At 73.8% G+C, this 50,222-nt stretch carries 38 protein-coding genes; 26 read left to right on the top strand and 12 right to left on the bottom strand.

Annotated features, from left to right (window positions below; translation table 11 throughout):
- Positions 1 to 128: 128 nt before the first annotated feature.
- Positions 129 to 344: a transposase gene (locus tag ACFXGX_RS18705; RefSeq protein WP_384792016.1), complete on the bottom strand. Its 216-nt coding sequence runs from the start codon at positions 342 to 344 to the stop codon at positions 129 to 131.
- 50 nt (positions 345 to 394) lie between these two features.
- On the opposite strand from ACFXGX_RS18705, the gene ACFXGX_RS18710 reads away from it, so the two are divergent.
- Positions 395 to 1,525 (top strand): RNA-guided endonuclease InsQ/TnpB family protein, encoded by a 1,131-nt coding sequence (locus ACFXGX_RS18710; RefSeq protein ID WP_384792158.1) that lies wholly within the window; start codon positions 395 to 397, stop codon positions 1,523 to 1,525.
- Between the two features lie 76 nt (positions 1,526 to 1,601).
- On the opposite strand, the gene ACFXGX_RS18715 is transcribed toward ACFXGX_RS18710, so the two are convergent.
- Positions 1,602 to 1,856 carry a phosphopantetheine-binding protein gene (locus tag ACFXGX_RS18715; RefSeq protein ID WP_384792019.1) on the bottom strand — a complete coding sequence of 85 codons (255 nt, stop codon included), beginning with the start codon at positions 1,854 to 1,856 and terminating at the stop codon, positions 1,602 to 1,604.
- Between the two features lie 369 nt (positions 1,857 to 2,225).
- On the opposite strand from ACFXGX_RS18715, the gene ACFXGX_RS18720 reads away from it, so the two are divergent.
- The 3 genes from ACFXGX_RS18720 to ACFXGX_RS18730 all read left to right on the top strand — a co-directional run bounded on the left by ACFXGX_RS18720 (position 2,226) and on the right by ACFXGX_RS18730 (position 6,879).
- Positions 2,226 to 2,585, top strand: coding sequence for a hypothetical protein (locus tag ACFXGX_RS18720; RefSeq protein ID WP_384792022.1), 360 nt, complete (start codon positions 2,226 to 2,228; stop codon positions 2,583 to 2,585).
- Positions 2,586 to 2,913: 328 nt separating this feature from the next.
- Positions 2,914 to 5,121, top strand: a complete 2,208-nt coding sequence (locus ACFXGX_RS18725) for a condensation domain-containing protein (protein WP_384792025.1) — start codon at positions 2,914 to 2,916, stop codon at positions 5,119 to 5,121.
- Between the two features lie 522 nt (positions 5,122 to 5,643).
- Complete coding sequence (locus ACFXGX_RS18730; protein ID WP_384792028.1) at positions 5,644 to 6,879, top strand: helix-turn-helix domain-containing protein; 1,236 nt, start codon at positions 5,644 to 5,646, stop codon at positions 6,877 to 6,879.
- Between the two features lie 130 nt (positions 6,880 to 7,009).
- Here the strand turns inward: ACFXGX_RS18730 and ACFXGX_RS18735 are convergent, their stop codons facing one another.
- Together ACFXGX_RS18735 and ACFXGX_RS18740 are read right to left on the bottom strand one after the other, a co-directional pair.
- Entirely contained in the window at positions 7,010 to 11,950 is a 4,941-nt protein-coding gene (locus ACFXGX_RS18735) for an AMP-binding protein (protein ID WP_384792031.1), read from the bottom strand.
- Between the two features lie 299 nt (positions 11,951 to 12,249).
- Positions 12,250 to 12,660 carry a hypothetical protein gene (locus ACFXGX_RS18740; RefSeq protein ID WP_384792034.1) on the bottom strand — a complete coding sequence of 137 codons (411 nt, stop codon included), beginning with the start codon at positions 12,658 to 12,660 and terminating at the stop codon, positions 12,250 to 12,252.
- 400 nt (positions 12,661 to 13,060) lie between these two features.
- Here ACFXGX_RS18740 and ACFXGX_RS18745 point away from each other — a divergent pair, with 400 nt between their 5' ends.
- From ACFXGX_RS18745 to ACFXGX_RS18815, 15 genes are all read left to right on the top strand, one after another.
- On the top strand, positions 13,061 to 14,374 hold the full coding sequence (locus ACFXGX_RS18745; protein WP_384792037.1) for an aminotransferase class V-fold PLP-dependent enzyme: 1,314 nt from the start codon (positions 13,061 to 13,063) through the stop codon (positions 14,372 to 14,374).
- A 299-nt stretch (positions 14,375 to 14,673) separates the two neighbouring features.
- The gene (locus tag ACFXGX_RS18750) at positions 14,674 to 14,850 is read left to right on the top strand and encodes a hypothetical protein (RefSeq protein WP_177235582.1); all 177 of its coding nucleotides are present in this window, start codon (positions 14,674 to 14,676) and stop codon (positions 14,848 to 14,850) included.
- 71 nt (positions 14,851 to 14,921) lie between these two features.
- On the top strand, positions 14,922 to 15,788 hold the full coding sequence (locus ACFXGX_RS18755) for a JmjC domain-containing protein (RefSeq protein WP_384792041.1): 867 nt from the start codon (positions 14,922 to 14,924) through the stop codon (positions 15,786 to 15,788).
- Complete coding sequence (locus ACFXGX_RS18760) at positions 15,788 to 16,831, top strand: JmjC domain-containing protein (RefSeq protein WP_384792045.1); 1,044 nt, start codon at positions 15,788 to 15,790, stop codon at positions 16,829 to 16,831. The genes ACFXGX_RS18755 and ACFXGX_RS18760 overlap by 1 nt, the downstream gene beginning before the upstream one ends.
- Positions 16,828 to 18,024 carry a YcaO-like family protein gene (locus ACFXGX_RS18765; RefSeq protein ID WP_384792049.1) on the top strand — a complete coding sequence of 399 codons (1,197 nt, stop codon included), beginning with the start codon at positions 16,828 to 16,830 and terminating at the stop codon, positions 18,022 to 18,024. Before ACFXGX_RS18760 ends, ACFXGX_RS18765 begins: the two co-directional genes overlap by 4 nt.
- On the top strand, positions 18,021 to 19,325 hold the full coding sequence (locus ACFXGX_RS18770) for a TfuA-like protein (protein ID WP_384792052.1): 1,305 nt from the start codon (positions 18,021 to 18,023) through the stop codon (positions 19,323 to 19,325). The genes ACFXGX_RS18765 and ACFXGX_RS18770 overlap by 4 nt, the downstream gene beginning before the upstream one ends.
- On the top strand, positions 19,322 to 21,385 hold the full coding sequence (locus ACFXGX_RS18775; RefSeq protein WP_384792055.1) for a prolyl oligopeptidase family serine peptidase: 2,064 nt from the start codon (positions 19,322 to 19,324) through the stop codon (positions 21,383 to 21,385). The genes ACFXGX_RS18770 and ACFXGX_RS18775 overlap by 4 nt, the downstream gene beginning before the upstream one ends.
- Positions 21,386 to 21,473: 88 nt before the next feature.
- Positions 21,474 to 22,394, top strand: a complete 921-nt coding sequence (locus ACFXGX_RS18780) for an aminoglycoside N(3)-acetyltransferase (RefSeq protein WP_384792058.1) — start codon at positions 21,474 to 21,476, stop codon at positions 22,392 to 22,394.
- Entirely contained in the window at positions 22,391 to 22,933 is a 543-nt protein-coding gene (locus tag ACFXGX_RS18785; protein ID WP_384792061.1) for a GNAT family N-acetyltransferase, read from the top strand. The genes ACFXGX_RS18780 and ACFXGX_RS18785 overlap by 4 nt, the downstream gene beginning before the upstream one ends.
- Positions 22,930 to 24,240 carry a M16 family metallopeptidase gene (locus tag ACFXGX_RS18790; RefSeq protein ID WP_384792064.1) on the top strand — a complete coding sequence of 437 codons (1,311 nt, stop codon included), beginning with the start codon at positions 22,930 to 22,932 and terminating at the stop codon, positions 24,238 to 24,240. The genes ACFXGX_RS18785 and ACFXGX_RS18790 overlap by 4 nt, the downstream gene beginning before the upstream one ends.
- A complete protein-coding gene (locus ACFXGX_RS18795; protein WP_384792067.1) occupies positions 24,237 to 25,616 on the top strand; it encodes a M16 family metallopeptidase in 1,380 nt (459 codons plus the stop codon). The genes ACFXGX_RS18790 and ACFXGX_RS18795 overlap by 4 nt, the downstream gene beginning before the upstream one ends.
- A gap of 56 nt (positions 25,617 to 25,672) precedes the next feature.
- Entirely contained in the window at positions 25,673 to 26,938 is a 1,266-nt protein-coding gene (locus tag ACFXGX_RS18800; RefSeq protein ID WP_384792070.1) for an MFS transporter, read from the top strand.
- Positions 26,939 to 27,159: 221 nt separating this feature from the next.
- Positions 27,160 to 27,636 (top strand): nuclear transport factor 2 family protein, encoded by a 477-nt coding sequence (locus tag ACFXGX_RS18805; protein ID WP_384792073.1) that lies wholly within the window; start codon positions 27,160 to 27,162, stop codon positions 27,634 to 27,636.
- Positions 27,637 to 27,943: 307 nt separating this feature from the next.
- Positions 27,944 to 28,699 (top strand): thioesterase II family protein, encoded by a 756-nt coding sequence (locus ACFXGX_RS18810; protein ID WP_384792075.1) that lies wholly within the window; start codon positions 27,944 to 27,946, stop codon positions 28,697 to 28,699.
- Positions 28,696 to 29,637, top strand: coding sequence for a BTAD domain-containing putative transcriptional regulator (locus ACFXGX_RS18815; protein WP_384792078.1), 942 nt, complete (start codon positions 28,696 to 28,698; stop codon positions 29,635 to 29,637). Before ACFXGX_RS18810 ends, ACFXGX_RS18815 begins: the two co-directional genes overlap by 4 nt.
- A gap of 57 nt (positions 29,638 to 29,694) precedes the next feature.
- Here the strand turns inward: ACFXGX_RS18815 and ACFXGX_RS18820 are convergent, their stop codons facing one another.
- The 3 genes from ACFXGX_RS18820 to ACFXGX_RS18830 all read right to left on the bottom strand — a co-directional run bounded on the left by ACFXGX_RS18820 (position 29,695) and on the right by ACFXGX_RS18830 (position 32,995).
- Positions 29,695 to 30,462: a hypothetical protein gene (locus ACFXGX_RS18820; RefSeq protein WP_384792081.1), complete on the bottom strand. Its 768-nt coding sequence runs from the start codon at positions 30,460 to 30,462 to the stop codon at positions 29,695 to 29,697.
- Complete coding sequence (gene argB, locus ACFXGX_RS18825; RefSeq protein WP_384792084.1) at positions 30,459 to 31,367, bottom strand: acetylglutamate kinase; 909 nt, start codon at positions 31,365 to 31,367, stop codon at positions 30,459 to 30,461. Before argB ends, ACFXGX_RS18820 begins: the two co-directional genes overlap by 4 nt.
- 275 nt (positions 31,368 to 31,642) lie before the next feature.
- Positions 31,643 to 32,995, bottom strand: coding sequence for a lysine N(6)-hydroxylase/L-ornithine N(5)-oxygenase family protein (locus ACFXGX_RS18830; protein ID WP_384792087.1), 1,353 nt, complete (start codon positions 32,993 to 32,995; stop codon positions 31,643 to 31,645).
- A gap of 522 nt (positions 32,996 to 33,517) precedes the next feature.
- Here ACFXGX_RS18830 and ACFXGX_RS18835 point away from each other — a divergent pair.
- Positions 33,518 to 34,210 (top strand): FMN-binding negative transcriptional regulator, encoded by a 693-nt coding sequence (locus tag ACFXGX_RS18835; RefSeq protein ID WP_384792090.1) that lies wholly within the window; start codon positions 33,518 to 33,520, stop codon positions 34,208 to 34,210.
- Between the two features lie 28 nt (positions 34,211 to 34,238).
- On the opposite strand, the gene ACFXGX_RS18840 is transcribed toward ACFXGX_RS18835, so the two are convergent.
- The 5 genes from ACFXGX_RS18840 to ACFXGX_RS18860 all read right to left on the bottom strand — a co-directional run bounded on the left by ACFXGX_RS18840 (position 34,239) and on the right by ACFXGX_RS18860 (position 39,594).
- Positions 34,239 to 35,003 (bottom strand): LmbU family transcriptional regulator, encoded by a 765-nt coding sequence (locus ACFXGX_RS18840; protein WP_384792093.1) that lies wholly within the window; start codon positions 35,001 to 35,003, stop codon positions 34,239 to 34,241.
- Between the two features lie 263 nt (positions 35,004 to 35,266).
- The gene (locus ACFXGX_RS18845; RefSeq protein ID WP_384792095.1) at positions 35,267 to 36,205 is read right to left on the bottom strand and encodes an ATP-binding cassette domain-containing protein; all 939 of its coding nucleotides are present in this window, start codon (positions 36,203 to 36,205) and stop codon (positions 35,267 to 35,269) included.
- A gap of 29 nt (positions 36,206 to 36,234) precedes the next feature.
- Positions 36,235 to 36,921 carry a hypothetical protein gene (locus ACFXGX_RS18850; RefSeq protein ID WP_384792098.1) on the bottom strand — a complete coding sequence of 229 codons (687 nt, stop codon included), beginning with the start codon at positions 36,919 to 36,921 and terminating at the stop codon, positions 36,235 to 36,237.
- A gap of 294 nt (positions 36,922 to 37,215) precedes the next feature.
- Complete coding sequence (locus ACFXGX_RS18855) at positions 37,216 to 38,391, bottom strand: serine hydrolase domain-containing protein (protein ID WP_384792101.1); 1,176 nt, start codon at positions 38,389 to 38,391, stop codon at positions 37,216 to 37,218.
- 444 nt (positions 38,392 to 38,835) lie between these two features.
- Positions 38,836 to 39,594 carry a thioesterase II family protein gene (locus tag ACFXGX_RS18860; RefSeq protein ID WP_384792104.1) on the bottom strand — a complete coding sequence of 253 codons (759 nt, stop codon included), beginning with the start codon at positions 39,592 to 39,594 and terminating at the stop codon, positions 38,836 to 38,838.
- 437 nt (positions 39,595 to 40,031) lie between these two features.
- On the opposite strand from ACFXGX_RS18860, the gene ACFXGX_RS18865 reads away from it, so the two are divergent.
- The 6 genes from ACFXGX_RS18865 to ACFXGX_RS18890 form a co-directional block, all read left to right on the top strand.
- Positions 40,032 to 40,247 (top strand): MbtH family protein, encoded by a 216-nt coding sequence (locus tag ACFXGX_RS18865; protein WP_384792107.1) that lies wholly within the window; start codon positions 40,032 to 40,034, stop codon positions 40,245 to 40,247.
- 140 nt (positions 40,248 to 40,387) lie between these two features.
- Positions 40,388 to 41,212, top strand: coding sequence for an LmbU family transcriptional regulator (locus ACFXGX_RS18870; RefSeq protein WP_384792110.1), 825 nt, complete (start codon positions 40,388 to 40,390; stop codon positions 41,210 to 41,212).
- A gap of 143 nt (positions 41,213 to 41,355) precedes the next feature.
- Positions 41,356 to 42,924: an amino acid adenylation domain-containing protein gene (locus ACFXGX_RS18875; protein WP_384792113.1), complete on the top strand. Its 1,569-nt coding sequence runs from the start codon at positions 41,356 to 41,358 to the stop codon at positions 42,922 to 42,924.
- Positions 42,924 to 43,151: a phosphopantetheine-binding protein gene (locus ACFXGX_RS18880; RefSeq protein ID WP_384792116.1), complete on the top strand. Its 228-nt coding sequence runs from the start codon at positions 42,924 to 42,926 to the stop codon at positions 43,149 to 43,151. Before ACFXGX_RS18875 ends, ACFXGX_RS18880 begins: the two co-directional genes overlap by 1 nt.
- Before the next feature lie 79 nt (positions 43,152 to 43,230).
- Positions 43,231 to 44,418, top strand: coding sequence for an NAD(P)/FAD-dependent oxidoreductase (locus tag ACFXGX_RS18885; RefSeq protein ID WP_384792119.1), 1,188 nt, complete (start codon positions 43,231 to 43,233; stop codon positions 44,416 to 44,418).
- A 41-nt stretch (positions 44,419 to 44,459) separates the two neighbouring features.
- Positions 44,460 to 50,222, top strand: a 5,763-nt coding sequence (locus ACFXGX_RS18890; protein ID WP_384792122.1) for an amino acid adenylation domain-containing protein, incomplete at its 3' end; no start/stop codon positions are given.

The raw sequence follows: 50,222 nt of genomic DNA on the forward strand, positions 1-50,222 counted from the left end.
GTGTGGGCGGGGGAGTCGGCGCGGTGCGCCCGGGGCGCCGGGGGGGTGGTGTCGCCCCGGGCGGCGGGGGGTTGGGCGGCGGGCCGCGCGGCCGCGCCCCCCCCCCCCGGCGTCCGCCGTGCCCGGCTTCAGCGCAGGTGGACGTGATCGCGTTCGCTGTTGAACTCCAGCAGATCCGCGCCGAAGTCGCTACACACGTCGCGCATGACCTCGCAGCGCCGAAGGATCTCGTCGGTGAACGGTCCGCGCCGATACTTGGGGGCGAAGACCAAGCGCGCGTGCCGGGTGTGGACGACGCCAAGGCCCCTACGGATACCGGGGTTTGACTCCCAGCGTGGTGACATGGATCAACGCTACGATCACGCCCGTGAAGCTCGTGACACAGGTCAAACTCATGCCGGACGCCGCGCAGGCATCCGCGCTTGAGCGCACCCTGGGCACGGTCAACGACGCCGCGAACTGGGTGTCAAAGGTGGCGTTCGAGCACGGCGTGCCACGTGAGTACGAGCTGCGCAGGCACACCTACGCCGAACTCAAAACCCGTGGGCTGGGAGCGCAGGCCGCGCAACACGTCATCAAGAAGGTCCGCGACTCGTACACCACGCTCAAGGCCAACATCCGGGCCGGCAACCTCGGCAAGGACGGTTCCAGGCGTCGCCGCAAGGCCGAGTCCAATCCGATCACGTTCCGGCCCCAGGCCGCGCAGCCGTATGACGACCGGTGTTTGAGCTGGCAGTACGACCAGAGGACCGTGTCCATCTGGACCGTGGACGGCCGGGTCAAGAACATCCGCTTCGCCTGCTCCGCCGACGCGCTCGCGATGCTCCAGACGCACCGGCAGGGCGAATCCGACCTGATCGCGCGCGACGGCGTGTTCTATCTCGTCGCCACCTGCGACGTGCCCGAGGCCGAGCAGTACGAGCCGGACGGCTTCATCGGTGTGGACCTCGGCATCGAGAACATCGCCACCGCCTCCACCGGCTACCTCGCCGCCGGGCGGGGACTCAACCGGTACCGCAAGCGACAGCTTGCCCTGCGGGCCAAGCTCCAGAAGAAGCGCACCAAGAGCGCCAAGCGGCGGCTCAAGGCCCGTGCCCGCACAGAGGCGCGGCACGCCGCCAACCAGAACCACATCGTCTCCAAGACGATCGTGACCGAGGCTGAACGCACCGGGCGCGGCCTGTCCCTCGAAGAACTCAAGGGCATCCGCAACCGGGTACGGCTCCGCAAGCCCCAACGGGTCGCACTCCACTCCTGGGCCTTCGCCCAGCTCGCAGACTTCATCGTCTACAAGGCCGAGCGGGCCGGTGTGCCCCTGGTCTTCGTTGATCCCGCGTACACGTCGCAGACGTGCGCCGAGTGCGGCCACGTCGACAAGCGCAACCGTGTCGACCAGGGGCTTTTCATCTGCCGGGGGTGCGGGGTCGTTGCCCACGCCGACCGGAATGCTTCCCACAACATCGCCACCCGTGGCGAGAGCGTGTGGAATGCGGGGCGTGAGTCACGCGTCCCTGCCACCCCATAGGGGTGTCTGGACGGAGGAGTCCACCCCAGCAGCCAGCTGGGCACTACCTCCAAGCCCCGTCCCTTTAGGGCCGGGGTCAAGTTGACGCCAGGGCCTGCAGCCGGGTCAGCGTCGACCACAGGACCCCCGGGGTGGCGAAGGTGTCCAGGGAGAGGACGTCGTCCACGAAGTGCACGTGGTAGGCGCCCTCCAGCGCGCCCAGCAGCTCCACCGCGCCCAGCGAGTCCAGCCCCGCGAGCCGCAGGTCCGTATCGGCCTCCAGCGGTTCGCCCGCGCCGTGGAACGGCAGGTACTCACACAGCAGTTCCTCGAACTTGTTGTCCCAAGCCATCGCTGACCTCACCCTTTGCGTGTCGTCGATTCAGCAGCAGACCGGCGGCGTACGGGCCAGTCTGACCACGCCGCCTACACCAGCGGTCGAGCCCCGGCGGAACGCCCCCCGGGCGCCCCCACGGCCCGAGACCGATTCCGGACCGGAGAAAAATGGGGAAAGAGTAGAAAAAGGAGGAGGGGGGGAGGGGGGAATCGGCTGCTGGATCAAATGCCGTGACCTTCCCGGGGGGTAAGGATATGCGGCCCTTTTCCTGGCGCCGCGCCGGGTTTTACTCGTTCTCCATTTCCGCTCCAGTACGGGCGGCCATGATTTCCGGGCCTCCCGTACGGCCGTACGGGAGGACGGATCACGAGGAAGGGCCTCGTCATGACGCCAGCGCTGACCGAGCCCCTCAGCGGGACGCTGTACGAACTCCTCACCGCGCGCAGCCTGCGCGAACGCAACAGGGAACTCGTCCTCGCGCTGGTCGCGGCGGGCAACCGGGGCGAGGTCAATCACCTCACCCGCCACTGGGCGGGCGCCGGTGAGAGGGGCGGGCGGACCCTGCCCGACGGGCTGGGGCTGAGGGCCGAGAGCGTCATCGCCGACCACGACGTCGTCGCCCTGCGCGCGACCGCCCGGGCCGAAGGGGCCACCTGGTCCCTGGTCGCCGAACTCCGCTTCGATGCCGCGGGCCGTATCGAGCAGTGCCATGACCTGCTCGTGCCCCAGACGGCGGCAGGCTGACACGGCGGCAGGCCGATACGGCGGCAGGCCGATACGGCGGCAGGCTGATACGGCGGCAGGCTGATACGGCGGCGGGCCGGCACGGCGGCGGCCGGGGTCGTCCGCCGCCGGGGCGTTGTCACCCCCTTCCCGGCGCGTCGGGAGGGAATCGAGGACCGTTCGGGGGCCGCTGGAGAAAACGGACGACGGGGACGCGGCGGAGCTAGCGTGAAGAGGCTGGGTTCCGGCTGTGCCGGCGCATGCCGGGCCGCCGAAGGCCCGCACGCCGGCTCCCCGAACCGCAGGGGCAGTTGCTCGTCTGGCCGGGGGTGTCCGGAAGGGGGAGGCGATGAACGGTCAGGGGCCTGGCGGGGTGTGCGCGGTGATCGACCCCGAACAGGGGGATCACGGCACCATGGAACTGCACGGGATCTGGGACACCGCCTTCTTCCACCGCGCCCTGCACCGCGTCGCGGAGAGCGGCCCCGGTGCCCGGCACCCGGGATGCCGGCTGGTGGCGCGCGCAGAGGACCTGCACATCGTCGAACTCCCCGGCGGCCAGGCGGCGCCCGCGCCCGCGGCCGTCGGGCTGCTCGCCGACCTGCTGACCGCCGCCCCCGAGTCCCGCCCCGGCACCGGGCCCGCCGCCATGGCGGCCGGGCAGCCCTGCCGGACCCTGCCGCGCACCGAGCCGGTCACCCCCCTGCAGCGGCAGCGGCTCGCCGACGCCGTGGCCTGGCCCGGCCACCAGGTCGAGCAGATCCTCTGGCGCTGGCACGGCCCCCTGGACCCGGCACGCTTCGAGGCGGCCTGGCACGCCGTCGGCGAGCGCGAGAGCGTGCTGCGCACCGCCTTCGTATGGGACCCGCGCCCGCGTGCCGTCGTCTTCGACCGCGCCCTGAGCGACGTCGTCCGCCACCCGCACCGCACCGTGACACGGCGCGCCCTGCTGCCGGCCCGTGAGCGGGCCCGCGCCTTCGACCTGCGCCGCCCCGCGGCGGTGCGCCTGGCGCTGCTGGACAGCGGCCCAGAGGACGCGGCAGCACCCTTCACCGACATCCTTCTCACCTACCACCGTGCCCTGCTCGACAGCTGGAGCGTGCGGCTGCTGATGCGCGAGTGCTGCCGCGCCTACCTCGCCGGCGGGGCACTGCCCGGCGGCGAGCGCCGCCCCGACCTCGGCGACTGCGCCCGCCGGCTCGCCGCCCAGGACCTCGGCCCGGCCCCCGGCCTCCGGCAGGAGCCCGCCCACCGGCCGGCCCTGCCCCCGCCCGGCCCGCTCCGCCCCGCGGACAGCGGCGGGCACGGCCCCGCCCACCGGCCCACCGAGCCCATGCCCCCGCTCCGGCCCGCAGGCCACACCGCCACCGGCACCGGCACTGCCATCGCCACCGGTGCCGCCGGCGCCGACACCGGCACCGGTACTGCCCCCGGCGCCGGCACCGGTGTGCTGCGTGTCGTCCTGTCCCCGGCCCGCAGTACCCGTCTGACCCACTGGGCGGCCCGCTGGGGGGTGGCGGAGAGCAGCGTGCTCCAAGCGGTGTGGGCCCTGCTCCTCTACCGCGCCCGCACCACCACCCCCGCGCCCGCGACCGTGGGCTTCGGCCTGGACTTCCCCGGCCGCGGCCTGCTCCTGGACGGCATCGAGGGCATCCCCGGCCCCTTCGAGAACACCCTGCCGCTGAACCTCACCGTCGACCCGGCGCTCACCCTGCCCCACCTGCTGCGCACCCTGCGCGATGTGGTGATGGACCTGTCCGCCTACGAATGGACCACCCCCGCCTCACCCGCCACCGCCCACACCCTGGAACCGCGGGCCGGCGGCCTGCTCGCCTTCGACTGCGGCCCGAACCCCGAAACCGCCTACGGCCACGAACTCGCCGCACACGGCATCCGCCTGGAGGAACAGGAAGCCGCCGGAGCACCCGCCGGATACGCCCTGCGCCTGCGCGCCGGCCACGACACCCGCCGCGCCCTCGTCCTGACCTGCGCCTACGACCGCGACCTCATCGACGACACCACCACCCGCACCCTGCTGGCACACACCGTACGGCTGCTGCGCCTGCTGCCCGTGGCGGCGACCGCGGCCACCACCGTCGCGGACGTACTGGCCTGGATGCCCAGGACGCCCACACCCCCGGTCCCCGACGGCCCCGCCGCCCGGGACACCGCCCCCCTCGTCCTGCTGCGCGGCACACCGGCACCCGCCACGGCCACCGTGTGCCTGCTCGACACCCCCGGCGCGCCGCACACCGGGCACCGCGAACTGCTGCGGCACTACCGGGGACCGGAGGCCCTGACCGCGCTGCGCCCCACCGCCGGCCGGCCGGCCGCCCAGGCCGACGTGCTCGCCCGCCTCGCCCGCGCCGGCGGCCGGCTGGTCCTGGGCGGCTACTCCGGCACCGGCGCCCTCGCCTGCGAACTGGCCCACCAGGTCACCCGGGCCGGGGTGCGCCCGCCGCTGGTCGTGGTCGGCGGCCCCGACGACGACCCGCACGCGCCCCGCGGCCTGGCGGCCGCCCTGCAGCGGGCGAGCGCATCGGCCGCCCGCCCCTGACACGACCCGGCCGCCCCCGTGCACGGCACCCGGCACACCTGCCTCCCCGCACCCGCCACGCCCGTACGCCCGTATGCCCGTATGCCCGTATGCCTGTACGGCGGCGGGGAAGACCCTGCTAGGGCCAGTTGATGTCGTCGTCCGACGCGGTGTCACGCACCGGCGCCGGCCGGCCGGCGCCGGTGCCCTTGCGGGCGGCGCGGCGGGCAGGAACCGCGTGTTTCATCAAGACTCCCGTGGACGCGGACGAGGACAGCTCCCGTGAGCGAGGACGGGCCGGTGCGCAGGTACCGGACCCGGGCGCTTGAGACTTTGCCCGCGACCGCTCAAGAACCGCTCGAGGAACGCCAGAGGAATCCGTGAGGTTCGCACGAACTCCGAGGCACGGCACCTGGCAAAACATTGCCCGGCCCTTGCCCGGCCCCCTACGCTCGGTTGCGGCACCCGGGCGGTGGCCGCGGTGGCACGCCTCCTCCGCCCCACGGGGCCGCCCCCCACCCGTCCGTCCCAGGGAATGGTCACATGCTGCGTCAGCCCGCGTTCGGCCGTCGTCTTCGCAAACTGCGACAGGCCCGCGACCTGTCCCAGACCGCCCTGGCCGGGGACGGCATGTCCACCGGATACCTCTCCCGTCTGGAGTCCGGCGCACGCCAGCCCACCGAGCGGGCCGTCGCCTACCTCGCCGAACGCCTGGGCCTTCAGGCGGCCGACTTCGAGGAACCCGCCGGCGGCTCCCTGGCCCACGCCCTGTCGCTGGTCTCCTCCACCGGCTCCGACACGGCGATGGAGACCCTGCGCGAGGCCCTGGCCGCCGAGGGGCACGAGGCACCGGTGCTGCGCTGGCAGGCCCTGTGGCAACTCGCCGGGCAGCGGCGCCTGCAGGGCGACCACGACGGCGAACGGGAGTACCTGCAAGAACTGGTCCAGCTCGGCGAATCGGTCGGACTGGTCGCCCTGCGGGTCCGCGGCCTGACCCGCCTGGCCCGCTGCCTGCGCGCCCTGGGCGAGATCAGCGCCGCCCTCGACGCCGCGATGGCGGCCCACCACCTCGCCCGCGAGGACGGCCTCGACGTGGAGGACCGCGCCACCGTGCTGCTGGGCCTGGTCTCGGTCGAGGCCGAGGCCGGCCGGATGCCGGACGCCCGGGCCCACGCCGACGAACTGGCCGAACTCGTCGCGGGCCGCAGCGACCCCCTGTGGGCCGAAGCCATGTGGACCTGCGCGGCGGTGCGCCTGCGCCAGGGCGACCACACCGCCGCCCAGGGCTACCTGGAAGAGGCACTGGAGAAGTTCAGCAGCCGCGAGGACCTCGTGCTGTGGCTGCGCCTGCGGTTCACCGCCAGCCGCCTGTACCTGCAAAAGCAGCCGCCGGACCCCCAGGCCGCCGAGCGGTGCCTGACCGCCGCCGAACCCGCACTCGCCTTCGTCGGCACCCCCGGCCTGCGCCAGGACCTGCTCGCGCTCAAGGCGGACGTCGCCTTCTTCCTGGCCCGCTACGACGAGGCCCACGCCCTGCTCGGCGAACTCGCCGAGATGGAGCTGAGGATGAGCTACCGCGACCGGGTCCGCCTGGACATCCTGCGCAACCAGCTCCGCATCCGCTCCGGCGATTCCAGCGGCATCCAGGGACTGCGGGACCTGGCCGAACAGGCCCAGGCCGGCGCCAACATCGACCTGGCCGCCGACATCTGGCGCATCCTCGCCGAATCCCTGGCCGGCCCCGCCACCCCACCCGGCCCCACCACACCCGGCACCTGACCACCCCCACCCCCGTCCCCGCCCCCACCCCCGTCCCCGCCTCTGTCCCCGTCCCCGTCCTCGCCCCCGCCTCTGCCCCCGTCCTTGCCCCCGTTCCGTCCTTGTTCCGTCCCGGCAAGGGGGACTGCTCTCAGCGGCCCTCGCGTGTCTCGGACCAGCCGGGCGGCACGCCGGCCCCGGCCGGCCACAGCGCCCGGTGACCGGCCGCGTCCGCCAGCACCACGAACGCGGCGGACGCGTCGTCGAAGGGGTCGTCGTGCGCCGGGGCGTCCAGCACCCGCAGATTGCCGTACTCATCGAGGCGGGCGGCCCGCCCGGTGCGCCACATACGGGCCGTGCCGCCGGCCGGCCCGCCGAACGGATCGGGCAGAAACCGCTCGCAGCCGGCCGCCGCGCGGGCACCGGTGTAACCGGAGGCCACACCGACACCCGCGATGTACAGGGAGCCGGTCCGGCCCGGGCCCACCGGCCGCAGCCGCGCATCGAGGAGATAGGCGCGGTGACCGGGAGCGGGACGGGCCGCCGCGCCCGGCGTGTGCTCCACGACGAGCCGGGCCTCCGCCCAGCCGCCGCTCACGGTCAGCTCGACGCCCTCGCCGCGGGCGAGCGAGACCAGCGCGCTCAGCACGTCGTCGGCACCGCCCAGCACCACCCGCGCCCCCTGCCGGCGCAGCCACCCCAGCACCTCGTGCGGCACCTCCCGGGTGAGCGAGCGGTCCGGGACGTGCACCCGCGCCCCGCCGGCCAGAGCGCTCAGCAGCCCGATCGCCGCGTCCCCGTCCGGGTAGCCGCGTACCAGCCAGGCCGCGTCGGCCGGCCTCGCCGCGGTGACCGTCTCCCCGCCCACCGCGACGGTGCCGCCCTCACCGGGCAGCAGCAGCAGCGGATCGCCCGCGCGCAGCGGACGGATCCGGTCGGCCCGCCCCACCGGCCAGGACCCGGCGGGCGGCCACCGCTCGGCCCCCTCCTCACGCACCAGCCGCGCCGCACCCGGCACGGCCGGCAGCAGCAGGTCCGCGGTCTCGTCCAGCAGCAGCACCACCGGACGCAGCGACTCGGCCACATCCAGCGACGGGTCCACCGGCACCAGCGCGGCCCCCGTCTTCGCCACCGCCAGCGCGGCCACCGCGAACCCGGCCGCTGAGGACAGCGCGGTCAGCACACAGCTCCCCGGACCGGCCCGGTGCTCGATCAGGGCATGCGCCAACAGGTCCGAGCGGGCATCGAGCCCGGCGTAGTCCAGGCCCTCCAGCGCGAGCGCCCCCGGGGTGCGCGCCACCTGCGCCGCGAACAGCGACGCCACGTCCTGCCGGGCCGGCGCCGCCTCCTCACCCGCCCACACCCCGCCCCCGTCCTCGCCTTCGGCCGCGGTCCCCGGTCCCAGCCGCAGCCGGCTCAGCGGCGTGGCGGGCGCCTCGAGGGCCGAGCGCAGGACGGCGGTGAGCTGACCGGCCAGACGGGCCGCGGCCCGCTCACCGACCGTCTCGTGACGGAAGGTCACGGTGACCGCGATGCCGGCCGCCTCACCCGCCGGGCTCTGCCGCTCGGTCAGCGTCAGCCCCAGGTCCGCGGCCGGCACCGCGGGCGTGCAGTGCTCGGCCCGCACCGACAGCCCACCCGCCTCGAACCGGCCCACACACTCCTGCACCACCGCCAGCGCCACCCCGCCGGGCAGCGCCGCCAGCGCCGCCTCACCGTCCCGGTAGGCGGCCAGGTCCCGCTCACGGACCCGGCGCAGCAGCTCGGTGAAGGACGGATCGCCCGAGGCGTCCACCGTCAGCGCCAGCACCCGGCCGTAGGGACCCACCGCCTCGCGCAGCGCGGCACTGTCCCGCGCCGGGACGGGCGCGGCCACGGTGACCGGATCCTGCGCACCCAGCCGGCCCAGCAGTGCCACGAGCGCGGCGTGCACCACCATGAACACGGTGGCGCCCTGCCCGGCCGCCCACCGCGTCAGGTCCGCGTGCAGGTCCGCCTCCAGGGCGTTCTCCAGGGTGCCCCAGGAGGCGTGGGCGGACCGCGGCCCGCTGCCCGGCAGCACCGCGGGCACCCGGTCGCCGAAGACCGCGCGGGGCGCCGCGTCCAACCCGGCCGGCGAGCGGTGCGGGGTGCCCCCGCAGGCCCGCGCCCCATAGGCCCGGGCCAGGTCGGCGGCCAGCGGCACATGCGACCACAGGTCCACCGCGTCGGCCGGCAGGGCCACCTCCAGCAGATGGTCGTCCGCCGCCAGCGCCCGCAGCCGCGTCCCCGCCGCGCCCAGCCGGACGTTGCGCAGCGCCACATGGCGCCGCCCCAGATCCTCCAGCGCCACCTCCAGCGCCCGCCTGTCCAGCACCCCGCGCAGCCGCAGCGAGAACGCGCGGCTGTCACCGGCCGTGTCGTCCGGCCCGATCACCGCGGCGGGCACGTCACCGACCAGCGCGGCGAACGCGGCCGGAGTCGGCGCCTCGTACAGGGCCCGGCTGCCCGGATCGACGCCCAGCGTCTCCCGGACCCGGGACAGCAGCCGGGCCGCCGCCAGCGAGTGGCCGCCGATACGGAAGAAGTCCGACTCCGCCCGCACCCGGTGCCGGGGCAGACCCACCACCTCGGCGAACAGGTCACGGACGATCTCCTGGATCGGCGTGCCGGGCTGGGTGAGCGGACGGTCGGCGGTGCGGGCGGGCACCGGCAGCGCCGCGCGGTCCACCCCGCCGGCGCCGTCCAGCGGCAGCGCCTCCACCGTCATCAGCACCGACGGCACCATGTGCTCCGCCAGGTGCTCCCGCAGATGGGCACGCAGCACGGCCTCCAGATCGACACGGTGCTCGAAAGCGGCCGGAGTGCCGGCCCACCCCTCCACCCCCGCACCACCGGAGCCCGCCCCGTCCCCGGACCCCGCCCCACTGACGCCGCCGCTCCCGGGCTCTGCTCCGCTCCCGGGCTCTGCCCCGGTGCCGGACTTCGCTCCGGTGTGGGACCTCGCTCCGGTGTCGGACTTCGTTCCGGTGTGGGACCTCGCCCCGGTGCCGGGCTCTGTTCCGGTGCCGGGCTCCGCTCCGGTGGCCGCCGCCGCGTACACGCCCGTCACCGCACCCGCGGGCACCCGCGCGGGATCGAGCAGGACGATGTCGAGGAGCTCGGGGCTCTCACCCCAGGTCGGCAGCGCCCGGTAGCCCAGATGCTCGGCCCTGCCGCACAGCGCCTCCACATCGGGCGCCACCGCGTCCTGCGGCGGCAGATCGATGCTCTCGCGGGGATCGAAGAGGGACCGCATCGCCGCGTACTCGTCGTGCACCCGCCGGTTGGGCACCCCGGCCAGACGCAGCACGGCCGGACGCGCCGCCACCACCCGGTCCACCACCTCCAGCCCTCCCGCCACGTCCGCACCCCAGCGCACGACGGCCACACCGGAGAGGTCGGCGACCGGCTCGGCGGTGGAGAGCACCACGTCATAGCGGTAGCGGGACAGCTCGTTGTGGTGCACCCCCCGCTTGAGCCGCACGTCGACCGCACGCACCCGGGGCAGCTCCCGGGCCAGCGCACCGAACAGGGCGGGGGAGAGCAGCAGTTCGGTCTCCGTGGACACCCGGTGCCCGATACCGCGGCGCAGCGCCTCCCGGTCACCCCCCACGCCGCCCGGCCGGGCCAGCGCGATCCCGGTCTGCAGACAGCAGGCAAGATCCAGGCTGCGCACATCGCCGAGGAAGAGCGAGCCGCCCGGGGCGAGCAGCGGCAGCACCCGCTCCAGGACCGTGCGCAGACGGGCCAGGCCCGGCAGGTACTGCACCACCGAGTTGACGACGACCGCGTCGAAATGACCCGCGGGCAGTCCGCCGGTGTCCTCGGCGCCACGGCAGTCCAGCCGCACCTTGTCCTTCAACAGCGCATCCGCCTCCACCCGCGCACCCAGCGCGGCGACGGCGGCGGGGGAGAAGTCGGTGGCCCAGTACTCCTGGACCTCCTCCTCACGCGCGAGGTGGGCCAGCAGCAGCCCGCTGCCCACCCCGATCTCCAGCACCCGGCGGCGCGGCAGCTCCCTGATCCGGTCCAGGGTGGCGTACTGCCACTCCCGCAGCTCCTCGAGCGGGATCGGCAGGGCGTCGTAACTGCTGTTCCAGCCGGTGAAGTCGTCCCCCAGCCCACGGGCCGCAGCGCCGGCGTGGAGCGCCTCGTGGATCTCCTTCCACTGCGCGGTCTGCGCGTCCTGATCGGCGGCCGCCGCAGCCGGCCCGGCCGGCACCACATGCGCCACCAGGTGCCTGCCGCCGTCCGCGCTCTCGTGCACGGACACCGCGGCGGCGGACACCGCCGGGTGCGCGCCCAGCACCGACTCGACCTCACCGAGCCGAAAACGCCGCCCGCACAACTCGGCCCACTCCTCGGCCCGCTCCTCGACCCGTCCGGCCGCCTCCGGCCCGTCGTCCCCGCCCGGGTGGCCGGCGGGCCGGCCACCCGACGCCAGAGCGCCCCACACCGCGAACACGACCGCGTCGAAGGCCTGCCCGCCGCCGGTCCGGCCCGCCACACCGGCGGGCTCCGGCCGCGCTGGGGAGGCGGAGCGCACGAGGTCCAGCACCGCGCGATGCGGCACGACGACCCCCTCCACGCCGCCGGAGGCGTACCAGACACACAAGGCGTCGTCCGGGCCGGCGGTCTGCTCGGGCAGGGCGTCGCAGCGCCGGGCGATCTCGGGCGCCTCGGCGTCCAGCGCGAGGACCACCGTGTCCAGGCCCGCGTAGTCCGCGACGCCCGCACTCCCGGTCAGCACCGCCGCGGCCGCACTGTCACGCACGATCAGCCGCCGCCGCTCCACGCGGTCCGCGGGATCCAGGGGGACATAGGCCGCTCCGGCCCGCACGATCCCCAGGAACGCCGTCACCGTCTCCGGGCCCGGCCGCAGCGAGGTCACCACCCGGTCGCCCCGGCCGATGCCGCGCGCCCGCAGATGGGCGGCGAGACGGTTGGCCGCGCGGCCCAGCTCCCGGTAGGTGAGCCGGCCGCCACGGCCGCCCGGCTGCTCGGGATGGTGCACCGCGACCGCGTCGGGACGCTCCTGGACCTGCTGCTCGATGAGGCCGGAGATGGACATCGCTACCCGCTCCTTATGACAGCCTTCCGGCTTGGCAGAATGTTGCCTGAATAATGGCAAGAGTGGCCTGAGGTGGCGTCCTGAGACGGTCGAGCGGCACTGGAGTCGCTGGTGGCGAGGGGGCGTTGCCGCCGGGGCGAAGGGCACGGGGTTGCCAAGGCGCCCGGGGCGGGGGAGTGGCCGGCGATCACCCGGGACGACGTCCCGCACGCGGTGCGCCCCGAAAACACCGAAGCCCCCGCTGGGCATCGCTGCCTGCGGGGGCGTCACGGGGCGGGCACGGATGCCCGGGACACGGATCAGACGCTGGCGACGGCCGGGGCGGTGGGCCAGTTGATGTCGCCGACCTGGATGGCGGTGGGGGCGGTGGGCCAGTGGGTGTCGGCCTGGATGGCGGTGGGGGCGGTGGGCCAGTTGATGTCGCCGACCTGGATGGCGGTGGGGGCGGTCGGCCAGTGGGTGTCGGCCTGGATGGCGGTGGGGGCGGTCGGCCAGTGGGTGTCGGCCTGGATGGCGGTGGGGGCGGTCGGCCAGTGGGTGTCGGCCTGGACGGCGGTCGGGGCGGTCGGCCAGTTGATGTCGCCGGCCTGGAACGTGGAGACCGTCTTCGCCGTCGCCGGCCAGTCGATCGCGTCGGCGGCGGTGACGCCCGCGGCGGAGAAGGCGGTGAGGGCGGCGGCGGCGACGGCGATGCGGGCGATGCGGTTCATGGCGGGCTCCTCGGTGTCAATTTCGTTTTCGTTGCTTGGCAACCTTCTGCCAAGAAGATTGGCAACCAAAGCTCGCAAATTGGTCGGGAATGGGTCGATTCGGACTCAAGGTGCACGCCAGGAACGCCTCAGGAGGTGGTCCGCCGTCGCCGAGTTGCCTAGAAAAAGCGGCTCTGAGCTGCGAAAACAGAGATTCTTGGCAAAGCCGGAAACGCTCTGGCAACGCTTGGCAATTCCTGGGGAACCGGGCTGGACATGGTCGAGACCCGCCGCCGGCCCGGCAACTAGAGCCGTGCCTGAGCCGGTGCTGCCCGAGGTTGCCAAACCTCTGGCATTGAAGGCAAGGTGTTGCCAAGAACTAGGCAATCATTTGCCTCACCTGTGGGGGGAGGCCCCTGAAGTGAACGAGAAATCCCACGGTGACCGCAGGATCCACCTCAACCCGGCCGGCACGGGCCGCATGCCCGCGGCCGTACGGGAGGTCCTCACCGAGTGGACGCGTTTCGAGGACCGCTACGGCCCGTACGAGCTGGACGAACGCCTCGAGGACGTCCTGCACCGGGAGATCCACGAGCGGCTGGCCGCCCTGCTGGGCACCCCGCCCGGGGACACCTTCCCGTGCACGGGCGCCGCCGACGCGTTCGCCGCCGTGCTGTCCCGGCTGCGGCTCGGCCCGCGCGACCGCGTCTGGACCACGCCCTACGAGTCGGCCGCCAACCTCAGCACCGTCCTCGCGCTGCGCGCGCGCACCGGCTGCCGGCTGGAGGTCGTACCGCTGCGCCCCGACGGCGACCTCGACCTGGAGTGGATGGCACGGCACATCGGCGGCGACGTCGCCCTCGTCTGTGTCCCGTACGTGCCCTCCGGCTGCGGCATCGTCCATCCCGTCGAGGACATCGGCCGCCTCCTCGCCCCCCACCGGTGCCTGTACGCCGTCGACGCCTCGTACGCGGTGGGCCAACTGCCCGTGGACGCCGCCCGCATCGGCTGCCACCTGGTGACCGGGGACGGCTGGAGGTTCCTGCGGGGCCCCTACGCGGCCGGATTCGCCGGAGTCGCACCGCGGCTGCGCACGATGCTGGCCCCGCACGGCGGCCTGCCCCTGGTGCCGCCGCACGGCGCCGCGACCGCCGCGCTGAACCGGGCCCTGGCCCTGCACGCGGCCTCGCCCCCGGGCAGGGACCTCGCTCCCGGCCTGCGCGCCGCCGTCGAGGACACCGCCGGCACCGAACTGATCGCCCCCGGACGCCTCCAGAGCGGCATCGTCACCTTCCGGCACCAGCACGTGCCGGCCGCACTGGTGCGCCGCCGGCTCGCGGACCGCGGCGTCGTGGTGTGGAAGACGGTCGCCGAGGAGGTCCCGCTGTACCTGCCCGAGCGCGGCGTCGTCACGGCCGTACGCGCATCCGTCCACCACGACAACTCGGCCGAGGACATCGAGGTGTTCGCCCACGCCCTCAAGGACGCCGTGACCCAGACGCGCCCCCTTCCCACGCCCGCCCAGCACCCGCGGCCACCCGCACCCGAACCCGTACCGGCCCCCGCACCGGCACCGGCCCCCGCACCGGCACCGGCCCCCGTACCGGCGGCGCACGCCGTGCCGTCCCGGCCGGCAGGGCCCGGCACCCCGCGCGTACGGCCCGCCGGCCGGCGCCACCTGAGCCTGGTCCCGGACCGCCCCCCGGACCCCGGCCCGCGCCGGTCCGGCGCCTGAACCGCCCCGAACCACCGGCCCCCGGCCGCGGGCACCAAGCCCCCGGGCCGCCGGACCCCGGGCCGCCGGACCCCGGGCCGCCGGACCCCGGTCCGCGGGGCGTGAACGGCGCCCGGCGGCCCGGTGGCCCGGCGGCGGCATCAGGCCCGGGGGAGGACTCCCGGGCCTCATGCGTATGCCGGGCGGTTGTGGCCGGGTGGTCGAGCCGGACACGAGGAGTCTCCAGGCACATCCCGAGTCCGGTCCTGTTCCCTCCAGGTGCGGCCACTGAACGGCAGTGGCCCCAAAGGAGGTTTCGCATGGCTCTGCGTGACGTTTTCCAGTCCCTGAACGAGACCGACGCCGTCGCCTCGCCGGCCGAGTCACGTCTGGCGGGCGAGGGCCTCCTCGACCCGGAGAAGGCCGCCGTCCTCAACAACAACGAGGAGGCCGCGGACGCCCCCATGACCGTCCTCAGCCAGATCAACGAGGCCTGAGCAGCCTGACAGGCGGCCGCCTGGGAGCGACGTGCTCCCAGGCGCCCCGGACCGGAAAGGCCGGCATCAGCATGCCCGCAGCCACTCCTCTGCCTGCCGCCCTGACCGGCAGGCTCCTCGGCGACACCTCCTGGGGCCTCGCGCACCGCGTCGAGAAGCAGGCCGTCGACCCCTCGGCCCTGCTCACCTCGGACACCGTCCGGCGCCTGCTCGACGCCAGCCTCCTGAAGTGGCCCTACTTCACCCTGCTCCGGCACGGTGAGGTGCCCACGGTGTCCTCGTACACGACGAAGCGGGACGTGATCGGGCACAAGGTCGCCGGATTCGCCGACCCCGGGGCCGTCGCCCGCCACATGGCAGGCGGCGCCTCCCTCAAGCTCAACCAGGTCGGGGACTGGCACCGCCCCACCCGCGCCATCGCGCGGCACCTGGAGGAGATCCTCCCCGTGGCGGTCAACTCCTACGTCTTCCACACGCCCGAGGAATCGCGCGGCATGCTTCCCCACCGGGACGCCGCCCACGTGCTCGTCATCCAGCTCGAAGGCCGCAAGGAATGGCACCTGTACGCCGAACCCGGCCAGGTCGGCGCCTCGGCGGGCCTGGACGTGGACGCCGCCCGGCCCAGCCACGTCTTCACCCTCGAACCCGGTGACGTGCTCTACCTGCCGCACGGCTGGCCGCACGACGCCGTCGCCCGCGGCGGCGACTCCCTCCACCTGACGTTCACGCTCACCGAGCCGACCCCGCAGGACCTGCTCGACGCGCTCCTGCGGCGCTTCCTCGACGACGAGCACAACCTCGTCCACCACTTCCACACCCGCCCGCTCCCGGCCCGTACCGCCGAGGTCCGCGCGGCCCTGACCGAACGGGCCCGGACGCTGGACGGCGACCACTGGGCGCGCACCGCGCTCGAGACGATGCGGGAGGCGATCGGCTGATGCCCACCACGACCACCGAGATCCCCGGGGCCGCACCGGCACAGCCCGCCGGCCACGACGTGGCACAGCCCGCCGGACGCGACGCCGGATGCGATGCCGGACACGGCTCCGGACGCGACGTCGGATGCGATGCCGGGCGCGATGCCGACCACGACGCCGGGCACGACGTGGTGCCCGCAGGCCTGGAGCACCTGGTCGGCGACATCGACGCCTTCTTCCGCGACCACTGGGCCGGCCAGCCCGTCCTGCTGCGCGCGCACAGCGACCTGAGCCGGCTCGTCACCGAGCAGGAGATGTGGGACGAGGTCGACTGCGGCCTGCTGTCCCGGCCGTACTTCACCGTCTTCAACGAGGGCGTGCGCACCGCGATCAGCGACATGACCCGCAAACGCACCGTCGTGGGCCACGAACTGCCCGGCTTCATCGAACCGGAGCGGATCCGCGAGGACTTCGCGAACGGCGCCACGTTCAAGTTCAACCAGGCCGAGCACTGGCACCCGCGCATCCGCACCCTGGTCAAGGCCCTGGAACCGTACTTCAGCGGCGGACTGGAGTCGTTCGTCTTCCTCAGCCCGCCCGGCAAGACCGCGATGCAGGCCCACATGGACGGCGCGCACGTCTTCATCCTGCAGGTCGCCGGCGTCAAGGACTGGGTGGTGGGCCGCGTCGACGACACCTCCACCAGCGACTCCGTCCTGCACGAGGGCGCCATCCCCGACGAGCGCCGCATCGAGCTGACCCTGCGCCCCGGCGACGTGATGTACATGCCGCACGGCACCCCGCACTACGCGACCGCCCGCGAGGGCAACTCCATCCACATCGCCATCACCGTGGAGGAGCCCACCGCGCAGAACCTCGCCGAGGTGTTCCTCGCCGGCTTCCTCGGCGACCCCGTCTTCAAGGCCCTGCACGACAGCCACCACCGGCACTCCCTGGCCGAGCGCACCGAACTGCTGCGCCAGGCGCTGCTCGCCCACCTCGCGCGCGCCGACGAGAGCGCCGCGGCCCGGGCCGCCGTCACCCTGCGCAGGGAGCACCGATGACGGGGCCGCGGGTGCCCGGCCGCGCACCCTGGATGAGCGGCGGGGGACCCGCAGCCGTCAGCGAGGGCACCCTGCGCACCACCGGCCTCGAGGCCACCTGGGCCCGCCTCGAGCCGCAGCTCACCGCCCGCGGCATCACCCGCGTCGCCGATCTGACCGGCCTCGACATCCTCGACGTGCCGGTGTGGACGGCGATCCGGCCCGCCGCCGCCACCCTGGTCGCCAGCGCCGGCAAGGGCATGTCGCACACCGCCGCCCGCATCTCCGCGGTGATGGAGTCCCTGGAGGTCGCCGTCGCCGAGCAGGCCCGGCCCGCCGGCGTCGCCCACGGCGCCGCCCGCACCCTGGCCCCCGGCTACGGGGTCGACGAACTGACCCTGCACCCCGTCTCCCTGGTCGACGACCGCACCGTCCTGGAATGGACCAAGGGCTGGGACCTGGCCTCCGCCGCACCGGGCCTGATCCCCTCGGCCGCCGTCGGACTGCGCGGCTGGGCCGCCGCCCGCTGGCAGCCCCCCACCTTCGTCACCACCACCAACGGCCTGGCCTCCGGCAACGACCACGTCGAGGCCACCTTGCACGCACTGCTGGAGACCGTCGAACGCGACGCCCTGGCCCGGCTGCGCCCGGCCGACGCCGTCGCCACCGACCTGGACACCGTGGGCGAGCGGCTCGGCGCCGTCGTCGACCGCATCCGCGCCGCCGGCGCCGACGTCGCCCTGGAACGCATCCCCTCCGTGCCGGGCACCTGGGCCTACACCTGCTGGCTCACCCAGCCCGAGATGTGGCAGATCTTCGCCGGGTCCGGCTGCCACACCGACCCCGCGATCGCCGCCGAACGGGCCCTGCTGGAAGCCGTCCAGAGCCGCGGCTCCACCATCAGCGGCGGCCGCGACGACATCCCCGAATGGACCTTCCGCCGCCTGGGCGCCCCACCCGACCGGCCGCGCCCCACCCCCCGGCACACCGAACCGATGCCCACGCCGGCCCCGGCCGCCTCCCGCACCCTCGAACAGGTCCTCGACGGCCTCGTCGCCGCCGTGCACCGCACCACCGGGCGGCCCGTCATCGCCGTCGACCTCACCCCCGGCCGGCAGCCCTGGCCCGCCGTCGTCCAGGTCTTCGCACCGGGACTCGGGCTCACCCTGCACCACCCCCGCCCGCAGTCCCTCGCCAGCAGGAGCTTCGCGTGACCCCCCGCCGCATCGCCTTCGTCGGCCCCACCCTGCCCGCACACCAGCGGCCCGAAGGCCCCTTCGCCTACCGGCCGCCCATCCGGCACGGCGACCTGTTCGACCTGTGCCTGCGCCCCGGCGACCAGGTGCTCATCATCGACGGCGTCTACCAGCACTTCGCGCCCATCCGGCACAAGGAGATCCTCGCCCAGCTCGCCCGCGGCGTGCACGTCGCCGGCACCGCCAGCCTCGGCGCGCTGCGCGCCGCCGAACTCGCCGGCTTCGGCATGCAGGGCCTGGGCCAGGTGTACGGACAGGCCCGCTCGGGACGTCTGAGCGCGGACGCCGATGTCGCCGTCCTCCACGCCGACGACAGCGCCGGTGCCCGCCGGCTGACCGAGGCGATGGTCTGCATCCGCCACGCACTGACCGAACTGCACGGCGCCGGAGCCCTGGACGCCGGCCAGGCGGCCCGCCTCGAACAGGCCGCCGCCCGCCTGCACTTCACCGAACGTTCCCCCACGGGCCTGCGCCACGAAGCCGGCCCCGACCGCGAGGCCATGCACCTGCTCCTGGACCACCTTCGGCGCCACGGCGACATCAAGACCCGCGACGCCCGGCACGCCCTGGACACCCTGGCCGCCCGCCCCGTCCCCGAGCCGGCCCCCGCAGCCGGCGCCGCCGAGGTGTGGACCAGCTCCTACGGCAGGGAATGGGACTTCGAACACCGGCCGCTCACCCCCGGCTCCGCCGTCGGCGCCCGGCTCGCCCTGGCCTGCCTGCAGCTGTTCGCCGTCGACTTCCCCGAACGCCACCGCGCCTACGCGCTGCGCCTGGCCGCCACCACCACTGGTGCCGCCACCACCACTGGTGCGGCCGGCGCCACCGGTGCGGCCGGGGCGCTGCTGAGCGCCGCCGGATTCGCCCCGGCCACCCGCCCCTACGCCCGCCTGGCCCGCGCCACCGGGGCCACCGCCCACTGGACCGCCCACGAACGCCTCCTGGCCCGCACCTTCCGCCTCCCGCCGGGCCGGCTCGTCTACCAGGACCTGCCCCCCGAAGCCGTCGCCGGCAGCACCCTGGACGAACTGGAACAGCGCTGCCGAAAGCTGCTGCTGCCGCCCGCCGCACCCGCCGCCCCCACCACCCGACGCCACGCCCTGCTCCGGCAGCTGTGGCAGGCCGACTGCGACCACGACTACCGGCTGTGCGCACTGGAACGCGGCTTCCGCGACACCGCCGAGGCCGCCCGGCTCGCCGGCGCCTTCGACCTGGCCCTGATCGCACGGCTGCTGCGGGAGCCGGCGGCCACCCGATGACCCCCACCGCACCACCCACCACCCGCACCACCACCCGCCCCGACCAGAGCCCGGCCCTGGCCCTGGCCGAGGCACACTGCACCGAGCCACGCCCCACCCAGGTCGCCGCCCACGGCGACGACGGCCTGCTCCTGCGCGTCGACGTCCCCACCCGCCACGGCGCCGAACACCCCCACCTGGTCCACTACCGGCGCCGCCCCGACGGCACCTGGGAAGCCGGCTGGACCCTGCCCTGGGGCACCCAGGCCCTGCCCGTGCCCGGCGGCTACGTCTGCGTCCGCCGCGCCGACGGCCGCACCCTGGTGGAACTGCGCCCCGCCGACGGAGGCCCCGGACACCTCCTGCTGACCACCCCCGGACACGTCGGCGCGCTCGCCCTCCACCCCGGCGGCGGCCACATCGCGGTGACCACCAGCACCTTCGGCGGCCCCGGCGAACACCCCGAAGGCCTGCTGAGCGGCTCCGACGCCGTGTGGGCCGAAGGCTCCGACATGACCCTCAGCTACGCCAAACAACCCCAAGGAGAGTGGCAGGTCCACCTCGTACGGCTGGACGGCACCCAGGCGCGCCGGCTCACCCCCCGCATCCCCGCCGGCCTCGCCCTCTCCGGCGAGGCCGCCTGGGCCACACCGGCCACCCTGTTCCTGGGCGCCCTGCGCCACCACCGCCACGGCGTACGCAACTTCGGCCTGCTCTCCCTCACCGTCGACATCGACCACACCGTCGACATCGACCACAAAGACGCAGACGCAGACCAAGACGCAGACGCAGACGCAGACGCAGGCCAAGACGCAGACGCGGACGAAGGCGCCACCCGCGAACTCTTCAGCGACACCGTCGACCTCTGCTACCCCGTACCCGGCCCCGGCGGACAGGTCGCCTACCTGGGCACCACACCACGCCACGACAACGCGCCCATCACCCAGTACGCCTGCCTCGTCGGCGAACACCTCGACCAGGTCGTCCTGCTGAGCGCCGAGAGGGGCCTGTGGCAGCGCCCCATCGGCTGGGACGGACCGCGCCGCCTGGTGTGCACCGCCGAATCCGGGCCGCGGCGCGGCCTGTACGTCCACGACCTCGACGACGCCACCTGGCAGCCGGTGCCCACCCGCGCCTCGGTGATGAACGCCCGCGTCCACGACGGCCGCGCCGCCGTCCTGACCTCCGCCCCCGACACCCCGCCCGCCCTGGACGTGACCGGCCTGCACCCCGGCCCCGGCCAATTCCCCGGTGAACACGTCGTGTCCGCCGAGGCACCCCCAAGGCCCGGCCGGCTCCACTACCGGCCCCAGCGCATCCCCGGCACCGACGGCGACGTCGCGAGCTGGGTCTGCCTGCCCGAGCACGGCCGGCCCCACGCCACCGTCGTCCTCTACCACGGCGGCCCGTTCCAGAGCTGGGACGAATGGTCCTGGCGGTGGAACCCGTGGCCCTTCGTCGCCTGCGGTCTGGCCGTCGTCCTCGTCGAACCCCCGCTCAGCCTCGGCTACCCCGACGCCGTGCGCACCGGCTGGCGCCAGTGGCGCGGCGGCATCGCCGCCAGCGCCGCCGCCCAGGTCGAAGCCGTCCGCGCCGCCGAAGGCCTGCTGGACTCCCCCCTCGCCCTCATGGGCGGCAGCTTCGGCGGCTACCTCGCCCTGAGCACCGCCGACCTGCTCAACCCCGACCTGGTCGTCGCGCACGCCGCCCCCCTGGACCTCACCCAGGTCGCCGAGGGCAGCGACGTGGGCTGGCAGTGGATCCGCGAGTTCGGCGACCCCACCGAATGGCGCCCGCTCTACCAGATCAACAGCCTCGCCCCCCGCCCCGTACGGCCCGGCACCCGCGTGCTGCTCTCGCACGGACTGCAGGACGGACTCGTCCCGCCCACCGAGACCCTGCGCACCCACCGCGCCCTCGCCCGCCAGGGGGTACGCAGCGAGGTCGCCTTCTTCCGCTCCGAGGCACACCCCCTCAGCCGCCCCGGCAACATCCGCGCCTGGTACCGCTGGGTGCTCTCCGCCGTCGTCGACGAACTCGCCCCCCGCACCGCCGACACCCGGCCGGAGGAGCCACGATGACAGACCGTCACATCGTTGTCGTCATCCGCGCCCGGATCGCCGGCGAACTCACCTGCCGTACGGCCGGCACCCGGGCGGAGGCGTCACGATGACGGGCCGTCACATCGTCACCCGCGCCCAGGTCGCCGACGGCCTCACCGCCCTCGGTGTGCGGCCCGGTGCCACCGTCATCGCGCACACCGCCCTCAGCTCCTTCGGCTACGTCGTCGGCGGCGCCCACAGTGTCCTGCTCGCCCTGCGTGATGCCCTCGGCCCCCACGGCACCCTCGTCATGCCCGCCTTCACCCCCCAGCTCTGCCATCCCTCGACCTGGCGCGCCCCCGACCTCGCCGACGCCGCCACCGACCCGCACATCGCCGCCGGGATGCCGCCCTTCGACCCGCACCGCACCCCGGCCGCCCGCACCATGGGCGTGCTGCCCGAACTGCTGCGCACCCAGCCCGGCACCCTGCGCTCCCACCACCCGCACGTCTCCTTCGCCGCCCAGGGCCCCCACGCCGCCACCGTCGTGCGGACCCACCCCGCCGCCTGGCGGCTCGCCGCCCACGGACCCCTGGGCCGGCTGTGGGACCTCGACGCCCTCGTCCTGCTGCTCGGCGCCCCCTGGAACAAGACCACCGCCCTGCACCTCGCCGAGTACGCCACCGCCTACCGAGGCCGCAGAGCCGGCCTGTGGGCGGTGCCCGAACCCGACGGACACGGCGGCAGCCACTGGCACCGGGTCCCCGAACTCCTCGTATGGGAAGGCGACTTCGACGCCCTCGGCGCCGCCTACGAAGCCGCCGGCGCCCCGCTCGCCGGCCTGCACATCGGCGGCGCGCACTGCCGGGCCCTGCCGCTGCGCGACCTGGTCCGCTTCGCCTGCCGCTGGCTGGCGAAGCACCGCGACCTGAGCCGCGCCCTGGCCCCGCCCGGCTGGCACGACGTGATGGATGCTGAAGCCCCGGTGCCCGCCGGAGAACTCGGCGCGGCACACACCGACTCGGCGCCAAGGAGCCCATCCAGATGAGCAGTGACGTGTCCCTGCGCCCCGTCGTCCCCGGCGATCTCGACCTCTTCGAGCGCGAGTTCACCACCCAGGACGGCGCCGGCCCCTTCCAGTGGTTCGGATTCACCTCCACCCACCGGCTGCGCGAGCGCTACGCCGAGGACCGCCTCCTGGGCCGCGAGGGCGGCATGCTCACCATCACCGCCGCCGGCGAGGCGGTGGGCCGCGTCGAATGGTTCGCCTCCACCTGGGGACGCCCCGACACCTCCGCCTGCTGGACCATCGCCATCGCCCTGTTCCCCGCCGCCCGCGGCCGCGGCACCGGAACCGCCGCCCAGCGCCAGGTCGTCGACTACCTCTTCGCCCACACCCGGGCCGAACGCGTCCAGGCCTTCACCGACCACGCCAACCTCGCCGAGCAACGCGCCCTGGAAAAGGCCGGCTTCACCCGCGAGGGCACCCTGCGCTCCGCCCAGTGGCGCTCGGGCCGCTGGCACGACCAGGTCCTCTACTCGGCCCTGCGCACCGACACACCCCTGTGGGACGAGGAGCGAGAATGACCTCACAGCCGACCGGCCTCGTTCTCGGCAACGGGCTGAGCGTCCTGCTGCAGCCGCTGCCCGGCTGCCAGGTCGTCGCCACCTGCCTGCACGTCGGCACCGGTTTCCGCAACGAACCGGTCGCCGGCGCCGCGCACCTGCTGGAGCACGTCCTGGCCCAGGGCGCCTCCAGCAGCAGGCCGCTCACCGACGCGGTCGCCGCCGTCGGCGGCACCACCAACGCGCGCACCGCGGCCGACTACACCCAGTACACCGCCATCCTCCCGGCCGGCGCGCTCGAAGTGGCCCTGCGCATCGAACACGACCGGCTCACCGACCCCGACCTCGGCCCGGCGCACGTCACGGCGCAGATCGCCGTCGTCCAGGCCGAGATCCGCCGCAACATGCTGCAACGCCCGCACGGCGGAATGGTGTTGTTCGACCTGCCCGCCCTGCTGCACGACACCTGGGCCAACCGGCACAACGGATACGGCGACATCGAGGCCCTTGAGGATCTCGGCCCCACCGAACTGGGCCGCTTCTTCCAGGAGTCCTACGCACCCGGCAACACCCACCTCGCCCTCGTCGGCGACTTCGACCCCCACCACGCCCGCGACCTGGTCGAGCAGTACCTGGCGCCGGTGCCGCCGCGCCCCGCACCGCCGCGCCCCCACGCGGTGGAGGCCCCGCTCACCGCGCCGCGCCGGGCGCTGCGCGGCGAACGCATCGCCGCCACCGCACGCACCGCGATCGGCTTCCGCACCCCGGACCCGGCCACCGCACCCGACGCCCACCTCGCCACCGTGCTGCTGGGCGAACTGCTGGAGACCCTGGGCACCGACTGCGCCTGCCACCCGGGCACCCGGCGGACCTGGGGCGCGTTCAAGGCCCGCGCCCACCGCACCGGCAACCCCTTCGACGTCGCCCGCGACGCACTGTTCGCCGTGGACTTCCCGCACCCCGTGGACACCGAGCCCGACGAGGCCGAACACTGCCTGCGCTCCGTCCTGGCCGGCGTCGCCGACGGCAGTGTGTCCCAGGCCGGGCCCCTGGCCCGTATCCGCCGCCAGCTCGCCCTCGCCCTGCACGCCGAACTGGACTCCGTGGCCAGCCAGGCGTCCTGGCTGTGCGTGGGCGCCGCCGTCCACCACGATCCGCTCCACCTGGCCGGCCTGCCCGGCGCCCTGCTGCGGCTGCCCGACACCGAGGTCGCCGCCGCGGCCGCCCGCTGCGCAGCCGCCCCCGCCGCCCGCCTCACCAGCCGCCCCGCCCCGGCAGCCCCCGACCCCACCGCGGTCACCGCCGCCCCCACAGGAGCCGCACGATGACCGCCCCCACCACACCCCAGGCCGCCCCCACCGCACCTCACGCCGCGCCCGCCGGGCCTCACGCCGCGCCCACCGCACCCCAAGTCGTCTCCGCGGTGCCCGAGTTGGTTCCCGCCGCCGTTTCCCGTTTCCGTGCTCCCGTGCACAGCGAACAGGTCACGGGCCGCGGCACCGCCGTCGCCGTCCAGCGGGCCGGGACCGGCCAACTGGCCGAAGCCAGACTGCTGTTCCCGCTGACAGCGGCGCCCGGTGCGCACCAGAGCCGGGTCGAGGTGATGGCCGAGGCGCTGCGCGAGGCCCTCACCGAGGCCGCGGCCGACCTCGCGACCGTCAGAGTGGAGACACGCGGCGACCGGGCCGTCATCGCGGTGCGCACCTTCGCCGACGACGTCGCCGCCACCCGCGCCCGCATCCGCGACTGCCTCGACGCGGGCCGCCCCCACCAGGTCCGCCGGGTGCGCGAGGCGGCCGGCCGGGTCGCCCGGCGGCTGGCCGCCGCCGAAACCATGCCCGCCCACCTCGCCCGCAGCCACTTCCTCGCCGCCGTCTTCGGCCCCCACCCCTACGGCCGCGCGGCGACAGCGGCCGAGGCCGCCGGCGTCGACGGCGCCCAGACCGCGGCCCTGCTGCACGGCGCGCCCGCCGCCCGCCGCCGCAGCGTCGCCGTCGGCCCCGACCCCGCCCAGGAACTCCTGGCCCAGGCCGCCGCCCTGCTGCCCCGCACGACCACCGCCCCGCACGACGCGCCGGGCACCGCCCCCCGGCCGCCGGCCCCCGCCCCGGGCCCGCGCCGCACCGTGCTCCACCGGGCCACCCCGCAGACCCTGCTGCGCCTGGGCGGCCTGGTCCCCGGCCGGGGCCACGACGACTACCCGGCCCTGCAACTGGCCGCGCTCATGCTCGGCGGCTACTACGCCAGCCGCCTCACCCTCGTCCTGCGCGAACGCGAGGGCCTGGCCTACGCGCCCCGCGCCGTCCTGGACCCCCTGGGAGCCGACGCCGTACTGACCGTGGAGGCCGACGTACGCCACGACGGCGCCGCCCGCGCCCTGACCCTCATCGCCGAGGAGACCCGGCGCCTGGCGGACGGCGCCTTCAGCGCACAGGAACTGCGCAACGCCCAGAACTACGCCGTCGGCTCCATGGCGATGGCCTGCTCCTCCCGCTCCGGACTGGCCTCGACGTACGCCGCGGTGCTGGCGAGCGGACTGCCCGCGAGCTGGCCGGCCGGCTACGAGGACCGGCTGCGCGCCCTGAGCGCCGCCGACGTGGCCCGCGCCGCGGCCGCCCACCTGGCCGCGCCCGCCCTGACCGCGGTCGTCGTCGCCCCCGCCCCGCTCGCCGGCCTGCCGCCCACCGCACCCGAGGGCACCTGAGCACGCCCGGACCGCCCCACCGACCCGGACCACATCAAGGATGGGACCCAACCGTCGTGAAAACGCTCCTGAAGCGCACGTTCTCCTCACTGCGCGGCCCGGCCCGGACGCTCGGCGCGCTGCACTTCGTCGACAGCCTCGGCAACGGCCTGTTCATGGCCGGCTCCGCGGTCTACTTCGTCACCGTGGCCGGCCTGCCCGCCACCACGGTCGGCCTGGGCCTGTCCCTGGCCGGCCTCAGCGGCTTCGTGGCCAGCCTCGTCTTCGGCCGGATGACCGACACCGCGGGCGCCCGCCGCCTGCTCGCCGTCCTGCTGTTCCTCCTGGCCGGCGCCTACGCCCTCTACCCGCTGGTGCACTCACCCGCCCTCTACTTCCCGGTGGTTGTCCTGACCGGCGCCCTGGAATACGGCTGCGGACCGGCGTTCGGCGCGCTGATCGCCGAACTCGTCCCGGACGGCGAACGCGTCAGGGCGCGGGCGGCCCTGCGCTCCCTGTTCAACGCCGGCTTCTCGGCCGGCGCGCTGACCGCGGCCGCGCTGATCTCCCTGGGCAAGGACACCCTCGCCCTGCTGCCGCTCGGCAACGGCCTGACCTTCCTGGCGGCCGCCGCCCTGGTCCTGAGACTGCCCGCGAACGGTGCCCGGGCCGCCGCCGGCTCCCAGCCCTTGCGCGTCCTGCGCGACCTGCCCTTCCTCGGCGTCATCGGCTCCTCCAGCCTGCTCGCCCTGCACAGCGCCGTCCTGCTCGCCGGCATACCGCTGTGGATCGTCCGCAACACCGATCTGCCGCGCGCCCTGGTCCCGTTGATCCTCGCCGTCAACACCGTCCTGGTGGTCCTCTTCCAGGTGGCGGCGGCCCGCGGCGCGGAGAGCCTGGACGGCTCCGTCCGCGCCGCCCGCAGGTCCGGAGCGGTGAGCGTGCTGGCCTGCGCCGCCCTGGCGGCGGGAACCCTCACCGGATCCGCGGCCACCGCCGCGATCACCCTCGGTGCGGTCCTGCTGTTCACCCTCGCCGAACTGTGGCAGGCCGCCAGCGGCTTCGGACTCGGCTTCGGACTCGCCCCCGAGCACGCACGCGGCGAATACCTCGGCGCCTTCCACCTGCACATGGTCATCCAGGCCACCCTCGGCCCCGCCCTCGTCACCTTCCTCGTCGTCGGCCACGACGCCCTGGGCTGGCTCGCCCTGGCCGCCCTCTTCCTGGCCGGCACGGCAGCCATCGGCCCCGCCGTCACCCGCGCCCGCCGCACCCTGCCGGCACAGACCCCGCAGCCCACAGCCGCCCCCGACCCCGCGCCCGCACCGCAGAGCGCGGCCTGAACGGCACACCGGCAACCGGCAGGAGAACGGAGCGAACGGCACGCCGGCAACCGGCAGGAGAACGGAGTGAACCGGCGTCAGGGACCGCTTGAGGCGGTTTTGAAAGATGCTCGATCCAAGCCTCGAAGACTGTCCGTACCGAACGTGGATCCCCGGGAGCGCCCCGGGACCCCCGGCGTCCCCCCACCCCTGAGGACGCGGACAAAAGCGGAGGCTGAGACATGACCGTCGAGCTTGCGGGCACCGCCGAACGCACCCTGCCCGAACGCGCCCTGCCCGGGCGGGAGTTCGCCGCCCTGTACGCACAGGCGCAGCACTTCTACGCCCACCAGATGCGGCTGCTGGACACGCACGACACCAGGCGCTGGGCCGAGACCTTCACCGAGGACGCCGTCCTGCACCTGCCGTCCCTGCCCGCGCCGGTACGGGCACACACCGCCCTGGCCGGCTACGTGCGGGCCGGCGCGGCACACCGGCGGCGGGCCGGAAGCCGCCTGGAGCACTGGGTCGGCATCCTCGACGTGCAACCGCAGACCGACGGCTCGCTGCACACCCGCTGCTCGGCCCTGGTCCACATCACCCCCGGCCAGGGCGGCCCCAAGGCGCTGCACGTGTACGTCATGCAGGACGTCCTGGTCCGCTCGGGCGGCGCCTGGCGCATCGTCCGCCGCCGGGTCACCCGCGACGACCTCGCCTGAACCCGGCCCCCGAACACCACTACAGCCGAACTCGACGTTCCGTACAGCACACGGGACATGAGGACCGCGCCCGCCTAGCGTCGTACGTGCACATCCTCCTCCCCGTCCGCGCCCGCCTGCCGTCCTCGACGAGGGCGGGCGCGTCGACGCGGGAGGACGCACGTCCACGCCCACTCGAGAGCGGTTCGAGGCCCGCTCAGGACAGCGGCCCTCACGGCCCGGACGCCGCTGTCGTCCCCATTCCACCCCGGCCCGGGCCCGTTCGCGGCGGGCCGGACGCCGAAGTGCCCTCTCGATGGAGTCCTTCATGCACAAGGCGGAAGAGCCGAAGCTGCGCCTGTTCGTGTTCCACCACTCCGGCGGTTCGCATCTGGCGTACCGCGACTGGCCCTCCAGCTTCCCCGCCCACTGGGACGTGCAGATCCCCGACGCACCGGGCCGCGGCCCCCGCGACAGGCGCCCCGCACTGGGCGACGCCGGCGCCCTGCTCGACCACTTCCTGCACGAGCTGGACACCCGACTCGTGGGCCCCTACGCGTTCTTCGGACACAGCATGGGCGGACTCGTCGCCTACGAACTGACCCGCCGCCTCCTCGACCAGGGCCGCACACCCCCCCTCTGGCTCGGCGTGTCCGCCCGCGGCACCCTGCACCCCGACGGGGACCCGGTGCGCCGGCACCTGCTCGGCGACGCCGCACTGCGCCACGAGCTGACCACGATGGGCGGCACCCCTGCCGAGGTCATGGACCACGACGAACTGTGGGAGCTGTTCGAGCCCACCATCCGCGCCGACCTGCGCATGAGCGAGACCTGGCGCACCCGGCCGCTGACCGCGCCGCTGCCCGTCCCCCTGTCCGTGTTCGGCGGCACCCTCGACCAGGTGGCCCCGCCCCACCGCCTGGACGGCTGGGCCGATGCCACCGAGCACTTCCTGGGCCGGCATCTCTTCGACGGCGGCCACTTCTACTTCCAGGACCACCTCCCCGCGGTCGCCGCACGGATCCAGGACGACGTGCGCCGCGCCCTGCTGACCACCCGCACGCCGTCCCCGGCCGCGCGATGAGTGTTCCGGTCCTCGCCGCACCCGCCCCCACGCGCACCGAGGTCACCGAGACGATCGAGGCGACCGAGTTCCGGCTGCTCGGCCCGGTGGCCGTCCACAACCGGCGGACCGGGACCGGCATCGCACCCTCCGGACCCAAACAGCGGGCCCTGCTCGCCACCCTCGTCGTCCACGCGGGCCAACAGCTCTCCGTGGACCGCCTGGTGGAGGAGCTGTGGGGCGACCGGCCCCCCGCCAACGCGCCCAGCGCCCTGCACACCCACGTCGCCCGGCTGCGCCGGCTGCTGCCCGCCCCCGGCCACGAATGGATCAGCACCCTGCCCACCGGATACCTCCTCAGCCTCGGCAGCGCCTCGACCGACGCGGCCCGCTTCACCCGGCTGTCCGGCCGGGGCCGGGCCACCGCCCCCAGCGACCCCCACGACGCGACCCGGCTTCTGGGCCAGGCGCTCGCACTGTGGCAGGGGAGCGCCCTGCAGGACTCCTGCCACGGCCCGCTGTGCACGGCCGAGGCGGACCGCCTGGAGGAACAGCGCCTGACCACCCTGGAAGCCCTGTACGAGGCGAGCCTGAACTGCGGCCGCTACGCCGAGATCGTCGGCGACCTGGAACGGCTCACCGCCGCCCACCCGCTGCGCGAACGCCTCTACGACCTGCTGATGGTCGCCCTGTACCGGTGCGGCCGGCAGTCGGAGGCCCTCGGCGTCTACGAACGCGCGCGCCGCCGTCTTCTCGCCGCGCTCGGCGTGGAACCGGGCCCGGCGCTGCGGTGCCGCCTGGAGGCGGTCCTCAACCACTGCCCCACCCTGACCCCCTCGCGTCCGCGCCGCCCGGACCTGGCGGCCGAGGTGGCGCGCCTTCAGACCCGGATCGACCAACTGGTCAAGGACCAGACCCGCTTGCTGCGCAGCATCGAGGAACAGGGCGCGGGCGGCTGACCCCGCGGCCACCGCCGCCCGGCGCGCCGGGCCGGCGGCGATTTCGCCTCCCGCAGGTCAGAGCAGGCCGGTGAACGCGGCGAAGACGTCGTCGAGTTCGTTCGAGTGCACGGTGAGCGACTCGGGTGCGAGCGCCGCCGCGTCGAGGACCGCGAGCACGGCCCGCACCGCCTCGACGCCGGCGTCCGCGGGGATCTGGAGGGTGCCGGTGGCGGGGTCGCCGCAGGCGCCGTCGAAGCAGGCGCCGGCCCGCTCCAGCTCGATCGCGTCGGCGAACCGCAGCCGGATGACGGCGGCGGGCGGCCCGGTACGGGGCTCGGGCCACACCCCGCCACCCCCGTCACCGTCACTGTCACCGGGGCCGGGGCCGGCGGTGTCGGGTCCGGTCCGCGGGTCCGGCCCGGGTGCCCGGTAGGCGGGCAGCAGGCTCAGGTGGGAGCGGGCCGCGGGCAGCGGGTATTCGGGTTCGCCGAAGGCGAGCCCGCCACCGCCACCGCCATCGCCACCGCCACCGCCATCGCCCCCGCCCCCGCCATCGCCCCCGTACCCGTCGTACCCGTCGTATCCGTGCGGGCCGTCGGCGTCGTGCCGGGGATCCGCCTCGGCCAGGGCGTCCAGCAGCACGGACCGGGCCCGGGGCGGCAGCGAGGCGGCGAGACGGCGCGCGCACTCCTTCGCCTCCGCCCCGCCCGTCGCGGCCACGGTGACCAGCTCGTGCACGAGGACGGCCGGCTGCGGGGCGTGCCCGGTGCCCGGGGGCGGGCCAAGGGGGCCCGCCGGCCCGGCGGGCCCCGGCTGCTGACGCTGGTGCCACTGCTCGTTCACGCCCTGACCTCCTGATCGTCCGGGTCCGGCACGATCACCGTCCCGGTTCCGTCGTCGGTGAACATCTCCAGCAGGACCGAGTGCGGGATCCGCCCGTCGATCACCCGGGCCGCGCCCACCCCGCCCCGTACGGCCGCCAGGCAGCCGGCCATCTTGGGCACCATGCCCTCGCTCAGCTCCGGCAGGAGCTTTTCCAGTTCGTCGGCCGTCAGCCGCGGGATGACCTCGGCCCGGTGCGGCCAGCCCGCGCACAGCCCCGCCACGTCGGTGAGCATGACGAGCGACTGGGCCCCCAGCGCGGTCGCCAGCGCCGCCGCCACGGTGTCGGCGTTGACGTTGTAGACCAGGCCGTCCTCGGCGCTGCGGGCGAGCGGCGAGACCACCGGGATCCGGCCGGCGGCCAGCAGGCCGTCCAGGGTGGTGGTGTCCACGCCGGTGATGTCGCCGACCCTGCCGACGTCGACGGGTTCCCCGTCGATCCACGGCACGTGCCGTACCGCGGTCAGGGTGTCGGCGTCCTCGCCGGTCATGCCGACGGCGAGCGGGCCGTGACGGTTGATCAGCCCGACCAGCTCGCGCTGCACCTGACCGGCCAGGACCATGCGTACGACGTCCATCGCCGCCGGCGAGGTGACGCGCAGGCCCGCGGCGAACTCGCGTTTCATGCCGCGCCGTTCGAGCTCGGCGTCGATCTGGGGGCCTCCTCCGTGCACCACCACGGGCCGCAGCCCGGCGTAGCGCAGGAAGACGACGTCGCGGGCGAAGGCCGCCGTGAGGTCCGCGTCGACCATGGCGTGGCCGCCCAGCTTGACGACGACCGTCCGGCCCTGGTGGCGGGCCAGCCACGGCAGGGCGTCGCCGAGGGACTGGGCCTTGACCTGGGCCTGGTGCACGCTGACGGTCATGAGACCCTCGCCCGCCGAACGAGGCCGCCGACCGGGGAATTGGCGCTCATGTTGGTCACGACTCCTTCTGTGGGGGCCCCGGTCGTGGGCTGGACCCCACGACCGGTGGACATGCGCTGGAAAGCCGCACGAAAGGACTTGGCTGTGATGCGGGTTCCTGGGACGGTGAACTCCGCCCGGCCCGAGGGGGCGCGCCGCGCTCTCGCGCGCGGGTCCTCGAGTGTCCTGCCGCGAGGTCACGTCCTGTCAACAAGACAGCGGCCGGGCCCGGTGCCTCAGGCGGCCGAGCGGGTGGCCCGCGCGGCGGTGGTACGGCTCAGTTCCTGTTCGGTGCGCCGCAGCGCGATCGAGTCGGCGATCTCGCCGCTGCGGACCGCGATGTTCGACAGCAGGGCCGAGGACAGCCCGTGGGTGTGCTCGGTGCCGCCCTGGAGGTAGACCCCGCTCTTCAGCCCGGACGCGCTCAGCAGGCGGTAGTCGCGTTCCACCTGGTGCCGGCCCGCCGCGTCGCGCAGGAAGTGGTGGTCGAAGTCGCCGAGCAGGCGGGCCGGGTCCAGGTTGCCGTAGCCGGTGGCGAACACCAGGGCGTCGACGGCGAGTTCCTCGGTGCGGTCGTCGAGCAGCGAGCGCAGGCTCACCCGCGTCTCGCTCCCGGCGCGCTTGACGTCGGTGACCCGGGTGAGGTTGCGGAAGTGCAGCCGCTCGGTGCCGCGCACCCGCTCGTCGTAGGAACGCCGGTACAGGTCCCGGATGACGTCGGAGTCGACCACCGAGTAGTTGGTGTTGCGGTGGTAGCGCCAGAAGGAGTCCCGTGCCTGCTCGGTGCCGAAGTAGTGGTCGTCGACCGCGTCGGGGTCGAACACCTGGTTGGCGAAGGGCGTGTCGTCGGCGATGGCGTAGCCGTAGGACGGGACGACGGCGCTGACCTGGGCGTGCGGCAGCGCGTCGTGGAAGAACCGGACGATCTCGGCCGCGCTCTGGCCGGCGCCGACCACCGCCACGCTCTTGAGGTCGTCGGGGTCCTGTGCGTTGAAGCGGCTGAGGAACTCCGAGCTGTGCCACACCCGTTCGTCGGAGCTCACACCGTCCGGCAGCCGCGGCACCAGGCCGGTCGAGATGACCACGTTGCGTGCGGCGACCACGCGGGTGCTGCCGTCGCCGGCGCGCACCTCGATCTCCAGGAGGTCGCGGGACGGTGCCGCGGCCTCGGTCACGGGCCGGATCGAGGTGACCTCGGCGCCGTAGGTGACCCGGTCGCCCAGATCGGCGGCCGCCCACTCCAGGTACTGGTGGAACTCCTGGCGGGTGGGGAAGAAGTCCTGGTTGTTCACGAACTGCACCAGCCGGTTCGAGGCGTGCAGATACGAGACGAAGCTGTACCGGGACAGCGGATTCCGGTACGTCGCCAGGTCTTTGAGGAACGAGATCTGCATGGTCGTCGACGGCAGCAGCATGTTCCGGTGCCAGCCGAAGGCGGGCTGCCGCTCGAAGAAGTGGGCGGTGACCGGATGCTGCGGAGTGCTCGCCCCGTGCTCTTCCAGAGCGATGGCGAGCGACAGGTTGGACGGGCCGAACCCGATACCGACCACGTCGTAGACCTCTTCGCTCCGCCTGCCCGTTGTCTCCATGTGAATGCTCCCGATGCGTTTGGAAATCGACCGGTGGCCCACAACGCCTTCCGGCTTGGCAAAACCTTGCCATGATGTTGGCAACTCGATCCTGAGATCTGGTCTCGTGACGCTGGAGTGGTGGCGGAGTCGCTGGTGAGAGAGGTGACTTCGGCCCGCTGCGGCGGGGAAACCCTTGCCCGGCGCCTCCGCGTGCCGCCTGCCGCGCTGCCCGTCGTGCTCCCGCTCGTGGGCGGTGCGTCCCGGTGCGGTGCCCGTGTCCGTGCCCCTGCCCGGCGTTCGTGCCGGTGCCGGTGCCGGTGCCGACGCCGGCAGGCCCCGGCACCGGTCGCGCGAAAAGGCGGGAGCGGGGTGCGGCGGGGTGTTTTCCGGAGCGATTCTCGAAGAATAATCGAAGACCGCTCGAGGACTTCTTCAGACCTTCTCCAGGTCCTCGGAATGTGGAAGCATTGTCCTGTCGGCAGGACGGCCGTACGGTCGGGGACCATCGAAACAGGCCGATTTCCGAAAAGGAGAATGCGAATGTTCGTGCCCCGCTTTTATCGCGAGCCGAATAATTCCTGGACGGCGGATCTGATCCGCGACAACCCCCTGGCTCTCGCGGTGACGAACGGCAGCCCCGAGAACGGTCCCTTCGCCACGCACCTGCCGGTCATCTTCGACCCCGACGCCCCCGACGCCCCCGCTCCGGACGCCTCCGCTTCGGACGCCTCCGGTGATGCCGGTGATGCCGGCGACGGGCTGAGGGGGGTCACGCTGCTCGGGCACATGAACCGGGCCAACCCGCACTGGGCGGCGCTGCAATCGGGCGGCGTGCTGCTGCTGACGTTCACCGGCCCGCACGCGTACGTGTCACCCACGGTGTACGAGAAGACCCCGGCCGCCCCCACGTGGAACTTCACCGCGGTGCATGTCCGGGGCGTGGTGGAGAAGATCGACTCGACCGAGGAGACGCTGGAGGTGGTGCAGTCCACCGTGCGCGCCTTCGAGAAGGCGTTCGGCGACGGCTGGGACATGACCGACTCGCTCGGCTACTTCCGCCAGATCGTGCCCGCCGTCGGGGCGTTCCGGTTCACGGTCACGGGCGCCGAGGGCATGTTCAAGCTCAGCCAGGAGCAGCCGGGCGAGGTTCGCGAGCGGGTCCAGTCCTCGTTCGGGCAGAGCGGGTGCACGTACAAGCGCGAGGTCGCCGGGCTGATGAACCGGCTGCCGTGAGACGGCCCCGGCCTCGGCGCCGGCAGCCTCAGGCGCTGATGGCCACCGGGTGGGTCCGCTGTTCGGCGATCCCCTTCATGTCCTGCACGCTCTTGAGTCCGGCCGCCTCGGGGCGCTCCGCCGCAGTGCCGAGCGCCTCCAGGGCGGTCGCGGCCGCGCTGTCCAGCGTGGCCATCACCCACTGTTCGAAGTCGACGCCCAGCCGCTGCGCGGCCTGGTGCCACCATTCGAGACGGCTGCCGGGAACCTCCAGGCGGCGGCCCGGCAGGGCGGGAGCGGCCGGCTGCTGATCGCCCTGGCGCGCGGTGCGCAGGGCGCCGCGCAACTGCTTGGTGGTCCACTGCCGCTGTTCGGCGCGGTCGAGCCAGATCTCCTGGTCCGCGACCGGCATGGAGGCCAGCTCGGCGTGGTGCTGGAAGCTCAGGGCGGCGCGGCGCCGGGTGAGGTCGAAACGCCGTGAGACCCACGCGTAGTTGCGCAGGGTCTGGTACGACAGTCCGGCGGCGCGTATCCCGCGCTGGTAGCGGTCGGTGTAGTGGTCCTTGCCGTACACCATCCAGTCGCCCAGCCACCAGGAGGACGAGTCGAGGACGTCGGCGAGCTGCCGGCCGGCCCGCTCCCACTCGTCGTAGGCCATCTTGGCGGGCATCTGCAGGCCCACCTTGGTCGTCAGCACCGGGACCCGGCGCGGCGCGGACGCCGTGGCGCGCGCCTGCCGCGGCGTCGCCTGCGGGACGGTGGTCGCCGTGCCGCCGTGCGACCCCGCGGTCTGACCGGCCTGATGCGCCATCATGCCTCCAAAGAACGGTGCATATAACCGTCGATAAGCGTCGCAGCCCAGCCTGGGGTGGCACCGGAGCGGCACTCGAACGGTTGCACGTCGAACTTCTCTGCAGAATGACATCCGCCGGTCAGTGACATCCGCCGGTCAATGACGCCGGCCGGTTATTGGCGCCGCTTTCGGTGAATGGCGTCCGCATTTCTCGCCGGGAAATGCGGAGGCCGCGAAGCGGAGGTCGCGAAGCGGGTGCGGGAAGCCGCCCGCCGCGCATGGCGTCAGCGTGCGTCGCCGCTGTCGGTGAGGGCGAAGAAGACGTCGTCGAGGTCGGGGGTGTGCACGGTCAGTTCGTCGGCCTCGATGTCCGTGGCGGCCAGCCAGTCGAGGATGGAGTGGAGTTCCTGCTGGGTGCCGTCGCTGACGATCTGCAGCGCCAGCGCCTGGTCGTCCCGGGTGGCCCCGCGCAGTGTGGTGGCGGCGGAGCGGTAGGCGGCGGGGTCGGTGAAGCGGAGGCGGATGTGCCCGCCCGGGATCAGCCGCTTCAGTTCCTCGGCGGTGCCTTCGGCGGCGATCCTGCCGTTGTTCAGCACGGCGATGCGGTCGGCGAGCTGGTCGGCTTCTTCCAGGTACTGGGTGGTGAGGAAGACGGTGGTGCCGCCGGTGACGAGCTCGCGGATGATGCCCCACATGGTGTGGCGTGAGCGGGGGTCCAGGCCGGTGGTCGGCTCGTCGAGGAAGATGATCCTGGGGCTGCCGACCAGGGTCATGGCGATGTCCAGGCGGCGCTTCATGCCGCCGGAGTAGGTGGAGGCGGGCTTCTGGGCGGCCTCGGTGAGGTCGAAGCGCTCCAGGAGTTCGGCACTGACGCGTCGGCCCTCGGCCTTGGAGAGGTGGTGCAGGTCGGCCATCAGGAGCATGTTCTCCTGGCCCGTGATCAGGCCGTCGACGGCGGAGAACTGGCCGGTGACGCCGATCGCGGCACGTACGGCCTGTGCGTCTTTGGCCAGGTCGTGACCGCCGACGCGGATCGTGCCGGATCCGGGGTCCGGGGAGATCAGGGTGGAGAGGATCTTGACGGCGGTGGTCTTGCCGGCGCCGTTCGGGCCGAGCAGGGAGAAGACCGTGCCTTCCGGGACGGCGAGGTCGATGCCGTCGAGCACGGTCTTGTCGCCGTAGGACTTGCGCAGCCCGTTCGCCGCGATGGCCACAGTGCTCATCCGGGGTGCTCCTTCGGGGCTGTGGGCGGTCACAGGCTGCGGGCGGTGATGTCGCCGTAGGCGGTGGTGGCGTGGAGGTCCAGGTCGCATGTGCCGTTGTTGCGAAGGGAGTTGTCGATGCGGCCGTAGCCGGTCCGGGCGTCCAGGGAGGCGGAGACGCCGCGGGCGGCGCCCACCGTGATGTCGCCGTGCTGAACGCTGAGGGTGAGCGTGCCGCGCACGGCCTCGCCGATGCGGATGCCGCCCTTTTGGACACTGATCTCGGCGGGGCCGTCGAGGCGGCCGAGGGAGACCTCGCCGTCGTGGGCGCCGATGCGGGCGCTCGCGGCCTCGTCGATCTTGACCGAGCGGTGGCCGCCCGTGAAGGCGACGTCGCCCAGGCGTCCGACGCCGCGGAACTCGGCGGCGGCCGCCTTCGCCCCGACCCCGGAGCCGGCGGGCAGCATGACCGTGACCTCGACGGACCCCGAGTGCCCGAGGAGCTTGCGGGCCGCCTGCGCGGCCCCGATCCGCAGGACGCCGTCGCCGAAGGCGGTGGTGATCTCCTCGGCCGCCTTCACGTCGCGGCTCCTGGACGGGTCGGCGGGGCGGACCTCGACGACGGTGTCGGCCCGGTCGGCGGCGATGAACCGGATGCGTCCGGCGGGGATGTCCACCTCGGCGCGGATGGGGGAGGGGGTGTCGAACCGCTGCGTCGCGTACTCGGTCTTCTGCATCGGGGACTCCTTGGACTCGTGCTTTCCGATGCGGAAAACGCTACGTTGCGTTCATGGATATGGCAACAAGCTTGTTGCGCATCACTTCCATAACTCCAGCTCAATCCAGCTTAATTGTTGCAACGGGCCTGAATGTAACGCAACGTCAATGCTCTGCCTTGTTGCAATGGACTGGGGTTAACGCTCCGCGTCGGCAGCCGGTGCCCGCGCCGCCCCGGACCACGGCGCCCCGCCGGCCGCGGAAGGCCCCCGAAGCGGGAACCCCCACGGCGCGAGCGGGGTGCCGACGGGGCGTCAGCCGGACGTCGGACCGCAGAACTCGGCGTTCAGGATGGGGATGATCCCCGACGCGTCCCAGTCGCCGTTGTAGTTGAAGGTCAGCTGATGGCGGCCGTCCTCGGTGAAGGCGGCCAGCGTCAGCGACCCCACCACACCCCCGTCGTGGTACCAGATGTCCCCGCAGCCCAGCGTGAGCTTCTCGACACCCAGCCCGTACGACGTGATCGGCAGGTCGGGATTGACGACCGTCGTCTTCAGCTCCTTGAGCTGCTGCGCCGGCAGCAGCCTGCCGCCCAGCAGGGCCCGGTAGAACAGGTTCAGGTCGTGGGCGCTGGAGATGATGTCGCCGTCGCCCCAGTTCTGGGAGCCGTTCAGCTCGGTGACGTCGTCGATCCGGTCCGGCTGGGTGTCGTAGAACAACTTGGAGTAGCCGCGGCTGCTCGGCCGGGGCAGCTCACTGCTCGTGCCGGGGTTGGACGTCGACCTCAGCTCCAGGGGATTGATGATGCGCCGGCGCACCTCGTCCTCGTACGGCCTGCCCGCCACCTTCTGGACGATCAGCGCCGCCAGCAGGTCGTTGGTGTGGGAGAACGCGTGCCGGGCGCCGGGCTGGAACAACGGCGCGTGGGAGAAGGCCACCCGCAGGCGCTGCTGGGCCGTCAGGGTGTCGTAGCGGTGCGCCAGGAAGCTGTCGCCCATGGTGTACGTCTGGTAGTACGGCACGTCGGCGAGGTAGTCGAACAGGCCGCTGGTGTGGTTCAGCAACTGGCGGACGGTGATCGCGCCGCCGTCGTTGCCGTTGCCGCCGACCACGCCGGGCAGATAGCGCTCCACCGGGTCGTCGAGGCTGAGCTTCCTCTCCGCCTCCATCTGGAGCAGGACCGTCGCCACGAACGTGTCGGTGATGCTGCCGGTGCGGAACCGGTCGCTCTTGCCGCGCGGCGCGCCCGTCGCCCGGTTGCCGACGCCCACCGCGCTCTTCCAGACGCCGGCGGCGTCCCGCGCCTCGGCGCTCACGCCGGGGACACCGGCCGCGACGGCCGCCTCGATCGCCGCCTGCGTGTTCTGGTGTCCGGCCGCCCCCGCGGCCGTGTCACCCGATGCCTGGGCGGGACCCGTGAAGACGGTGGCCGTCAGCGCCACCGCCGCCAGACCGACCACGCCGGCTCTTGGCCTGTTCCGCATCGTCATCGTCTCTTCCCCGTCTCTTCGTCGTGTCCGCACGTTGGCTGGATCCGTACAGGTGCGGTTCGTGGCGGCACCGTAGGTCACCTGGCTCGCGGGCAACTCGTGCGGCGACGCCGCGGCCGAAAAGGCGCAGGTACGGCGCCCCCCGGCCGTTCGCCGCCCCGCCCGCGAGAGGCCGGAATTGGTCGTTCTACCGGCGGGGGAGGGGAGCCGGGATGTGTGCCGGGCGTGGCCCGTCATCGCTGCGGCGGTCACCGGTCACCGGTCACCGGTCACCGGTCACCGGCGCCCTGTCCGGTCGCGGCCGTACGCCGTCCGCACGGTTGCGGCCGTACGCCGTCCGCGCGGACGGGGGCAACGCGGGCGTGCGGACGGGGCAGTGCGGGCGTGCGGACGGGAACAGTGCGTGTGCGGGCCGGGGTCAGCGCGGGCGTGTGCGGCAGGAGGTCAGCGCGGGGGAGGGGCGAAGGACCGTGCCCGGGCCGCGTCCAGCGCCGCGGCCGCGTCCCGTGCCATCTGCCGCAGCAGGGGAGCGGGATCATCCTGGAAGTAGAAGTGACCGCCCTCGAAGACCCGCAGGCCCAGGAAGTGCTCGGCGTGCTCCGCCCAGCCGGCCATCCGCCGCGGTGAGGCGGAGCGGTCCTCGGCGCCCGCGTAGGCGGACAGCGCCACGGGCAGGGGAGGGGCGCCGGGAGCGGGACGCCAGTTGTCCACCAGACGCAGGTCGGCCCGGATGACCGGGTCGAACAGGGCCCACAGGCCGGGGTCGTCGAAGACGGCGCCGGGGGTGCCGCCGAGCAGCTTCAGCCGCGTGCGCAGCGCGGCGTCGTCCAGTTCGTGCAACCCGGCACGCTGCCCCGCCGGTTGAGGCGCGGGGCGTGCGGAGACACCGACCCACACCGGCGGGGGCAGGCCCCGCTCCACGGCCCGCCGGGTGATCTCGTACGCCACGAGGGCGCCCATGCTGTGCCCGAACAGGGCGTAGGGGACCTCCGGTTTTGGCGCGATGCCGCGCAGCAGGAAGTCGGCCAGACGGCCGGCGTCGTCGATCTGCGGCACATCGAGGAGGAGTCCGTGGCCCGGGGCGTCGAGCGGCCGCACGTCCCAGGTGTCCGGCAGCCCGGCCGCCCAGTGGCGGTAGAGCACATGGGAGCCGCCCGCGTGGTGCAGGACGAACAGGCGCAGGGCGCATCGGGTGCTGTCCATCGCTCCCCCTCGGATCGGGCCGCACGACTTCGCACCATAAGACGCGGCCGGGCCGGAAGGACGCGGCACCGCAGGGACTCCGCCGCTGGTCAGGCGGTCCTCGAGCGGGCCTCAGGTGTGCCCGGCGGCCCGCGGGCGCGGCATCGTGGCACAGGAAACCGGCCCGGTACAGAGGATCACCGCGGGGCGCAGGTGCGGGCGCCCGCCAGGGGGCCGGCGGGGCCGGCTCCCTTGTAGCGCCGACGGCGCGCTCCCTACGGTTTCGAGGCATCGCCGGGGCCGCCACCGGCGCCGGCTGTCCTGTCGACCGGACAGCGCGGGTGTCCCGTCGACCGGACGGGGGCACCGGCCGGCGGACCCGCGCCCGGTGCCCCGCGCACCCGGCCGGGCGAATGCGCGAATCCCGAGTCCCCCTGACCGACAAGGACGGTGCCCAGTTGAGCACGAACCCCTTCGATGACGCGGACGGCCGCTTCTACGTGGTCGTCAACGACGAGGAGCAGCACTCCCTGTGGCCGGTGTTCGCCGAGGTGCCCGCGGGCTGGCGGGTGGTCTTCGGTGAGGCGGCCAAGGCCGAGTGCCTGGAGTACGTCGAGCAGAACTGGACCGACCTGCGGCCCAAGAGCCTGCAGGAGGCCATGGCGGCCAACTGAACGCCGCCCCTCCCGCGGCCCCGGCCGGGACGACATCGTCGTCCGCCCGGCCGGTCCGCGCCCAGGAAGACACTTCGAGTGGGGAGTTGAAGGCTGTGACGGGGGCTGTGAGAACCACGGGCAGGCCCGGACCGGGGCCCGTGGACGCCGGCCGTGCGCCGGCGCAGGGCGACGTGGTCCTGTCCTTCGTGGGATCGCAGGCCACGGTGCAGAAATCGGGGATGGTCCTGCCTCCCAACCTGCCGGAGCGGTCCTGGGAGCGGATCGGCGCCAACCTGCGCGAGCTGGTGAACTCCTCCGCGTGGTGGCTCGCCGACTGGCTGCTCTACGGTGAGGCCACCTACGGGTGGCGGCGCTACAAGGAGGCGATCGAGCGCACCGGGCTCGACTACCAGACCCTGCGCAACTACGCGTGGGTGGCCCGCCGTTTCGAGCACCACCGCAGGCGCGACAGCCTCAGCTTCGCCCACCACGCCGAGGTCACCCGCCTCTCGCCGCCGGAGCAGGACTACTGGCTGCGCCGGGCCGAACAGCAGAAGTGGTCGCGCAACGAACTGCGCAGGGCGGTCCGCGCCGGCCTGGCCGCGCAGAGCGACGAGGCCGGCACCCGCCCGGACACCGGCACCGGGAAGCGGGAAGTGCCCCGGCCCGCCGAGCCCGCCGCCACCGAACAGCGGCCCGCCGCCACCGAACAGCGGCAGGCCGCCACCGAACAGCGGCAGGCCGCCACCGAACGGCGGCAGGCCACCACGCTCACCATCGAGCTGTCCGCCGACCAGTTGGAGCACTACTCCCGGGCGGCCGCCGCGCACGGCCTGCCCGTCGGCCAGTGGGTCACCCGGATGCTCGACACCACCGACCGGCAGACCACCGACCGGCACACCCCCGACCGGCACACCCCCGATACGCACACCGCCGACCGCCTCACCCCGGGCCGGCCCGCCACCGGCCGGTGCACCGCCTGAACCGGCAGCGCCCACCGGCACACCGCACCACCCACCGGCGCACCACCCGCAGGCGCACCACCCACCGGCGCACCGCCCGGACGCGTACCGCGTGGTGGGCGGCGGCCCGTCCCACCGGACACCCCTCATATCGGAGTCAGTTGATGATCCTTCAGGGAAAGCGGGTCGCCCTGCCCTCGGCGCCCGTCGTCCACCAGCAGTTCGAGGCGCACGCGCAGGCCACCCCCGACGCCGTCGCCGTCGTCTGGGCCGGCCGGCAGGTCACGTACGCCGAACTGGACGCGAGGGCCAACCGGTTCGCGCACCTCCTCGCCGCGCGCGGACACGGCCGGGGCGCGAAGGTGGGCCTCTGCCTCGACTACTCCATCGACCTGCTCGTCGCCATCCTCGGCACCCTGAAGGCGGGCGCGGCCTATGTGCCCTTCGACCCGGCCTACCCGGCCGCCAGGCTCCAGCTCCTGCTGGGCCAGGTCCCCGATCTCGCCCTGATCGTGGCCTCCCCGGCCACGGCCGCCATGGTCGGGACGGCGGCCGTCGACATCGTCGACCTCGACGAACTCGGCGAGCACCTGGCGAGCCTGCCGGCCACCTCGCCCGGCATCACCGTCACCGGCGACGACCTCTGCTACGCCGTCTTCACCTCCGGCTCGACCGGCACACCGAAACTGACCGCGGTGCGCCACGAGGGCTGGTTCAACCTGATGAACTGGCTCAGGCTCGAGTACGGCCTGCACAGCGGCTCGAACAACCTCGTCGTCAGCGCGTTCGGCTTCGACCTGTCCCAACGCGCCCTGATGACACCGCTGTTCTGCGGCGCCACCCAGCACCTGCTGGCCAGCCGCAACTTCGACGCCATGCTGGCCTACCGCATCCTGCGCGAGCACGACATCCGCGTCGTGCACTGCGCCTCCAGCACCCTGTACGTGCTGATCGACTGGGAGAGGGCCCGCGGCGGCGACGCGCTCACCCGCCTGGACTACGTGCTCTTCGGCGGGGAGGCACTCAAGCCCGAGCGGCTCACCGACTGGATGCGCCGCGAGGGCAACACCTGCACCCTGCTGCACCAGTACGGCGTGGCCGAGTGCACCGACGTGGCCACGTCGTTCGACCTCGCCGGATACCGGGCCGGCGAGCACGACATCGCCCCGGTGGGCCGGCCGGCGTACAACACCGACATCCACCTCCTCGACGAGCAGCTGCGCGCTGTCGGGGCGGGACAGGACGGCGAGATCTGCATCGCCGGGGCCGGTGTCGGCGCCGGCTACCTGGGCGCCTCCGGCCCCGAGAACACCAAGTTCACGACCATCGAGGTCGACGGCCGACCGGTGCGCCTGTACCGCACGGGCGACCGGGGCCGGGTGACCGGGGCCGGTGACCTCGTCGTCGCCGGGCGGATGGACGCCCAGGTGAAGGTGCGCGGCATGCGCATCGACCCCACCGACATCGAGCGCGCGCTCGGCAGGCTGGCCGAGGTGCGGGAGGCCGCCGTGGCGGTCACCCACACCGACGCCGGCGAGGCCGAGCTGACCGCGTTCGTGGTACCGGAGGCGGGCGCTCTCGCCGAGGACGCCGTGCGCGCCCGCCTCCTTCGAACACTGCCGCGCAACATGGTCCCGGCCCGCTTCGTCGGCGTACCGGCCATCCCTTTGAGCCCGCACGGGAAGGTCGACCGCGCGGCGCTGGTCGACACCCTCAAGAACCGAGGACTGTGATGACTGCCGACAGCGTGCGCGCCATCTGGTGCCGTGAACTCAAGCGCGAGGACATCGCGGCCGACGACGACTTCTTCGCCCTCGGCGGCCAGTCCGTGATCATGGTCCGGATCCAGGGCGCCTTCCTGGAGGAACTGGGCGCCGAGGTCCCCATGGACCAGATGTTCCTCCACCCGACGGTGACGTCGATCTCCGCGTACATCGAATCCCTGACGCCGCACCGATAGCGCGCCGGACCCCACCGGGACCTCCCGGCCCGCGGGCCGCGACGCGTGCAAAAAAACTACCTGGTTAGAGAGGCGCGCCATGTACGACGTGATTGTCATCGGTGCCCGTTGCGCGGGTTCGCCGACGGCCATGCTCTTCGCCCGGCAGGGCTACCGTGTCCTGCTCCTGGAGAAGGCGCGGTTCCCGCAGGACACGCTGTCCTCGCACTACATCCACATGCAGGGCATGGGGCTGCTGAACCGGTGGGGGCTGCTCGACAAGCTCCGCGACGCGGGCTGCCGGCCCATCACCCGCCAGAGCTACCAGGGCCCCGGGGTGCGCATCGAGGGCTTCTCCCTGCCGGTCGACGGCCTGCGCCACACCTACGCGCCCCGGCGCTACGTCCTTGACCCGCTGCTCGCCGAGGGGGCCGTCGAGGCCGGCGTGGACTTTAGGGAGGGCTGCGCGGTCAAGGACCTGGTGTGGCAGGACGACCGGGTCGCCGGCGTGCGCTACACGACACCCGAGGGCACCGAGACCACCGAGCGGGCACGCCTGGTCGTCGGCGCGGACGGCATGCGCTCGCTGGTGGCCCGCAAGACCGGCGCGCGAAACGTCATCGAGCACCCGCGGGTGAGCTGCACCTACTACAGCTACTGGGCGGGTGTCCCCTCACACTTCGAACTGTACGAGCGGCCCGGCCGCTGGATCGGCGTCATCCCCACCAACGACGACCTGACCCTGCTGATGACCTACTTCCCGCAGGACCTCTACAACGAGGTCCGCAAGGGAGTGGAGCCCTTCTACCTCGACTCCTTCCGCACCACCGCACCCGAGCTGTACGAGCGGATGCGGGCCGGCGAGCGCGTCGAGCAGATCTACGGCACGGGCCACCAGGAGAACTACTTCCGCAAGGCCTACGGACCCGGCTGGGTGCTGGTCGGCGACGCGGTCAACCACAAGGACTCCATCACCGCCCGCGGCATCACCGAGGCCTTCGCCCAGGCCCAGTCCCTCACCGACCACGTCGGCGGCCAGCTCCACGACGACGCCGCGCTGCGCACCGCGCTCAAGCGCTACGAGAACGACCTGAGCGGCGAGGCCCTCAGCCACTACCAGGGCGCCCTGAACGTGGCCGAGCTCAAGCCCGAGGGCCGCGTGGAGATGCTGCGGCAACTGGTCGGCCACCAGGAGCACATCGACCGCTACTTCTCGACCCTGTCGGGGGCGTGCTCCATCGACGACTTCTACAACGACGAACTGCTGGACCTGCTCGACCTGAGCTGAGGTACGGCTCCCTCCCGGTTCCGCCGATATGGAGAAACACAATGATCCCGTTGTCGTTCGCGCAGCGCCGGCTGTGGTTCGTGGACCAGTTCGAAGGCCCTTCGCCGACCTACAACGGCGCTTTCGCCCTGCGGCTGACCGGTGACCTGGACGTCGGCGCGCTCCAGGCCGCCCTCGCGGACGTCGTCGAGCGGCACGAGGTCCTGCGCACCGTGATAGTCGAGGGCGACGACGGCGTCCCGCACCAGCGGGTGCTGGCCTCGGGGGACAAGCCCGTCGACCTGGCCGTCGTCGACATCACGGAGCAGGAACGGGCGGCGGCCGTCGCCGAGGTGGCCACCGCCACCTTCGACCTGGCCGCCGACGTGCCGATCCGGGCCCGGCTGCTGCGCTGCGCACCCGGCGAGCACACCCTCGTCGTCGTCGCGCACCACATCGCCGTGGACGGGGAGTCCTTCGGGCCGCTGTTCCGCGATCTCACCACGGCCTACGCCGCCCGCGCGAAGGGCCGCGCCCCCGCGTGGGAGCCGCTCGCGGTGCAGTACGCGGACTACACGCTGTGGCAGCGCGAGCTGCTCGGCGACGAGTCCGACCCGGACAGCGTCTCGGCCCGCCAACTCGCCTACTGGGGCGGGGCGCTGGCCGACCTGCCGCAGCCGCTGGCGCTGCCGGCGGACCGCCCGCGCCCGCGGGTGATGAGCCCCGCCGGCGACCGGATCCCCTTCTACGTCGACCCCGACCTGCTGGGCGCGGTGGAGAAGCTGGCCACCGCGGCGGACACCACGGTCTCGATGGTCATGCACGCGGCGCTGGCGGTGCTCCTGCACCACCTCGGCTGTGGCGACGACCTGTCCATCGGCGCACCGATCACGGACCGCACCGACGAGGAACTGCGCGACCTCGTCGGCTTCTTCGTCAACACCTGGGTGCTGCGCGTCGACCTCTCCAGCAACCCGACCTTCGGCGAACTGCTGGACCAGGTCCGCGACCGCTCGCTGGCCGCCTACGACAACCAGGACATGCCCTTCGAGCGGCTGGTGGAACTCCTCAACCCCGACCGCTCCACCGCCTACAACCCCTTCTTCCAGGTCATGCTCTCCTGGCAGCCGCCCGTGCCGCCGCTCGAGCTTCCCGGCCTGGGCGTGCAGGTCGAGCGGCTGGAGACCGACACGGCCAAGTTCGACCTGTTCTTCGACCTGCTCCCGGACGGCTCGGGCGGCGCCCAGTGCCGGCTGGAGTACGCCACCAGCCTCTTCGACCAGGACACCGCCGAGGCCATCGCGCAGCGCTTCGTCCGCGTACTGGGCCGGCTCGTGGCCGAGCCCGCCCGCGCGATCGGCACCGTCGACGTCCTCGACGCCGCCGAACGCGAACTGCTGCTCGGCCGGCCGGCCGCCGCGGCCGCCGCGGCGCCGGGGGAGACGATCCCGCACCTGTTCGAGAGCCAGGCGGCCCGCACCCCCGACGCCCCCGCGCTCGCCTGCCAGGGACGGACGCTGACCTACCGGGAGCTGGACGAGCGGGCGAACGCCGTCGCCCACGAGCTCATCCGCCGCGGCGCGGGCCCCGAGGACCTGGTGGTCCTCGCGCTGCCGCGCACCGAGGACCTGGTGATCGGCCTGCTGGGGATCCTCAAGTCCGGTGCGGGCTATGTGCCGTTGGACCCGCAGTACGCCCAGGGGCGGGCCCACAGCGTGCTCACCCAGGCGGCCCCGCGCTTCGCGGTCACCGACACCGCGACCTGGCGGGAAATCCCCGCCAACGACATCACGGCCGTCGTCCGCCTCGACGAGCGCGCCGACTGGGAGCCGGCCGCCGGCACCCCCGACGACGCGGTGCGCCGCGCGCCGCTCACCCCGGACAACCTCGCGTACGTGATGTACACCTCCGGCTCCACCGGCAAGCCCAAGGGCGCCGCCCTCACCCACCGGGGCGTCGTCGACGGCGTACGCGAACTCATCGACGTCCTGGACGCGCCGCCCGGATGGCGGATGCTGGCCGGCACCTCGATCAACTTCGACGTCTCCGTCTTCGAGCTGCTGACCACCCTGAGCACCGGCGGCACCGCCGAGATCGTCGCGAACACGCTGGCGCTCGCGGAACGGGAGAACTGGGACGGGCACATCGTCAGCGGCGTCCCCTCGGTGCTGGGCGAACTCGCCGGCCACCTCGGCAAGGCGCCCGACGTGCACACCGTCGTCCTCGCCGGCGACGTGCTCCCGGGCCGCCTGGTGCGCCAGGTGCGCGAGGCCCTGCCCGCCGCCCAGATCGTCAACTCCTACGGCCAGAGCGAGAGTTTCTACGCCACCGCCTTCGCCCTCGACCCCGACCAGGAGTGGCCGGACGGCGACGTCGCCCCCATCGGCACCCCGCTGGGCAACATGCGCGCCTACGTCCTCGGTCCCGGCCTCGCCCCGGTGCCCCGGGGCGTCATCGGCGAGCTGTACGTCGCCGGGACCTGCCTGGGCCGCGGCTACCACGGCCGGGCGGCCCTGACCGCCGAACGCTACATCGCCGACCCCTACGGGCCGGCCGGCGAGCGGATGTACCGCACCGGCGACCTGGCCCGCCACAACGCCCGCGGGCAGCTCGAATGCGTGGGCCGCGGCGACGGCCAGGTCAAGGTGCGCGGTTTCCGCATCGAGACCGCCGAGGTCGAGGCGGCGATCACCCAGCACCCCGGGATCAGCGAGGCGGTGGTGATCAGCCGGGAGGTGCCCGCGGGCGGCAAACGGCTCGTCGCCTACGTCGTGCACACCGGCGAAGGCGCCGTCGGCGACGACGGCGCCGGCGGCATCGGCGACGTGGACGTCCTCGCCGGAGCCTCCTCCGCCGAACTGCGCAAGTTCACCGCCGCGCGGCTGCCCGACTACATGGTGCCCGCCGCCTTCGTGGCCCTGGGCCGCCTCCCGCTCGGCGCGACCGGCAAACTGGACCGCTCGGCCCTGCCCGAACCGGAGTTCCTCGGCGAGGCCTACCGCGAACCGCGCACCGAGGCCGAGACGGTCATCACCGCCGCCTACGCGGACGTCCTGGGCGTGGAACGCGTCGGCGCCGACGACGACTTCTTCGCCATCGGCGGCGACAGCCTGCGCTCCATCCAGGTGGTCGCCCGCACCCGCGCCCGCGGCCTGGAGCTGTCCACGCGCGAGATCTTCGAATGCCGCACCGCCGCCCGCCTCGCCGAGGTGGCCTCCGCCCGCCCGGCCCGCACCCCCGTGCTCCAGGAGGACGAGAGCGGCGGGGTGGGCCCGATGCCGCTGCAACCGGTGGCCCGGCAGGTGTTCGAACACGGCGGCGGCACCGGGCGGTTCGCCATGTCGATGGTCCTCGAACTGCCCCACGGCATCACCGCGGACCACCTCACCGCCACCCTGGACGCCGTCCTGGACCGGCACGACCTGCTGCGCGCCCACCTGGTCCCCGGCGACGAGCCGGCCCTCGTGGCGCGTCCGGCGGGCAGCGTGCGGGCCGCGGACGTGATCCGCCGCGTCGACTGCGAGGGCCACTGGCAGGAGCCGTCCGCGCTGGCGGCGGCCGAGGCGGAACTGAACGACGCCCTGGGCCGCCTCGACCTCGAGGCCGGGACCATGACGGACTTCGTCTGGTTCGCCGCCCCCTCGGGCGAGGGCAGGCTGCTGGTGGTACTGCACCACCTGGTGGTCGACGGCGTCTCCTGGCGCATCCTCATGGCCGACCTCGCCGAGGCCTGGCAGCAGGTCCGCACCGGCACCGCACCCGAACTGCCCCCGGTCACCACCTCCGCCCGCCGCTGGGCGGCCGCCCTGGCCGACGAGGCACTCAGCGAGCGGCGCGAAGCCGAACTCCCGTACTGGCGCGACCTCCTCGAATCACCCAACCCCCCGCTGGGCGCGCGGGCGTTCGACCCCGCCCTCGACGTGTGGTCCACCATCGACACGGTGCGGGTACAGCTTCCCGCCGACGTCACCGACGCCGTGCTGACCACGCTCCCCGCCGCGTTCAAGGGCACCGGCACCGACGTGCTGCTCGCCGCCCTCGCCCTGGCCGTCGACCACTGGCGCCCCGCGGACGCCCCCACCCTGGTCCGCCTGGAGGGGCACGGCCGCGAGGAGGACGCCGTCCCCGGCGCCGACCTCTCCCGTACCGTCGGCTGGTTCACCACCATGTACCCCGCCCGCGTCGACGTCAGGACGGTGGACCTGGACGGCGTGCTGGCCGGCGGCCCCGCCGCCGCGCAGGCCATCAAGCTGGTCAAGGAGCAACTGCGCGAGGTCCCCGACAAGGGCCTGGGCTACGGGCTGCTGCGCCACCTCAACCCCGAGACCGCCGAACAGCTCGCCGGCCTCGCGGTGCCGCAGATCGGGTTCAACTACCTCGGCCGGATCTCCGGGACGGACGTGCCCGAGCACCTGCGCGACCACGGATGGGGGCCCGCGTCCTGGTCCGCCGAGCTGATCGCCGAGCCCGACCCGGACCTGCCCGCGCTGTCCGCCCTCGAGGTCAACTCCGTCGCCACGGACACCGCAGAGGGCACCCGCCTGCAGGCCGCGTTCATGTTCCCCACCGGGGTCCTCTCCCGCGAGCGGGCCACCGAGCTGGCCGAACTGTGGGTGAAGGTGCTGCACGCCATGGCCGCCTACGCCGCGAGCGGCCATGGCGGCGGGCTCACCCCCTCCGACGCCCCGCTGGTCACGGTCGGCCAGGGCGACATCGAGACGTGGGAGCAGCGTTACGGCCCGCTGACACAGGTGTGGCCGCAGGCCCCGGGACAGTCCGGCATCCAGTTCCAGGCGGCGCTCGCCGACGGCGCCTTCGACGTCTACCACATGCAGTTCGTGCTGCACCTGTCCGGGCACGTCGACCCCGACCGCATGCGGGCCGCCGGACAGGCACTGCTCGAGCGCCACCCCAACCTGCGCTCCGCGTTCCTGGCCACCGCCGACGGCGAGCCGGTGCAGGTCGTCGCCGAGCACGTCCCCCTGCCCTGGCGGCACCTGGACCTGACCGGCCGGAGCGAGGCCGAGCAGAACGCGGCGCTGGACGCGGCCCTGGCCGCCGACCGCGCCGACCAGCTCGACCCCACCCGGCCGCCACTGCTGCGCCTGGCCCAGCTCACCTGCGGGCCCGAGCAGGCCAAGGTCGTCCTCACCGCGCACCACACCCTGTTCGACGGCTGGTCCTCACCCATGGTGATCACCGACCTGGTCCGGCTCTACGCCGGCACCAGCCCGCTGGCCCCGGCCCGCTCCTACGGCGACTACCTGGCCTGGCTGACCCGGCAGGACAAGGAGGCCTCCGCCGCCCGCTGGAAGGCCGAGCTCGACGGATTCGACGAGCCGACCCTGGTGGCCGCGGGCCTCACCTCCCGGGGAGAGGCCTCCTCCCTGGGACGGGTCGAGGTGCCGCTGTCCATCGACAAGGGCCGCGAACTGGCCCGGCGCGCCGCACAGCTCGGCGTCACCCTGAACACGCTGCTGCAAGGCGCGTGGGCGGTGCTGATCTCGAAGCTGACCGGGCAACACGACGTGGTGTTCGGCGCCGCCGTCAACGGCCGCCCCGCCGATGTGAGCGGCAGCGACGAGATGGTCGGCCTGTTCATCAACTCCCTGCCCACCAGGGCCCGGTGCCGGCCCGCGACCAGCCTGGGCGAGGTCATCACCGATCTGCAGAACCGGCAGGTCACCCTGCTCGACCACCACTACTACGGCCTGGCCGACATCCAGCGCGGCACCGGCCTGCCCGCCCTGTTCGACACGATCGTGGTGTTCGAGAACTACCCCGTCGACCGCGAGGGCATCGTCGAGGCGAACACCTCCGCGGGC

Origin of the sequence: Streptomyces sp. NPDC059371 (genome assembly GCF_042751995.1) — a bacterium.
Lineage (GTDB): Bacteria > Actinomycetota > Actinomycetes > Streptomycetales > Streptomycetaceae > Streptomyces.

Bases quoted from the DNA above. Each gene is read 5' to 3' on its own strand.
- ACFXGX_RS18705 (WP_384792016.1), bottom strand. From the start codon at position 344: ATGTCACCACGCTGGGAGTCAAACCCCGGTATCCGTAGGGGCCTTGGC.
- ACFXGX_RS18710 (WP_384792158.1), top strand. From the start codon at position 395: ATGCCGGACGCCGCGCAGGCATCCGCGCTTGAGCGCACCCTGGGCACG.
- ACFXGX_RS18715 (WP_384792019.1), bottom strand. From the start codon at position 1,856: ATGGCTTGGGACAACAAGTTCGAGGAACTGCTGTGTGAGTACCTGCCG.
- ACFXGX_RS18720 (WP_384792022.1), top strand. From the start codon at position 2,226: ATGACGCCAGCGCTGACCGAGCCCCTCAGCGGGACGCTGTACGAACTC.
- ACFXGX_RS18725 (WP_384792025.1), top strand. From the start codon at position 2,914: ATGAACGGTCAGGGGCCTGGCGGGGTGTGCGCGGTGATCGACCCCGAA.
- ACFXGX_RS18730 (WP_384792028.1), top strand. From the start codon at position 5,644: ATGCTGCGTCAGCCCGCGTTCGGCCGTCGTCTTCGCAAACTGCGACAG.
- ACFXGX_RS18735 (WP_384792031.1), bottom strand. From the start codon at position 11,950: ATGTCCATCTCCGGCCTCATCGAGCAGCAGGTCCAGGAGCGTCCCGAC.
- ACFXGX_RS18740 (WP_384792034.1), bottom strand. From the start codon at position 12,660: ATGAACCGCATCGCCCGCATCGCCGTCGCCGCCGCCGCCCTCACCGCC.
- ACFXGX_RS18750 (WP_177235582.1), top strand. From the start codon at position 14,674: ATGGCTCTGCGTGACGTTTTCCAGTCCCTGAACGAGACCGACGCCGTC.
- ACFXGX_RS18755 (WP_384792041.1), top strand. From the start codon at position 14,922: ATGCCCGCAGCCACTCCTCTGCCTGCCGCCCTGACCGGCAGGCTCCTC.
- ACFXGX_RS18760 (WP_384792045.1), top strand. From the start codon at position 15,788: ATGCCCACCACGACCACCGAGATCCCCGGGGCCGCACCGGCACAGCCC.
- ACFXGX_RS18765 (WP_384792049.1), top strand. From the start codon at position 16,828: ATGACGGGGCCGCGGGTGCCCGGCCGCGCACCCTGGATGAGCGGCGGG.
- ACFXGX_RS18775 (WP_384792055.1), top strand. From the start codon at position 19,322: ATGACCCCCACCGCACCACCCACCACCCGCACCACCACCCGCCCCGAC.
- ACFXGX_RS18780 (WP_384792058.1), top strand. From the start codon at position 21,474: ATGACGGGCCGTCACATCGTCACCCGCGCCCAGGTCGCCGACGGCCTC.
- ACFXGX_RS18785 (WP_384792061.1), top strand. From the start codon at position 22,391: ATGAGCAGTGACGTGTCCCTGCGCCCCGTCGTCCCCGGCGATCTCGAC.
- ACFXGX_RS18790 (WP_384792064.1), top strand. From the start codon at position 22,930: ATGACCTCACAGCCGACCGGCCTCGTTCTCGGCAACGGGCTGAGCGTC.
- ACFXGX_RS18795 (WP_384792067.1), top strand. From the start codon at position 24,237: ATGACCGCCCCCACCACACCCCAGGCCGCCCCCACCGCACCTCACGCC.
- ACFXGX_RS18805 (WP_384792073.1), top strand. From the start codon at position 27,160: ATGACCGTCGAGCTTGCGGGCACCGCCGAACGCACCCTGCCCGAACGC.
- ACFXGX_RS18810 (WP_384792075.1), top strand. From the start codon at position 27,944: ATGCACAAGGCGGAAGAGCCGAAGCTGCGCCTGTTCGTGTTCCACCAC.
- ACFXGX_RS18815 (WP_384792078.1), top strand. From the start codon at position 28,696: ATGAGTGTTCCGGTCCTCGCCGCACCCGCCCCCACGCGCACCGAGGTC.
- argB (WP_384792084.1), bottom strand. From the start codon at position 31,367: ATGACCGTCAGCGTGCACCAGGCCCAGGTCAAGGCCCAGTCCCTCGGC.
- ACFXGX_RS18830 (WP_384792087.1), bottom strand. From the start codon at position 32,995: ATGGAGACAACGGGCAGGCGGAGCGAAGAGGTCTACGACGTGGTCGGT.
- ACFXGX_RS18835 (WP_384792090.1), top strand. From the start codon at position 33,518: ATGTTCGTGCCCCGCTTTTATCGCGAGCCGAATAATTCCTGGACGGCG.
- ACFXGX_RS18840 (WP_384792093.1), bottom strand. From the start codon at position 35,003: ATGATGGCGCATCAGGCCGGTCAGACCGCGGGGTCGCACGGCGGCACG.
- ACFXGX_RS18845 (WP_384792095.1), bottom strand. From the start codon at position 36,205: ATGAGCACTGTGGCCATCGCGGCGAACGGGCTGCGCAAGTCCTACGGC.
- ACFXGX_RS18850 (WP_384792098.1), bottom strand. From the start codon at position 36,921: ATGCAGAAGACCGAGTACGCGACGCAGCGGTTCGACACCCCCTCCCCC.
- ACFXGX_RS18855 (WP_384792101.1), bottom strand. From the start codon at position 38,391: ATGACGATGCGGAACAGGCCAAGAGCCGGCGTGGTCGGTCTGGCGGCG.
- ACFXGX_RS18860 (WP_384792104.1), bottom strand. From the start codon at position 39,594: ATGGACAGCACCCGATGCGCCCTGCGCCTGTTCGTCCTGCACCACGCG.
- ACFXGX_RS18875 (WP_384792113.1), top strand. From the start codon at position 41,356: ATGATCCTTCAGGGAAAGCGGGTCGCCCTGCCCTCGGCGCCCGTCGTC.
- ACFXGX_RS18880 (WP_384792116.1), top strand. From the start codon at position 42,924: ATGACTGCCGACAGCGTGCGCGCCATCTGGTGCCGTGAACTCAAGCGC.
- ACFXGX_RS18885 (WP_384792119.1), top strand. From the start codon at position 43,231: ATGTACGACGTGATTGTCATCGGTGCCCGTTGCGCGGGTTCGCCGACG.